We start from the raw sequence: 57,671 nt of genomic DNA on the forward strand, positions 1-57,671 counted from the left end.
ATCGGGCGTAGTGGCCATGGTGGGATATGGAGTGCGTGGATGCAAGCGGCACGGCCCGCCTCGGTGACTTACCTGGGCGGGCCGGCCAGCCCTGCGGATGACAAGGCACGTGATCCGGTAGATCCTCGCGCCCTGCCCGTGCCGTCAGTACAGCAGCTTAGTACAGCGACTTGCCCGACGCGTCCTTGACGCTGGTCTTCCACGTCGTGCGGATCTGGTTCACGACCGATTCCGGCAGCGGCACGTAGTCCAGGTCAGCGGCCATGTTGGCGCCGCTCTTGTAGGCCCAGTCGAAGAACTTCAGCACTTCCGCGCCTTGCGCTGCCTTTTCCTGGCTCTTGTGCACCAGGATGAACGTGGCGCCAGCGATCGGCCATGCGGTCTTGCCTTGCTGGTTGGTCAGGATCTGGTAGTACGTCTTGCTCCAGTCAGCACCGGCGGCGGCGGCCTTGAAGGCGTCGTCGCCCGGCTGCACCACTTCACCCGAGGCGTTCTTCATGTTCAGGTGGGTCATCTTGTTTTGCTTGGCGTACGCGTACTCCACGTAGCCAATGGCACCGTTCAGGCGCTGCACGAAAGCGGCCACGCCTTCGTTACCCTTGCCGCCCGTGCCGCCGCCCGGCCAGTTGACCGTGGTGCCTTCGCCCACCGTGCTCTTCCAGTCAGCGCTGACCTTCGACAGGTAGTTCGTGAAGATGAACGTGGTGCCCGAGCCATCGGCGCGACGGACCGGCAGGATGTCCTGGTTCGGCAGCTGGACCTTCGGGTTCAGGGCCTTGATGGCGGGATCGTCCCACTTCTTGATCTTGCCCAGGTAGATGTTGGCGAGCAGTTCACCGGTGATGGTGAGGTCGCCCGGCTTCACGCCTTGCAGGTTGATCACCGGCACCACGCCGCCGATCACCGTCGGGAACTGCACCAGGCCTTGCTTGGCCAGTTCCTCGTCCTTYAGCGGGGCGTCCGATGCGCCGAAATCGACCGTCTTGGCGCCAATCTGCTTGATGCCGCCCGACGAACCGATGGATTGATAGTTGACCTTGTTACCCGTAGCTTTTTGGTAGGCGTCTGCCCATTTGGAATACACGGGCGCCGGGAACGAGGCGCCTGCACCGGTAATTTCCGCCGCGAACGCAGTACCCATCACTACCATCGAAACGATGCCTGCCACGGCAGTCTTGACCAGCTTCATATGTCCTCCAGAGAACATGGTTGGGAATGACAAATTTTTGACATCCGAACTTTATGCTTTCTATATGACAGATCCGTGACAACACGAGATGTTCTTAAAGCGGCCTTTTGTGATGGCTAGTTAACTCGTATATGTGGAGAAAAAGGCATAAAAAATGACGCCAGCATCACGCTGGCGTCATTTTCGGTCACTACAGGAACGGTCAGGCGCGCAGCGAGTCAGCCAAGGCCTGGGCCGCGCGTTCGGCGGTCTCGACCTGTTCGGCCTCCACCATCACACGGACCACCGGCTCGGTGCCCGAGGCGCGGATCAGCACCCGCCCACGGCCTTCGAGTTCCGGCTCGATCTTGGCGCGCGCCGCCTGCAACCCGGCATGGGTCTGCCAGTCGAAACCCTTCTCCACGCGCACGTTGATCAGGGTCTGCGGGAACAACTTCACGCCTTCCAGCAACTGCGCCAGCGTCTTGCCGCTCCGGCGCAGTGCAGCCAGCACTTGGAGTGCCGACACGATGCCGTCGCCCGTCGTGTGMCGATCCAGGCACAAAAGATGGCCGGAGCCTTCGCCGCCGAGCGTCCACTTGCGCTTGTTGAGTTCTTCCAGCACGTAGCGGTCGCCCACCTTGGCGCGAACGAATTCGACGCCAAGGCGCTTCAGCGCCAGCTCGACGGCCATGTTCGTCATCAGCGTGCCCACCGCGCCATCGACGCGGTGGCCAGCAGCCTGCCGGTCCCGCACGATCAGGTACAGCAGTTCGTCGCCGTTGTAGAGCCGGCCATCGGCGTCCACCACCTGCAGGCGGTCGGCATCGCCGTCGAAGGCCAGGCCCAGGTGCGCGCCGTGCGCCTTGACGGATTCGATCAACCGCTCAGGCGCCGTGGCGCCGTAGCCGGCGTTGATGTTGCGGCCGTCCGGCTGGTTGCCGATGGAGATCACCTCGGCACCGAGTTCGTGGAACACGTGCGGGGCGATGTGGTACGCCGCCCCGTGGGCGCAGTCCACCACGAGCTTGAGCCCGTGCAGGTCCTGCTCATACGGGAATGTGCTCTTGCAGAACTCGATGTAGCGGCCAGCCGCATCGTCGATGCGGCGCGCGCGGCCGAGGTCGTCCGAACGCACGCAGGCCATCGGCTCTTCGAGCTGGGCCTCGATCTTCAGCTCCGTCTCGTCCGGCAGCTTGTCGCCCGTCGACGAGAAGAACTTGATGCCGTTGTCGTAGTACGGATTGTGGCTCGCGGAAATGACCACGCCCGCCGCCAGCCGCAGCGCGCGGGTCAGGTAGGCCACGCCCGGCGTCGGCAGCGGACCGGTCAGCAGCACGTGCACGCCGGCAGCCGTGAAACCGGCTTCCAGCGCGGCTTCGAGCATATAACCCGAGATCCGCGTGTCCTTGCCGATCAGCACGGTCGGCCGGCCCTGGCTGGTTTTCTGGCCCAGCGCCAGCACCTTGCCGGCGGCGTAGCCGAGCCGCATCACAAAATCCGGCGTGATCGGTGCTTCACCAACCCGACCCCGCACGCCATCTGTCCCGAAATACTTGCGCGTCATCTGTTTCATTCTCCCGATTGCCCTGTACCGGCAACTGATTCATGGCGAATCGCCCACCAGGTCTTGATGGCGTCCACCGTCTGTTCCACGTCGTGCACCCGCACGATAAATGCGCCCCGCTCCGCCGCGCACACGGCCGCGGCCAGGCTGGCCGCCACGCGCTGCTGCGGCGGTCTGCCGCCGAGAATGGCGCCAAGCGTCGACTTGCGCGAGAGCCCGGCCAGGATCGGCAGGCCGTCCACGGCCAGTCGCGGCATTTGGCCGAGCAGACGGAGATTATGATCCGGCGTCTTGCCAAATCCAAACCCCGGATCGAGCGAAATACGTGCGTCGTCCACGCCCGCCGCACGCAGGGTTGACACCCGTTCGCGCAGRAACCCCTCCACCTCGGCCACCACGTCGACRTACTGCGGGTCTTCCTGCATGGTCTGCGGGTCACGCTGCATGTGCATCACGCACAGGCCCGCCTGTCCCGCCGCCGCGCCGCTCACGGCTTCCACCGCGCCCGGCATGCGGAAGCCCCAGATATCGTTGATCAGATCCGCTCCGCCCGCCAGTGCCGCACGCATGACTTCGGGCTTGTAGGTGTCGATCGACAACGGTTTGCCACACGGCGCCAGGGCCTCGACGATCGGCATCACCCGGGCCAGTTCCTGATCCAGCGGCAGCGCCGCTGAGCCCGGACGGCTCGATTCCCCGCCAATGTCGATGATGTCCACGCCTTCGGCAATCATCTGCTCCGCGTGGCGCAAGGCCGCATCGCGGCCCGCATGCTGGCCACCGTCGGAAAACGAATCGGGTGTGACGTTGAGGATGCCCATCACCAGTGGGCGGCGGTTGCGGGCGAAAYGGTAGCGCCCGCACTGGAAGAACTCGGTCGACAAGATCTGCTGTCCTGGAATGGAAAAAGCCGGTGCGCAGGGCACCGGCTTCTGAACTGCCYGCCTGCGAAGGCAGGGCAAWCGCGATCAGGCCGTGGCAGGCGCGTTGGTCGGCGCCACCGGCGAACCGCCCGAAGGCGTGTTACCACCACCGTTCTGGCCCGACACGTTACGCGGCGGACGCGGCGGCTTGCCAGCCATGATGTCGTTCACCTGATCGGCGTCGATCGTTTCCCACTCCATCAGGGCGCTGGTCATCGCCTCGACCTTGTCGCGGTGATCTTCGAGCAGGTGCTTCGCCAGCGCATATTGCTCGTCGATGATGCGACGGATCTCGCCGTCAACCTTCTGCTGGGTGGCCTCGGACACAGTCTTCGACGAGAGCTTGCCGAACATGCCGTCCTGCTCCGTATCGACATAGACCATGGCGCCGAGCGAATCGCTCATGCCGAAACGGGTCACCATGTCGCGGGCGATCTTGGTGGCGCGCTCGAAGTCGTTGGACGCCCCCGTGCTCATGGCGTTGAGGAAGACCTCCTCCGCCGCACGGCCGCCGAAGAGAATCGCGATCTCGTCGAGCATGTTGTCCTTGTACTTCGAATACTTGTCATGCTCCGGCAGCTGCCAGGTCACGCCCAGTGCCCAGCCGCGCGGCATGATCGTAACCTTGTGCACCGGATCGGCCTTCGGCAGCAGCTTGGCCACCACCGCATGGCCGGACTCGTGGTAAGCCGTGGCCTTGCGCTCTTCTTCGCGCATGACCGTCGACTTGCGCTCCGGGCCCATGAAGATCTTGTCCTTGGCGTCCTCGAAGTCCTGCATGTCCACCACGCGCTTGTTGCGGCGGGCGGCGAACAGCGCGGCCTCGTTGACCAGGTTGGCCAGGTCGGCACCCGAGAAGCCCGGGGTACCACGACCGATCACCGACGCGTCCACGTCGTTGCCGATCGGCACCTTGCGCATATGCACCTTCAGGATCTGCTCGCGGCCGCGGATGTCCGGCAGGCCCACGTAGACCTGGCGGTCGAAACGACCCGGACGCAGCAGCGCCTTGTCCAGCACGTCGGCACGGTTGGTCGCGGCGATCACGATGACGCCCGAGTTGGCCTCGAAGCCGTCCATCTCGACCAGCATCTGGTTCAGCGTCTGCTCGCGCTCGTCGTTGCCGCCGCCCATGCCGGCGCCACGATGACGACCGACCGCGTCGATTTCATCGATGAACACGATGCAAGGCGCCTGCTTCTTGGCGTTCTCGAACATGTCGCGCACACGGGCCGCGCCCACGCCGACGAACATTTCGACGAAGTCCGAACCGGAAATGCTGAAGAAAGGCACCTTGGCCTCGCCGGCGATGGCGCGTGCCAGCAGCGTCTTACCGGTACCCGGAGGGCCAACCAGCAGCACGCCGCGCGGAATACGGCCGCCCAGCTTCTGGAATTTCTGCGGATCCTTGAGGAAGTCGACCAGTTCGACCACTTCCTCCTTGGCCTCGTCGCAGCCGGCCACGTCCGAGAACGTGACGGCGTTCTGGTTCTCGTCGATCAGGCGTGCACGGGACTTGCCGAACGAGAAGGCACCGCCTTTCCCGCCGCCCTGCATCTGCCGCATCATGTAGAACCAGAAGACGATGATCAGCAAGGTTGGCCCGAGGTAGTACAGGGCCTGGACCAGCACGTTCGGCTCGTCGTCGGCCTTGCCGGTGACCTGGACGCCGTACTTCATCAGGTCGCCGACCATCCAGATGTCGCCCGGCGAGATGATCGTGTACTTGGCGCCCTCTTTGGGCGAAACCACGAGATTACGGCCCTGCACGTCGACGCGGCTCACCTTGCCGTTCTTGGCGTCATCCATGAACTGCGAATAGGTGACACCGTCYTGGGCACGTGGTTTGTCGAACTGCTTGAAGACGGTGAACAATACCAGCGCGATTACGAGCCAGATTGCCGCCTTTTGAAACAGGTTGTTATTCAAGGCCGAACTCCTTTGCAATTGCCTTGCCAACGGGATAGCTGCATTGCATTGTAATGCAGCCCCCGCCCCCGCAGGGAATCTCTGAATCTATGGTCCCGATAGTGCCCGAGGCGCCCCATGGCGGCAAGCACCCGGGGTGTCCGGCGCACGTTTCAGTCCACCGACTTCAGGTAACGCCCAAGAATAAAGGTTTCTGAAGACTTGTCGCGCGACGCCTTGGGCTTGCGCTTCGCGACTACCTTGAACTGGCGCTTGAATTTCTCCACGATCTGGCTATACCCGCTGCCGTGGAAACACTTTACCAGCAACGATCCCTCGGGTTTCAAGTGCGCTTGGGCGAACTCGAGMGCCAGATCGCATAAATACTCGATCCTTGCCGAATCGGCCGAAGACACACCGGACAAATTGGGGGCCATGTCCGAGATAACAAGGTCGATCCGGGTGCCGCCAGACGCGGCCAGGACCACCCCCTCGAATTCCCGGAATACCGATTCCTCGCGGAAGTCACCCAGAATAAAAGTGACGTCGGCGACAGGTTCCATCGGCAACAGGTCGATGGCGATCACCGCTCCATCGATCTTGCCATCCTTGGCGCGCGGCGAGGCCGCCAGCCGGTTGCGGGCGTACTGGCTCCAGCTGCCCGGGGCGGCGCCGAGGTCGACGATGACGTGGCCCGGCTGGATCAGCTTGTCCTGCTCGTCGATCTCCTTGAGCTTGTAGGCCGCACGGGCGCGATAGCCCTCGCGCTGCGCCATTTTCACGTAGGGATCGTTGATGTGGTCATGCAACCACGCGTGATTAAACTTGTTCTTTGCCATTTTTTGCTGATCTTTACCGCCTGCCGGCGTCATTTTGGCGGATAATACGCGCCATTCCGCTTTGCGCCCTGACATGCCCGCACTAGAACTGATACCTGCCCAACGCTCCTCCCTCCGCGCCCGCGCCCACGGTCTGAACCCTGTGGTCATGGTCGGTGCGGAAGGCCTGACCCGCGCGGTCCTGGCCGAGATCGACCGGAGCCTGGCGGCTCACGATCTGATCAAGATCCGTGTATTCGGCGACGAGCGCGACACGCGCATCGCCATTTATGAAGCCATCTGCGACGAACTCGACGCCGCGCCCATCCAGCATATCGGCAAGCTGCTCGTGATCTGGCGTCCGGGTCCGGCCCGTCTGGAAGAGAACCGGCCCGAGGAACTGGGTCGCATGGCCCCGCGCCGCCCGACCACTGGCACCGCGCCGCGCACCGTGACGGTCCGCAAGCCCAGCGCCGCGCCGAACCGTCGGCCCACCCGCAAGGAAGTGACCGTGCTCGGCAACGAGCGCGTGACCCAGGGTGGCAACGTCAAGCGCCTGCGCGCCCGCCCCAGCAGCCAGAAGAAGAAGGCGCTGGGCTGATCCGCCCTGCCCTGCCTTCCTGGCCTGAAGAACGCCCGCTTGTGCGGGCGTTTTTTATTCCCCGGCCGAACGCGGCGCTGCTGCGCGCCACACCAGCACTAGCGCCAGTATGCTGTGCACGAGGTAGATGACGCTCGACACGCCGTGCAGCATGCCGAACTGGCCCTTGAACGGCGACTCGGAGACACCCAGGTTCAGCGCCTGCGCACGGACCTTGAGGCCTTCCATGAACGGCTGCACGCCGAAGTAGCCGGCCAGCACGCAAACCAGCATGGCCAGCACGATCCAGCGCAGCGTGCGATAGCGCTTGGCACCGCGGCGGATCATCACATTGCACAGTACCAACTGCAGCACGCCCACCGTGATGCCGAGGATCGCCTCGGTCCGGAACAGGTGGCCGGCGATCATGCCTGCCATCTCACGGTTCGGCAGCACCGAAAACAGCGTCGGTGCCACCATGTAACCTACTGTCCACAAACTGCCGGCCCAAACAACGGTCAGCAGCAGGAAAATCCGGTGGGGCAGCGGCGGCAGGTTCGAATACGAGGAAGAGAACACGTGTGGGCGCCCGTCAGACGTAGCGGACGGTGATCACTTCGTATTCGCGCTCGCCACCCGGGGCCAGCACGATCGCCACGTCGCCTTCGAACTTGCCGATCAGGGCCCGGGCGATGGGCGAGCTGACCGAAATCTTGCCGCTGTCGAGGTCGGCTTCGTCGTCGCCGACGATCTGGTAGCTCACGGGCTTGCCCGATTGCAGGTCTTCCAGGTCCACGGTGGCGCCAAAGACGATGCGGCCGTCCGTGTCGAGCTGGGTCGGATCGATGATCTGGGCAGCCGACAGCTTCGACTCCACGTCCAGGATGCGGCCTTCGATAAAGGCCTGCTTTTCCTTGGCGGCGTCGTACTCGGCGTTTTCCGACAGGTCACCCTGCGCGCGCGCTTCGGCGATGGCAGTGATCACCGCGGGACGTTCGACGGCCTTGAGGCGCTGCAGTTCTTCCTTCAGGAGTTCGGCGCCACGCTTGGTAATCGGAATGGTGCTCATATCTCGTTCAACAAAAAAATGAGCCGCAGCGGAGCTGGAGCCATGCTCCCGGCAAGGTTGCCGGAAGCACTTCCGCTCGACCGCGGCTTTCGGATAGGACCGAACGGCCCGTAGGCCGTTCAATCGACGAATTCGACGTAGTGTAGGCCAGAAAGCCCGCCGGTATCAACCCGGCGGGTCTGGCGGTGCAGCAATCAGGCCAGCTGCTTGTGCAGGCTCTGCAGGTCGTAGACCTCCAGGCTTTGCATGTGCTTCAGGCCCTCCACTGCGGCGCGGGCGCCGGCAATGGTGGTGTAGTAAGGCACCCGGCCGGCCAGCGCGGCGATACGGATCGAACGCGAATCGGCGATGGCCGTACGCGTCTCGTCCACCGTGGTGAACACCAGCGCCAGTTCGCCGTTCTTGATCATGTCCACGATGTGCGGACGGCCGTCCTTGACCTTGTTGACCACGCGCACCGGGATCCCCGCTGCCTCGATGGCCGACGCCGTGCCGCGCGTGGCGACGATCGGGTAGCCCAGGTCGTGCAGCATGCGGGCCACGCCCACGGCACGCGGCTTGTCGCTGTCCTTGACGGTGATCAGCACGGTGCCCTTCTCGGGCAGGCGCGAACCGGCGGCCAGCTGGCTCTTGAACAGGGCCTCGCCGAACACCTTGCCCACGCCCATCACCTCACCGGTGGAGCGCATCTCAGGTCCAAGCACCGGGTCCACGCCCGGGAACTTGTTGAACGGGAACACGGCTTCCTTGACGCTGAAGTACGGCGGTATCACCTCTTCGCCGATGCCCTGCGAGTCCAGCGACTGGCCGGCCATGCAGCGTGCGGCGATCTTCGCCAGCGACAGGCCGGTAGCCTTCGACACATACGGCACGGTCCGCGAGGCGCGCGGGTTCACTTCCAGCACGTACACGGTATCTTCGCCGTTGTGCTSCTGGATCGCGAACTGCACGTTCATCAGGCCGATCACGTTCAGGGCCTTCGCCATGGCGGCGGTCTGGCGCTTCAGCTCGTCCACGGTGGCTTGCGAGAGCGAGTACGGCGGCAGCGAGCAAGCCGAGTCGCCCGAGTGCACGCCAGCCTGCTCGATGTGCTCCATCACGCCGCCGATGAACACGCGCTGGCCGTCGCTCAGGGCGTCCACGTCGCATTCGATCGCGTCGTTCAGGAAACGGTCCAGCAGCACCGGGGAGTCGTGCGACACCTTCACGGCCTCGCGCATATAGCGCTCGAGGTCGCGCGGCTCGTGCACGATTTCCATCGCGCGGCCACCCAGCACGTACGACGGGCGCACCACCAGCGGGTAGCCGATTTCCTCGGCCAGGCGCAGCGCCTCGTCCTCGGCCCGCGCGGTGCGGTTCGGCGGCTGGCGCAGGCCCAGTTCCTGCAGCAGCTTCTGGAAGCGCTCGCGGTCTTCCGCGGCGTCGATCATGTCCGGGCTGGTGCCGATGATGGGCACGCCGTTGGCTTCCAGGTCCAGCGCCAGCTTCAGCGGGGTCTGGCCGCCGTACTGGACGATCACGCCGACCGGCTTTTCCTTGTCGACGATTTCCAGCACGTCTTCCAGCGTCAGCGGCTCGAAGTACAGGCGGTCCGAGGTGTCATAGTCGGTCGACACGGTTTCCGGGTTGCAGTTGACCATGATGGTCTCGTACCCGTCTTCGCGCAGCGCCAGCGCGGCGTGCACGCAGCAATAGTCGAACTCGATGCCCTGGCCGATCCGGTTCGGGCCACCGCCCAGCACCATGATCTTCTTGTTGGCGGTCGGCTCGGCCTCGCACTCGCCGTGTTCGGCTTCGTACGTGCCGTACATGTAGGCGGTGTTGGTGGCGAACTCGGCCGCGCAGGTGTCCACGCGCTTGTAGACCGGGCGCACGTTCTGGGCGATACGCGCCTCGCGCACCGACTTGGCGTCGGTCTTGAGCAGCTTCGCCAGGCGGCGGTCCGAGAAACCCTTCTGCTTGAGCAGGCGCAGTTCGGGCGTCGAGAGGCTGGCCAGCGTGCGGTTGCGCACGATGGACTCGGTCTTCACGATGTCTTCGATCTGGGCCAGGAACCACGGGTCGATGGCGGTCTCGGCATGCACTTCCTCGAGCGACATGCCCAGGCGGAACGCGTCGCCCACGTACCAGATGCGGTCCGGGCCGGCTTCGCCGATCTCTTCCACCACCTCGTCGCGGTCGGTCGACTTCTCGTCCAGGCCATCCACGCCCACTTCCAGGCCGCGCAGTGCCTTCTGGAACGATTCCTGGAAGGTGCGGCCCATCGCCATCACCTCGCCCACGGACTTCATCTGCGTAGTCAGGTGGCTGTCGGCCTGCGGGAACTTCTCGAAGGCGAAACGCGGCACCTTGGTGACCACGTAGTCGATCGACGGCTCGAACGACGCCGGGGTCTGGCCGCCGGTGATCTCGTTCTTCAGCTCGTCCAGCGTGTAGCCCACGGCCAGCTTGGCCGCCACCTTGGCGATCGGGAAGCCGGTGGCCTTCGAGGCCAGCGCCGACGAACGCGACACGCGCGGGTTCATCTCGATCACGATCATGCGGCCATCGGCCGGGTTGATCGAGAACTGCACGTTCGAGCCGCCCGTATCCACGCCGATCTCGCGCAGCACGGCCAGCGAGGCGTTACGCAGGATCTGGTATTCCTTGTCGGTCAGCGTCTGCGCCGGGGCCACGGTGATCGAGTCGCCGGTGTGGATGCCCATCGGGTCCAGGTTCTCGATCGAGCAGATGATGATGCAGTTGTCCGCCTTGTCGCGGACCACTTCCATCTCGTATTCCTTCCAGCCCAGCAGCGATTCCTCGATCAGCAGCTCGCGCGTCGGCGACAGGTCCAGGCCGCGCTTGCAGATTTCCTCGAATTCCTCGCGGTTGTAGGCGATGCCGCCGCCCGAGCCGCCCAGCGTGAACGACGGGCGGATCACGATCGGGTAGCCCGCCGTGCCGGTGTCCGCGGCGATGCGCGACTGCACGGCCACGGCCTCGTCCATCGAGTGCGCGATACCAGACTTTGCCGAACCGAGACCGATCTTGGTCATCGCGTCCTTGAACTTCTGGCGGTCCTCGGCCTTGTCGATGGCTTCCGGCGACGCGCCGATCAGCTCCACCTTGTACTTGTCCAGCACGCCATGGCGATGCAGGTCCAGCGCGCAGTTCAGCGCGGTCTGGCCGCCCATGGTCGGCAGGATCGCATCGGGACGCTCACGCTCGATGATGCGCTCGACCACTTCCCAGGTGATGGGCTCGATGTAGGTCACGTCGGCCGTGTTCGGGTCCGTCATGATGGTYGCCGGGTTCGAATTGACCAGGATGACCTTGTAGCCCTCTTCGCGCAGGGCCTTGCAGGCCTGGGCGCCGGAGTAGTCGAATTCGCACGCCTGCCCGATGATGATGGGGCCCGCGCCGATGATGAGGATGCTCTTGATGTCTGTGCGTTTTGGCATTGCACGCTCTCTTTGGTGGCCGGTGCGCGAAAGTCTCGCGCGCCGCGCCGGATATTCAGGTTATTTCGACTCGCCGGATCAGTTCAGCGTGGCCGTCGCCAGCTTCGCGCCGAAGCCGATGAACATGGCCCCCACACCGCTCGCCATGCCTGCCGACAGCCTGCGGCGCCGGCGGAACGCTTCGGCAAGCCGCGCGCCCACAAGGATGATGGTGGTCAGGTAGACGAAGCTGCAGATCTGGCAGACCAGCCCCAGCGCCACGAACGACAGCACCGGGCGCGCGAACTGCGGGTCCACGAACTGGATAAAGAACGAGATGAAGAACAGGATGGCCTTCGGGTTCAGCAGGCTGATGACCAGCGCCTTGCGGAACGGGTCCGTGGTGCGCTCGACCGGCACTTCGACCGCCGCCGGCTGTCCGGCCTCGCCCCGCTGGGACCAGCTGCGCAGCGCGCCGCGCAGCATCTGGAAGCCGATCCAGGCCAGGTAGGCCGCGCCGATGGTCTTGACCACGTAGAACAGCGCCGGGCTGGCCTTGAGCAGCGACGCCACGCCCGCGGCCGACAGCACCATCAGGATCAGGTCGCCCAGGAATACGCCGCACGCGCCCCGGTAGCCGGCGCGCACACCGCGCTGGGCGGCCACCGACAGCACGTACATCGAGTTCGGCCCCGGCAGCAGCACGATGAAGATCGTGCCAAGCACAAAGGTCCAGAAATCGGTAATGCCCAGGCTGGCGTGCATGAACGCGTTCATGGTTTCTCGCTGTGTCCTTGTTCTCGTTCGCGGCGGCTTACTGCTTCGCGTCCTTCATCAGCTTGATGAAGCGGTCGAACAGGTAGGCCACGTCGTGCGGGCCGGGCGATGCTTCCGGGTGACCCTGGAAGCAGAACGCCGGCTTGTCCGTCAGCGCGAAGCCCTGCAGCGAGCCGTCGAACAGCGATGTATGCGTGACGCGCACGTTGGCCGGCAGCGTGTCGGCATCCACGGCAAAACCGTGATTTTGCGACGTAATCACCACACGACCATCGTCCATGTCCTTGACCGGATGGTTYGCGCCATGGTGGCCGAACTTCATCTTGAGGGTCTTGGCGCCCACGGCCAGGGCCATGATCTGGTGACCCAGGCAGATGCCGAAGGTGGGAATGCCACGGGCGATGAACTCACGCGTGGCAGCMACGGCGTAGTCACACGGCTCGGGGTCGCCGGGGCCGTTGGACAGGAAGATGCCGTCCGGATTCAGCGCCAGGGCATCGGCGGCGCTGGCCTGGGCCGGCAGCACCGTGACCTTGCAGCCGCGCTCGGCCAGCATGCGCAGGATGTTGAACTTGACGCCGTAGTCATAGGCCACCACGTGGAACTGCGGCTTGTCCAGCTTGCCGTAGCCCTCGCCGAGCTTCCACTCGTTCTGGGTCCACTCGTACGGTTCCTTGACCGACACCACCTTGGCCAGGTCCATGCCGGCCAGGCCGGGGAACGAGCGGGCCAGGTCGATGGCGCGCTGGACGTTGTCCTCGCCAGCCAGGATGCAGCCGTTCTGGGCACCCTTCTCGCGCAGGATACGGGTCAGCTTGCGGGTATCGATGCCGGCAATGGCCACCACCTTTTCCTGCTTGAGGTAGTGGGCGAGCGTGTGTTCCTTGCGGAAGCTCGAGGCCAGAATCGGCAGATCCTTGATGATCAGGCCGGCGGCATGGACTTTCGTGGCTTCGACGTCCTCACGATTCACCCCGACATTGCCGATATGCGGATACGTCAGCGTGACGATCTGCCGGGAATAGCTCGGGTCGGTGAGGATTTCCTGGTAACCGGTGAGAGCGGTGTTGAACACCACTTCGCCGATGGTATGGCCGGAAGCGCCGATGGAATAGCCACGAAAGACCGTGCCGTCTGCAAGCGCGAGAATGGCGGACGGAAAAGACGGTAACACGGGTAGGCTCCTGCTGGACTCACCCCGTGACCGACCTGCTCAACGCCTCGTGCCCCGGGGCGGCGCCTCGCGCGCATGGGCGAGGGACCGGCCGGCTGCGTCTCATTCGTCACTTTTTGTAGTGCACGAACGGCGCGCGCGGATGGGGCGGCGGAAGGTGGAATACGGTAGGCGCTAGGGTGAAGGGTTCTGAAAGCGAAACTTTCGAATTATATCCCGCCGTGCCCAATTTCTCAAGTTTTCAAGGACTTGCGATGGCAAGCCCTGCCGTGATCGGTTATATACAGCGCCGCCACTAACCTGCCGACACGTCCGCCGGCACCACCGCCGTGACCTCGATCTCCACCTGGGCGCGCGGCTCCACGAGGTCCGCCACCTCCACCGCCGTCATCGCCGGGAAGTGCCGGCCGATGATTTCCCGATAGTGCTGRCCGATGTCCTTGTAMGCGCCCACGTACGCGGCCTTGTCCTTCACGTACCAGGTCATGCGCGCGATGTGCTCGGGGCGAGCCCCGCCCGCCGCCAGCACCGCAACGATATTGCGCAGGGTCTGCGCGACCTGCAGCGCGAAGTCGTCGGTCTCGAACTCGCACTGGGCATTCCAGCCGATCTGRCCGCCGACGAAGATCAGGCGGCTGCCTACCGTCATCTCGGCGAGGATGCCGTTGGCGTAGCCCCGGGGCGGTGCCCAGTCGGGCGGTTGCAGCGTTTTCAACATATGACGATCCGGTTATGCGTGGGGATGAAGGAAACGCGCCATCGCGATGCGTACCCGGTCGGGCAGCGGCGTTGGCGTCATGGTTTGAGTATCGACGCAGACGAGCCGCTGGCCCACGGTCAGGCGCGTCTCGCCGTCCGGCCCGGCGAAGCGGGTGTCGATGGCGAAGCTGGTCCGTCCGATGTGCGTCACACGCAACTCGCGGGTCAGCAGTTCGCCCAGCCGGCTCGGCGCGGTAAAGCGGCATTGCAGTTCGGCGGTCGGCACGCCGGCGTGGCCGGCGAGGTGCATGGCGTCGAACGGCCAGTCGAGCCCATCGGCGAACCAGTCTTCGATGAAGTCGTTGAGCATCTCGAAGTAGCGCGGATAGAACACGATGCCGGCCGTGTCGCAGTGCTTGAAGCGCACCCGCACCGTGTTGCGGAACACGTCACTCATGGCTTGGTGCCTTCCGCGCCGGTCTCGGCGGTCTCGGTCGCCAGCTGGCGCAGCCGGAACCGTTGCAGCTTGCCCGTCTCGGTGCGCGGCAGCGCGGCCACGAACTCGATCCGGCGCGGGTATTTATAGGGCGCGATCTCGCGCTTCACGTAGGCCTGCAGCGCGGCGCGCATGGCGTCGCCGGGCTCCACGCCGGGGCGCAGCACCACGTAGGCCATCACCACCTGCCCGCGCTCCGGGTCCGGCGCGCCCACCACGCCGCACTCGGCCACGGCCTCGTGGCGCATCAGCGTGCCTTCCACCTCGGGTCCGGCGATGTTGTAGCCGGCCGAGATGATCATGTCGTCCGAGCGCGCCTGATAGAAGTAGTAGCCATCGGCGTCGGCCAGGAAGGTGTCGCCCGGCAGGTTCCAGCCATCGCGCACGTAGTTGGTCTGGCGCGGGTCGTCCAGGTAGCGGCAGCCCGTGGGCCCGCGCACGGCCAGCTTGCCGACCGTGCCCGGCGGCACCGGCTGCATGGCTTCATCGACGATGCGGGCCTCGTAGCCCGGCACCACGCGGCCCACCGCGCCGGGGCGCACGTCGGCGCCGGCGCTGGAGATGAAGATGTGCATCATCTCGGTGCCGCCCAGCCCATCGGTCATCTCGATGCCGGTGGCCGCCTTCCACGCCTGGCGCGTGGCGTCCGGCAGTGCCTCGCCGGCGGAGACGCTTTTCTTCAGGCTGGACAGGTCGAACTGGGGCGCCAGCGTCGCCATCTGGCGATAGAAGGTCGGCGCCGTGAAGACRATGGTGGCGCGATGGTCCTGGATCAGCTTCAGCAGCGTCTCGGGCGTGAGCTTCTCGGCCAGCGCCGTGCTCGCCCCGATCCGCAGCGGAAAGCACAGCATGCCGCCCAGCCCAAAGGTGAACGCCAGCGGCGGCGTGCCGCAGAARATRTCGTCCGCCGTGGGCTTGAGCACRTGGCGCGGGAACAGGTCGCACATCGCCAGCACGTCGCGGTGGAAGTGCATCGTGCCCTTGGGCTGGCCGGTGGTGCCGCTGGTGAAGGCGATCAGGCAGGTGTCGTCGGCAGCGGTGTCGCAGGCGGTGAAGGTGTCGGGCTTGCTGGCCAGCGCCGTCTCCAGCGCGTCCGGGCCGGTGCCGTTGAAGTAGCGCACCGTCTTCAGGCTGGGGCAGAAGTGCTCTCCGCCGGCCAGCCGGTTGGCGTCGAGTTCGGCCTGGAGCCGGGCATCGCAGAGCGCCGCGCCCACCTCGGCTTTGTCGATGACCTGCTTCAGCTCCTTCGCGCGCAGCAGCGGCATGGTCGGCACGGCGATCAGCCCGGCCTTGAGCGTGGCCAGCCAGCAGGCCGCCATCATCAGGTTGTTCGGCCCGCGCAGCAGCACGCGGTTGCCGGGCACCAGCGCCATGTCTTCCACCAGCACATGGGCAATGCGGCTGACCAGCGCGGCCAGTTCRGCATAGGTCACGGTCTCGATGCGGCCGTCGCGCTCGTGCCGAATGGCCACGCGGGCGCCCTGCCCGGCTGCMACGTGGTGGTCCACCAGCGCCTCGGCGGCGTTCAGCCGCGCCGGATAGGTGGTGTCGGCGTTGAAGCGGAATTCGGGCCATTGCTCGGGCGGCGGCAGGCGGTCGCGAGCGAAGGTRTCGACCACGGTATCGCGCGTGGAAGTGGAAGTGGAAGTGGAAGCGGCGGTGGCAGGGGCGGGGGCGACCATGCTTGTCTCTCCTGTTTTCGTCGATTTACGACCGGCTGCGCTCGGCCGCGGCCAGCGTCTCGCGCGCGATGATCAGCTTCTGCACCTCGGTGGCGCCCTCGTAGATCCGCAGCGAGCGGATCTCGCGATACAGGCTTTCCACGCGCGTGCCGACCTTCACCCCGAGCCCGCCGAACATCTGCACGGCACGGTCGATGACCTGCTGGGCGTTCTCGGTGGCCACCATCTTGGCCATGGCCGCCTCGCGGGTGGTGCGCACCCCCCGCACGTCGCGCAGCCACGCGGCACGGTAGGTCAGCAGCGCGGCGGCGTCCACCGCCGTGGCCATGTCGCCGATGGCGGCCTGCGTCAGTTGCAGGTCCGCCAGCACGCCGCCGAACATCGGGCGGCTGGTGGCGCGCGCCAGCGCATCGTCCAGCGCGGCCCGGCCGAAGCCCAGCGCGGCCGCCGCCACCGAGGCGCGGAAGATGTCGAGCGTCATCATCGCCACCTTGAAGCCCTGCCCCGSCTCGCCCAGCCGCTGGCCCACGGGCACGCGGCARTCGTCGAATTGCAGCGTGGCCAGCGGATGCGGGGCGATCACGTCGATCCGCTCGGCGATGCGCAGGCCCGGCGTGTCGGCATCCACCACGAAGGCGGTGATGCCGCGCGCGCCCGGCGCCTCGCCGGTACGGGCGAACACGCAGTAGAAATCGGCGATGCCGCCGTTCGAAATCCACGTCTTGCTGCCGTTCAGCGCGTAGTGGCTGCCGTCCTCGGACAACCGCGCGCTGCATTGCATCGCCGCCACATCGGAGCCGGCTTCGGGCTCCGACAGCGCGAACGCGGCGATGGCCTCGCCGCGGGCCACGTGCGGCAGGTAGTGGGCGCGCACGGCGTCGCTGCCGGCCAGCGTGATCGCACCCGAGCCCAGCCCCTGCATCGCGAAGGCGAAGTCGGCCAGCCCATCGTGGCGGGCCAGCGTTTCGCGCAGCAGGCACAGCGCGCGCGAGTCCAGCGCCGGCAGCGCGCCGCCATGGGCGGCCGGCACGCAGTAGCGCAGCCAGCCGGCGTCGCCGAGTTGCCGCACCAGCGCGCGGCAGGCGGCGTCCGTATCGGTGTGATCGACGTGGGCCAGCGCGGTGCGGCACCACGCATCGAGGTCACGCTCCAGCGCCCGGTGCGCATCGTCGAAAAACGGCAGGTCGATGTAGGTCTTGTCGCTCATGGATGCTCCCCGGCCTCAATCAGCCTCAATCGCCCTCGAAYACCGGCTTCTGCTTCGCCACGAAGGCGTCGTAGGCGCGGCGGAAGTCCTTCGTCTGCATGCAGATGGCCTGCGCCTCGGCCTCGGCCTCGATGGCTTCGTCCAGCCCCATGTTCCATTCCTGATGCAGCAGCTTCTTGGTCACGCCATGGGCAAAGGTCGGCCCCGCCGCGATCTGGGCGGCCAGCGTCTGGGCAGCGGCCAGCACGGCGTCCGGCGCGTGCAGCGCGTTGAAGAAGCCCCATTGCTGGCCTTCCTCGGCGGTCATCGCGCGGCCCGTGTAGAGCAGCTCGCTCGCCCGGCCCTGTCCGATCACGCGCGGCAGCAGCGAGCACGCGCCCATGTCCGCGCCGGCCAGCCCCACGCGCACGAACAGGAAGGCCGTCTTCGCCTGCGGGGTGCCGAGGCGCAGATCCGAGGCCAGCGCCATCATCGCCCCGGCCCCGGCGCAGATGCCGTCGATGGCGCTRATCACCGGCTGCGGGCAGGCGCGCATCGCCTTGACCAGGTCGCCGGTCATGCGGGTGAAATCGAGCAGCTCGGGCATGCTCATCTTGGTGAGCGGGCCGATGATCTCGTGCACATCGCCGCCCGAGCAGAAATTGCCGCCCGCGCCGGTCACCACCACGGCCTTGATGTCGGTGGCGTAGCAGAGACCGCGGAACAGGTCGCGCAGCTCCGCGTACGAATCGAAGGTCAGCGGGTTCTTGCGCTCTGGCCGGTTCAGCGTGATGGTGGCCACCTTGCCGTCGCCGGACACCGTCCACAGGAAGTGCCTGGGCTGGTAGTCGGCWAACGGGCGCTTGTGGTGGTGCATGTGCAGTGCGATCTCGCTCATGGGTTGTCTCTCTCGCTCTCGAATTTGTTCTCGAATTTGTTCGATGTCAGCCGGCCATGACCTCGCCGCCCGCCACGGGCACGGCCTGCCCGGTGATGGCGGACGCCGAGGGGCGGCACAGCCACGCCACGGCATCGGCCACCTCGTCCGGCTGCACCAGCCGGCGCTGCGGATTGCGTGCGGCCAGTTCGGCCCGGGCCTCCGCCTCGGTGCGGCCGGTCTTGCCGACGATATTCGCCACCGCGTCGCGCACGATGTCGGTTTCGGTGTAGCCGGGGCAGACCGCGTTGACGGTGATSCCCTTGGCGGCCAGCTCCAGCGCCAGCGCCCGCGTGAGGCCGATCACGCCGTGCTTGGCCGCGCAGTAGGCGCTGACGTAGCCGTAGCCGATCAGCCCTGCCGTGCTCGCCACGTTGACGATGCGCCCCCAGCCCGCGTCCAGCATCGCCGGCAGCGCGGCCTGCGTGCACAGGAAGGTGCCGGTCAGGTTGACGTCGAGCATGCGCTGCCACAGCGCGAGATCAGTCTTGCCGAACGGCGCGCTGTGCGCCTGCCCGGCGTTGTTGACCAGCACGGTGATGGCGCCGCGCGCCTCGGTGGCGGCGGCAAAGGCGGCTTCCACGCTGGCGGGCTCGGCGATGTCGGCGCACACGGCGCCCACCGAGGCGTCGCCGAGCCGGTGCGCCTGCAGCGCGGTGACGGTGGCGTCGAGCGTGGCAGCGTCGCGGCCCAGCAGCGTCACGCTGGCCCCTTCGCCCAGTAACTGRCGCGCGATGGCGGCCCCGATGCCGCGTCCGCCGCCGGTGACGAGCGCGTGCTTGCCARTCAATGATGGCGATGGGGATAGGCTCATGGTCACTTCCCCGGCGGCACGCCGGCCGTGGCCGCCGCGCGCTCCATATTGGTTTCGAGCTGGCGCTTGCCGGCCACGTACTGCTTCGGCCAGGTTACGTCGCGGAAGCCGAGCCGCGCGGCCTCGTGCAGCGTCCAGGCCGGGTCGGCCAGATGCGGGCGGGCAATCGCGCACAGGTCGGCCCGGCCCGCTGCGACGATGCTGTCCACATGGTCGGCCTCGAAGATGGCGCCGACGGCAATCGTCGCAATGCCAGCCTCGTTGCGGATGCGGTCCGCGAACGGCGTCTGGTACATCCGGCCATAGACGGGCGCCTGATCGGGGCTGACCTGCCCGGAAGAGCAGTCGATCATGTCCGCGCCGGCCGCCTTGAACGCGCGCGCGATGGCCACCGCGTCGTCGGCGGTGATGCCGCCCTCCACCCAGTCGTGCGCGGAAATCCGCACCGACATCGGCCGCTCCGCCGGCCAGACCGCGCGCACGGCGGTAAAGACTTCGAGCGGAAAGCGCAGCCGGTTCGCCAGCGTGCCGCCATAGGCATCGGTGCGCAGGTTGGTCAGCGGCGAGATGAAGCTGGAGAGCAGGTAGCCGTGGGCGCAGTGCAACTCCAGCCAGTCGAAGCCCGCCTCCGCCGCGCGGCGCGCGTTGGCCACGAAGTCATCGCGCACCTGCGCCATGTCGGCGGGCGTCATCTCGCGCGGCATCTGCGAGATCCCGGGCAGATAGGGCAGCGGCGACGCGGAGATCAGCGGCCAGTTGCCCTCGGCCAGCGGATAGTCCATCTTCTCCCAGCCCAGTTGGGTCGAGCCCTTGCGGCCCGCATGGCCCAGCTGGATGGCGATYTTCGCGTCGCTGTTGGCGTGGACGAAATCGACGATCCGGCGCCACGCATCGCGCTGRGTGTCGTTCCACAGCCCGGGGCAGCCCGGCGTGATCCGCGCGTCCGGGGACACGCAGGTCATCTCGGCCACGACCATGCCCGCCCCGCCCAGCGCCCGCGCGCCCAGGTGCACGAGGTGGAAATCGCCCGGCACGCCATCGACCGACGAATACATCGCCATCGGGCTGACCACCACGCGGTTCTTGAGGGTGACGCCGCGCACGCGGTACGGCGTGAACATCGGCGGCAGGCCGTGTTGGGGATCGGCGGCGCGCAGGTGCAGCGTCTCGGGCGGCACGCCGGCCTGGGCGGCCAGCCATTGTTCGAAGTCCGCCACGTAGCCGGCATCGCGCACGCGCAGGTTCTCGTGGGAGATGCGCTGCGAGCGGGTGAGCAAGGAGTAGGCGAACTGCTCCGGCGCGAGGCTGTCCGCGTAGCGCTCCACGTTCTCGAACCATTCCGTGGAGTTGCGCGCGGCGTTCTGGATCTTGAGCACCTCCACGCTGCGAGTGGCCTCATAGTGCGTCAACGCCTCGGGCAGGCCGTCGATGCCGCCGTGCGCGCGTCCGATGGCGTTGGCGAGGTCGATTGCATCCTCCAGCGCCAGCTTGGTCCCCGAGCCGATCGAGAAATGCGCCGTATGCGCCGCGTCGCCCATCAGCACGACCGGCACCCGGCGCCCATCGTCCAGCGTGTTCCAGTGCACCCAGCGATGGCAGATCACACGCGGGAAGCGAATCCAGTTGGCCGAGCCGCGCAGGTGGGTGGCGTTGCTGATGAGCGGATGGCCGTCCAGATGGCGCGCGAACAGGCGCTCGCAGAAGGCCACGCCCTCTTCCTGGCTCATCTGCTCGATGCCAGCGTCGCGCCAGACGCGCTCCGGGGCTTCGACGATAAACGTGGACGTGGTGTCGTCGAAGCGGTASGCGTGAGCCTGGAACCAGCCGTGCTCGGTCTTCTCGAACGCGAACGTGAAGGCGTCGAACAGCTTGTGCGTGCCGAGCCAGACGAAGCGGCACTGGCGGGTGTCGATGTCCGGYGCGAAGGTCTCGGCGTAACGCGTGCGGATGCGGCTGTTGATCCCATCGCAGGCAATCACCAGATCGGCGCCGTACTGGCGCGCCAGCGCCTGGTCATCGGCCACATCGGTCTCGAACACGAGCCGCACGCCCAGCRCCTCGCAGCGCGCCTGGAGGATGTTCAGCAGCCGCTTGCGGCCGATGCCGATAAAGCCGTGGCCGCCCGAGCGGATGGTGCGGCCGCCGATGTGGATGTCGATGTCGTCCCAGTGGTTGAACGCGGCGTCGATCTCGCGCGCACTCACGGGGTCGGCCTGGCGCAGGTTCTCGAGCGTGGCATCGGAGAACACCACGCCCCAGCCGAACGTGTCGTACGGCCGGTTGCGCTCCACCACCACTACGTCGTTGGCGGGGTCCTGCAGCTTCATCAGCAGCCCGAAATACAGGCCCGATGGCCCACCACCAATGCAAAGCACGCGCATAGGGTCGCCTCACTACATCATGGTTAAATATTTGATGCTTAAAATATTAGGCCGCATGGGAAGTCGTGGCAAGCGAAATCTGCGCGGTCGAAGGATGCCTCCCCGAGCCGTGCAGACTTCGCCCCTATATATATAGACAGTCAGCCCGCCATGGCGGTCTTGACCTGCTCAAGTGCTGTGGGATCCTCAATTGTGGTCAGGTCGCCGGGGTCGCGGCCCTCGGCCACGGCCTGGATCGCGCGGCGCAGCAACTTGCCGGAACGCGTCTTGGGCAGTGCGTTGACGAAATAGACCCGCGCCGGCCGCGCCACCGCGCCCAGTTGCTGGTCCACYGTCTTCATCAGCTCGCCCTCCAGCGCCTGGCAGTCCGCCGGCGTAGCGGTGCGCGCCGCGTCACGGGCGATGCAGAACGCCATCGCCACCTGCCCCTTGAGCGCGTCCTGCACGCCCACCACGGCCACCTCGGCCACGCCGGCGTGCGAGGACAGGCTTTCCTCGATCTCGCGCGTGCCCAGCCGGTGCCCCGCCACGTTGATCACATCGTCGGTGCGGCCCAGGATAAAGACGTAGCCGTCTTCGTCGCGCACGCCCCAGTCGAAGGTCGAGTAGCACTGGCGATTCGGCACGGCGGACCAGTAGGTCTTCACGAAGCGCGCGTCGTCGCCCCAGATCGTGCTCATGCAGCCCGGCGGCAGCGGATAGTCGATGGCCACCACGCCCTTCTGGTTCGGCGCGCATTCCTCGCCGGTCACCTCATCCACGATGCGCAGGTCGTAGCCATAGGCCGGTACGCCGGGGGAGCCGAGCTTGGGCGGCAGCGGCTCCACGCCGCGCTGGATGGCGATGATCGGCCAGCCGGACTCGGTCTGCCAGTAGTTGTCCACCACGGGCTTGCCGATGCCGTCCTGGATCCAGCGCGCGGTAGGTTCGTCCAGCGGCTCGCCGGCCAGGAACAGCAGCCGCAGGCTGGACAGGTCGTGGCGCCGCAGCAGCGCCGGGTCCTGCTTCTTGAGCACGCGGATCGCCGTGGGCGCGCTGAACATGATGTTCACGCCGTGCTCCGCCACGATCTGCCAGAGGATGCCGCCATCGGGCCGGATCGGCGTGCCTTCGTACATGACCGTGGCCATGCCCGCCAGCAGCGGCGCGTAGACGATGTAGCTGTGCCCCACCACCCAGCCGATATCCGATGCCGTGAACATCGTGTCGCCGGGCTTGCCGCAGAAGATGTATTCCATCGACGTGGCCAGCGCCACCGCATAGCCGCCGGTGTCGCGCTGCACGCCCTTCGGCTTGCCGGTGGTGCCGGAGGTGTAGAGCACGTACGAAGGCTCGCTCGACTCCAGCCAGGCGCAGGGCACCACCTGCCCGGCCACGCGCTCGCGCCAGGCGGCGTAGTCCTCGTCGCGGCCAGCGGTGACCGGCATGTCCGCGAGGCCACGATTGACCAGCAGGACCTTGTCGGGATGATGGCCGGCCAGCCGGATCGCCTCGTCCAGCAACGGCTTGTAGGGCACCACCTTGCCGGCGCGGGAGCCCGCGTCGGCGCTGACGATCACGCTCGGCTTGGCATCGTCGATGCGCGCGGCGAGGCTCACCGAGGCAAACCCGCCGAAGACCACCGAATGCACGGCGCCGATGCGGGCGCAGGCCAGCATCGCGAACATCGCCTCGGGAATCATCGGCATGTACACCAGCACGCGGTCGCCCTTGCCCACGCCGAGCCCCTGCAGGATGGCGGCCATGCGCTGCACTTCGTCATGGAGCTGGGCGTAGGTGTAGACGCGCTGCTGGTCCGTCTCGGTCGACACGTAGATCAGCGCGCGCTGGCCGGCGCGGTCCGCCAGATGGCGGTCGATGGCGTTGTGGCAGAGGTTGGTGCGCCCGCCGACGAACCAGCGGGCGAAGGGCGGCCGGCTGTCGTCGAGTACCGTTTCGAAGGGCGTTTCCCAGTCGATCCGCTTCGCCTGTTCCGCCCAGAACCCCGCCGGGTCGGACAGCGATCGCGCATGCAGGGCACGGCTTGCCGTCATGGTGTGTCTCCTCCGCCTTATCCGGCGTGTCTTTGGTCGACGGCCAGTGTGCCAGCGCGTGCGGCGCCGGTCTATCGGGGGAAATGGGGTGAAGCTCGGGGTGAAGCTCGGGGTGAAGCTGGGGGGAAGACTGCGGGGAAAGAGACGCCGCGCCGCCATGGAAGGGGCGCGGCGTCTCCCGGTCTCAGTGGACCTTGCTCTTGCTGCTGGCGCTGGCCTTGGGCGCCGGCGACGGCTTGGCCTCGCGCACGACCTTGGCCGGCGCGGCCTTGGATGCGGGCTTGGCCGCGCCCTTGCGCGGGGTGGCTTCCACCACCACGCGCTTGCGCGGCTCGGCCTTCTCGGTCTTTTCCGCCTTGGCGGACTTGTTGACGGTGTGGCCCTTGGGCTCCGGCTTGCCACGGGTGGCGGCACGCACCGGGGTGTCGTCATCGTCGTCACGCGCGGCGCGGGCGGCGGCCGGCGAGTTGGGCCGCACCATCAGCACGAGGCTCTGGCCCGCCACGAGCTTGCTGCCCGACAGCTTGTTCCACGACTGCACCTGGCGCGGCGAAACACCGTAGCGGCGCGCCACCGACACCACCGTGTCGCGSCGGCTGGCCCGCACGACGATGCGCTTGGCATCSGGCACATCCGGCTCCACGGACAGCATCGCCGTGTCCACCAGCGAGGCGCTGATGTCCTGGTCATGCCGCTCCGAGCGCGGAATCATCACCGTCGAGCCAGCCTTCAGGCGCATGCCCTTGGGAATGCGGTTGATCTCACGCAGCGTGTCCGCATCGACATTGAGCCGCGCGGCCAGCGACTCCACGCGCTCGCGGCTGTCCACGGTCACCGCCGTCCAGCTCGACAGCCCGCCCCGGTACGTATTGAGGTTGAACTGGAAGCGCTCGGCGTTATCGAACGGCAGCAGGATCTGCGGATTGGCCGCGCCGAGGATCACCGGGCGGTTGAACGAGGGGTTCAGCGCCTTGAACTCGTCCAGCGGCATGTTGGCGAGCTTGGCGGCCAGCGCCACGTCGATGTCCCGCGAGGTGGTCACCGTGACGAAATACGGGTGATCGGGGATCTCGGGCAGCTTCACGCCGTACGCGGCCGGGTTGGCGATGATGTTCTTCACCGCCTGCAGCTTGGGCACGTAGTAGCGCGTCTCGTTCGGCATGGTCAGGCTGGCGTAGTCCGTGGGCAGCCCGCGCGCCTGGTTGCGCGCGATGGCCCGCGACACGGCGCCCTCGCCCCAGTTATACGCGGCCAGGGCCAGGTGCCAGTCGCCGAACATGTCGTACAGGCGCGAGAGATAGTCGAGCGCGGCATCCGTGGAAGCCAGCACATCGCGCCGCTCGTCGCGGAACATGTTCTGCTTGAGGTTRTAGGACTTGCCCGTGCTCGGGATGAACTGCCACATGCCGGCCGCCTTGGCCGTGGATTCCGCCTGCGGATTGAACGCGCTCTCCACGAACGGCAGCAGGGCCAGTTCCGTGGGCATCTTGCGCCGCTCCAACTCTTCCACGATGTGGTACAGGTAGCGGCTCGACCGCCCCACCATCCGCTCCATATAGTCAGGGCGTGCCGCGTACCACTGGGTGCGGTCGTCGACCAGCGTGCCCTCGAGGTCCTGCATGGCAAAGCCACGGCGAATGCGGTCCCAGATATCGTTCGACGGGCCGCGCAGCCAGTCGAGGCTGACCTGGTCCACGTTGACCACGGTGGTGCTGGCCAGCGAGCCGGCCTTGCCGGTGCTGTTGAGCGTATTGAGCGGGTCCTTGGGCGGACCGGATTCGAGGGCGGTCGTCGTGCCGGCCATCTCGCCRGCGGGCGGGGTGGGTGTGCTGGCGCAGGCTGCAACCAGCGCCGCACACGCAACTACCGCCAGAAATCGACCAAATTGCATGAATTTCTCTGAAGTGACGCCAAAAAAAGGTGGCCCGATCCTATGGAAAAGCCCCGTTGGCGTCAATGAGATTTTCCCGCGATCGGCCGATCTGCCGGCCTGTTTCGGACAAATTCGATGTCCTTTTCGATCCCTCCCCGCGCGCCGGCCCGGGGTCAGCGGAAGCCCTGCGCCCGCTCAGCGGAAGTTGTCCTTCCAGCCGCGCAGCGCGCCGAAAGCCGCCGCGTCGGTACTCATATCCGCSCCCTGGGCCTGGACGGCCCGGCGCACTGCCGGCTCGCGCGAGCGCAGGAACGGATTGACCGCGCGCTCGTGCGCCACGGTAGTCGGCACGGTGGGCGTGCCAGCTTCGCGCAGCGCATCCACGCGGGCCGCCCAGGCGGCGAGGTCCGCATTGGCCGGCTCCACCGCCTGCGCAAAGCGCACATTGCTGCGCGTGTACTCGTGGGCACAGTAGACGCGGGTGTCGCCCGGCAGCGCGGCGAGCTTGTCCAGCGAGGCCAGCATCTGCGCCGGCGYGCCCTCGAACAGCCGCCCGCAGCCGCTGGCGAACAGGGTGTCGCCGCAGAAGACCACCGGGCCGGCGCCGGGCAGGTCGCCCGCATAGGCCACATGGCCGGCGGTGTGCCCCGGTACGTCGATCACCCGGAAGGTGGCAGCCGGATGGCGCAGCGTCACCGTGTCGCCCTCGCGCACCGCCTGGGTGCGGTGGCCGATACGTTCGCTGGCCGGCCCGACCACCGGCACCGGGGCGCCATCGGGCCCCTTGGGATGGTCCGCCAGCAGGTCCGCCACCCCACCCTGGTGATCGCCATGGTGATGGGTGATTACAATAGCGCCCAGTGCCAGCCCGCGCTCGGCCAGGAATCGCGCCACGGGCGCAGCCTCGCCGGGGTCGACGATGGCGGCGCTATGCCCGTCATGGATCGCCCAGATATAGTTGTCCTGGAATGCGGGGATTGGCTCCACTTTCAACATGAGTGCTCCTATGTCCAACCGACCGATTATAGATTGGGAAGAATGGCTCGCCTCGCCGCCCGGCCAGTACGTGCTGGAATGGGAGTCGCGCCAGTACGACCAGGTCGTGGCGGACATCTTCGGCTATCACGCCGTGCAGATGGGCCTGCCCGCCATCGACACGCTGCGCGAGAACCGTATGCCGTTCTCGGCACTGGCGCTGGACGGCCGCGCCGGCCCCCACGGCCCGCGCGACGCCCATCCGGACGCCCGCCAACTGTTGTGCCGCTTCGACGAGYTGCCGTTCGACACCCAGAGCATCGACCTCGTCACCCTGCCCCACATCCTGGAATTCTCGGAAGAYCCGCACGAAGTGCTGCGCGAGGTCTCCCGCGTGCTGATGCCCGAAGGCCGCATCGTGGTGACCTGCTTCAACCCGATGAGCCTGTGGGGCGCCCGCCAGGGCCTGAACCGGCTCGGCGCCCTGCCCTTCCTGCCCAGCGACGCCCAGACCATGGGTTTCGTTCGCATCAAGGACTGGCTCAAGCTGCTCGGGTTCGATATCATTCGCGGCCGCTTTGGCTGCTACTGCCCGCCCTACCGCACCGAGCGCTGGCTGCAACGCAGCGCGTTCATGGAGAAGGCCGGCGACCGCTGGTGGCCCATCTTCGGCGCCGTCTACATGATCTCGGCGGTCAAGCGGGTGAAGAACATCCGACTCGTCGGCCCGGCCTGGAAAAGTCCGAAATCCGCGCTGGCGCCAGTCTCCGCCCCGGTGGCCACGCCCACCGGCACGCACGGCAAGACGCCGCGCGACCATCGCTGAACCCATCTACCACGCCATGCAAGAAGTTACGATTTACTCCGACGGTGCCTGCAAGGGCAACCCCGGCCCCGGCGGCTGGGGCGCCGTGCTCATCGCGGGCACCCATGAGAAAGAACTGTTCGGCGGCGAGAACCCGACCACCAACAACCGCATGGAGCTGATGGCCGTGATCGAGGCGCTGCGCTCCCTGAAGCGYCCGTGCGTGGTCCAGGTCTATACGGACTCGCAATACGTCCAGAAAGGCATCAGCGAGTGGATCACCGGCTGGAAGGCGCGCGGCTGGAAGACGGCCGACAAGAAGCCGGTGAAGAACGCCGACCTGTGGCAGCAACTCGACGAAGCGCGCCAGCCGCACACCATTTCCTGGCACTGGGTGCGCGGCCACAAYGGCCACCCGGGCAACGAGCGGGCCGACGCGCTGGCGAATCGCGGCGTGGCGTCCATCGCCGTGTAACCACCCCGTCTCCGTTAGAATGCCCGCCATGCGACAGATCGTTCTCGACACCGAAACCACCGGCCTGAACCACGCCACCGGCGATCGCCTGATCGAAATTGGCTGCGTGGAACTGGTGAACCGGCGCCTGACCGGCCGCCACCTGCACTACTACGTCAACCCCGAGCGCGACATCCACGAGGACGCCATCGCCGTCCACGGCATCACGCTCGATTTCCTGGCCGACAAGCCGAAATTCGCCGAAGTCGTCCACGACATCCGCGAATTCGTGCAGGACGCCGAGTTGATCATCCACAACGCGGCGTTCGACCTGGGCTTCCTCGACATGGAATTCCAGCGGCTGGGCCACCAGCCCTTCCGCTCGCACGCCGCCAACGTGATCGATACGCTGCGCGAGGCRCGCCAGATGTTCCCGGGCAAGCGGAATTCGCTCGATGCYCTGTGCGACCGCCTCGGCATCAGCAACGCCCACCGCACCCTGCACGGCGCCTTGCTGGACGCGGAACTGCTCGCCGAGGTCTACCTGGCCATGACGCGCGGCCAGAACTCGCTGGTCATCGACATGCTCGACGCCGGCCCCCACGGCGCCGGCGCCCAGGCCGCGGCGGACCTCTCCGCCCTGACCCTGCCCGTGCTGCTGGCCACCGACGACGAAGTCACCGCCCACATGGGCGTGCTGAAGGAGCTCGACAAGGCCAGCGGCGGCAAGACCGTCTGGCAGGACGCCGCCGAAGCGACGCCGACGCTGCAGTAACCCGCGAAGTTTTTCGCGGAATGCCGAAAAAAGGGCTTTACAAGATACTGCGGCATCTGCATAATCTCGTTTCTCCACTGCACGACGTCACGCAACAACGACGCCGACGCAGCAAGGGGTGGTTAGCTCAGCGGTAGAGCACTGCCTTCACACGGCAGGGGTCACAGGTTCAATCCCTGTACCACCCACCAGTATTTATGCTGGTTTCCAGGCGATAACGGCAGTTGACACTGTCAGCCGGGTACAACTATGGGCACAGCAGCCTCCAACGAAGTTTCTGGAGGTTTTGCTCATGGGTACAATCATTCGCCGGGAAGACAGCAAGGGGAACGTTTCCTACCAAGCCAAGGTGCGCAAGGTCGGATTCCCCATCATCTCGAAGACATTCCCCTCTAAAGACGAAGCAGCGGCTTGGACCGCCGAGACCGAATCGAGTCTCGGCAACGGCGCAACCAAGCGGGCACTGCCGAGTTCCAAGACTTCAATGGCGGACCTTATGGACCGCTACCTCACTGAAGTCACTCCCCGTAAGAAAAGCGCCGAAACCGAGAAGCACCACGTCCGGGCCATCCAGCGAAGTCAAATCCCGAGGTACACCGTGGGTACGCTCACGAGTGACGCTGTGCGGGAGTTCCGCGACGAGCGCCTGAAGAAGGTGGCGGCATCCACCGTCAACCGGGAACTCAACATCCTGCACCACATGATTGAGTACTCTCGGAAAGAATGGGGCGTGTCCGGTGGCGTCAATCCGGTATCGGATGTACAACGACCGAAGAATCCCCCTCCCCGTGACCGAAGGCTCTCCCCCGACGAGGAGACTGCCCTACTGGCGGCTTGCGACGAGAGCAGGGGCGGCTACCTGCGGGACGTGGTGGAACTCGCCATTGAGACAGGCATGCGCCAGTCCGAACTACTCGGGCTGGATTGGGGCCAAGTCAGCATCCCGCGCCGCACTATCCGCCTGCTCGAAGGTATGACGAAGAACGGCGAGGGCCGAGGCGTGCCGCTTAGCACGAATGCCATGGAAGTCCTACGCCGTCGCGCCACCGCCCCGGAGGACATGACTGGCCGAGTCTTCAAGGAGGTCACTGCCGATGCTCTTAAGCGCGCCTTCATCCGCGCAGTGGACCGCGCCAAGTTGGAGAACTTCCACTTCCACGACCTTCGCCACGAGGCTGTCAGTCGCATGTTCGAGAAGGGCCTGAATCAGATGGAAGTGTCCAGCGTGTCCGGTCACAAGGACCTGCGGATGCTCAAGCGGTACACCCACCTGGATGCGGCGAAGCTGGCCGAGAAGCTCGGCTGACTCTAAGGTTAAACAGCGCGGGGCAGCCTGACCCTGCAAGGGGGATAGTTTATGCAACCCCAAAACGGTCCGGCCTTGCCTTCGCGCTCAACCATCTTCACGCCACAGGCGGCACATGTCGGCGTCCGGTAATCCCCCTTAAATGCCTGCGCCAGCAGCGTTGACTGCTTGTATTGGTCCAGCGCGCGAATCCGTTCAATGATGGCCGGACCGTCAAGCAGTTGGATACCGGCTCGCTCTGCCGACTCTTGCACCGGTCGCCCTACATAGCCAGACAGAGACCAGAACACGCCCCTGCGCACCTTGTGCTCATGCATTACGCCAGCCAACGCGCGAACCTCCACCACCTTGACTGGTTTGCTCCAAGCCTTGCATTGCACGACGGCAACCGGGGTATCCAGCCCTGCCTTGTAAAGAGTGGCGTCAATCCCGCCGTCTGGGCCATGTGGCACCGTCTTGACGGTGAATCCCATAGCCTCGTAGTACCCGACGCACAGCAACTCGAATCGCTTCCACTCCAGAATCTTGAGCGCGTCCAGCGTCCAGCTATTTATTTCCGGTTTCTCTGCTGACGATACTGATCGCTGGAAGCCGGTTGATTTATCGGGCGCGCTGGCTTGCTGCCTCGCTCCCGAGGACGTTGGCCTGGGCTGTCGTGGTTGTCTCACAGATGGGCGCCGCGCTCTAGGCTGCGGCCCCTCCCCTGCGTTACGGTTCTTCTGCCGCCGTTCGCGGATGAACGACAGCAGTCCCAGGAACGCGAACAACGTTGCTGGAACCCACGCCAGCGATCGGCTCATCATCACGATGCCCGCAAGGAAAGGATTCGATGCGAGCGCAGCGGGCAAGACGCCGCGAAAGACAATGTAAGCGGCCACGGCCAGTGCTGCGGATACCCACCAAGGCGAATCCAACAATACGTCGCTAAGCGACGGCTCCTTTCTCCTACGTCCCATCGACCCGACCTCATTTATCGTTCTGTGTTCGTGCGAGGCGGCGCTCGGGCCGAAGCCCGCGCCACCCCATCCAGGAATCTAACCGAGAACGCCTTCCGCCTCGTTGCTCTCTCCCAACACCCCACCACTGACGGGTGCCGAGGGAAGATCAACGAGCAGAGGCAGCACAAGGCGCGCCTGTTCGCCCCCCCAAAAAGCAGGCTACGTTAGTCAACGAGAAGGCCAGCCTTGCGCATAGCTTGCTTTCGCTTCTCCTCGAACCCTTGCGGATCGAGGGTCGGTGATTGTGCAGACTCATACGACTTGCGTGTGCCACGCTCTTTGGTGAGGCGCGTAATCTCGTCGGCCACGGGTTGCGGTGTGATGCTTACCTGCGCCGGGCCAAGCGTTGCAGCCTTGGTTGCGTCCTTCGGAAACAAAAACAGTAGGAGCATTCCATTGCCTACTTGCTGCCCACTTCGGATCACGTAATCGTTAGCATTGAAGTTCGACATGTCGCCACCCGCCGCCTTCACGCCAGCCGTAAGCTGCGTGTTGATGACGTTCTGCACCGCCGTCTGGTACACCTCAGTGGATTGCACACCTACGCCGGGAAGGATGCGATTGACCGCCGCGTTGAGCGACCGGTCGCCCTGCACATTGCCCTGTGCCGGAATGATCGTGCCGGGTAGCAAGTCCGCGTTCTTCAGCGTGTCCGCCAGCTTGAGCTTCGTGGCCGTCTCCAGTGGCAAGTTGTTCGCCGTCGCATAGCGCACGGCATCCGGGGCGACAGTCTTCTCCAGGTTCGATACCGTCTCGTCCGTTAGCTTGTACTTCGACAGCATGCCTTGACCACCGAGGAACGGGACCAACTGCTTCAGCCAACCGGGGTTCTCTGACTGGATGATCGAACGAACCTTCCTTCGTTCGTCACCTGTCGGAGAGATGTCGGGGCGACCCTTCTGCATCGCAGTGCGGTACTCGATCACCCCCTTCGGGTCATTGATGTCCGTGCCACTGTTCAGGAAGCCGGCCACTTTGGCAGCCTTGTCAGCCCCGAGATAGTTCACCAGCGCCTCCGGGCCATTGTCACCGGACTGGTACAGCGCGCCGGCCCATGCCAACGCTTGAATCTGCTCCTTCGTCGGCGCAGCACTACCGCCCGTCAGGAAACCGTTGACGCCAATCTGGAGCATCTGTTCCAATTTCGGACTGCGCATGCTTTCGGCCACGGAAACCTGCGCTGCTCGGCGGAAGTAGTTCGTGATCCGCGCAGGGTCGTTGCTCCCCACTTCTCGGTCGAACGTCTCGTTCATGGTGTCGGCCACCGCCTTACGGTCTAGCTCCAGCCCCTTGAGCGTAAAGTGGTTGCCCGTGGTGAACGCTGTACTAGCGAAATTCGCCGAATCGATGTACTTGCCGTCAGCCCCCGCAGCCGAGGCGGCAGCCTTTTGCATCGCGGCTTGTCCCGCCAGCCATTGCTTGTGCAGGGCCGCGCGCTTCGAGTTGTCGATCAGCGGCGCGCCCGCGCCGGTGCGCTGCGCGAACTTGTCGTTGTAGTCGTCAATGTGCGCGTCCAACTCCCGCGTCGTCGTGATGCCGGACGCCCCGTGGGCCAGGGTGAACTCGAAGCCGGCGAGGTTGTTCGTGATGCCGGTGATCGCAGGGTTCTGGTGCGCGTCCTTCATCACGAACTGAGGCATGGCCTCCTCGATCTGCTCGCGCACCTTCACGTTGATCTGGTTCCACAAGGGGCTGGCCTTGATCGCCTCGTAGTGGTCGAAGTTGCCGTTCTGTAGGGAGGCCACGAGGGACTGCGCCATACCCTTGTTCCACGAGTCCTGCGACTGGCCTGGAGCCGGCGCAGCGGCGGCCACAGCGTTCGCGTAAGCGGACTCCTTCTCAGCCGGGTCCCAGCCTGTCGAGTTCGCCGTGCGCTGCGCCCGCATGCCGTTGCCGATCGAGAGGTTCAGGTTGGTCTGCTTGTCCAGCATGTCCTGCTGCTGCCACGCGAGGTGCTCTCGCATGTGGGTCTTCAGCATCGGCCCCCACGACTCAGCCAGCTTCGACTGCACCGTGGCGTCCACCAGCGGGTCGCCGGTGTTCCCCAGGTTGGTAGCCTGCTGCACGAGGAACTGCCGCACCTGATCAGGCGACTGTCGGCGCAGCGTGTCCATGTTGGACATGAAGTCCGTCTCGGCCTGCTGAAGCGCGGTCGTGGCTGTCATCGCCTGCGCGCCGCGCACCGTGGCGGACGGGCCGAACACCTGCATGTACCACGGGTCGTCCTTCTCGATCTGCTGGAGCGTCTGCCCCTGCACGACCTTGGACATCCCCTCGAAATACTGCTGCTTCTCCAGCCGCTCCACGTAGGGCTTAAGCACGCCGTCAGCCAGCTTGTTCACTGCTTCGAGCGAGCGCATGCCCGTCTGCGCGATGCCGTTCCAGTCGGTCGGTGCGAGTTCCGCGCCAACAGCACGGGGGACGGCTGTTGAAGCCGCCCCGTCGATTCGCGTTGCCGGCCCCGTTGTCTGAACCGCGTCCTGTAGAACCACTTGGCCGCTGGAAGTGAGGGCAAAGGAATCAGGAATTGTCATTGTGAATGTCCTCTTGTGAGGCGTGCTGCGTAAGCACGCCCTAGAAATAAGAACCCCGGCGCTTGGCCGGGGGTGAATGTGTGCAAGTTGCACCGGCTCGCGGCACGCTGACTGCTACGGTGCTTGCCTGCGGGCATCCGCCACAATGCCGTCCAGAAGCACCGTCACGGCGTGGCTTAAGTTCTCGACCTTCGACAGCTTCCCCTGCCACGAGGCATTTATGACGGCAGCGCGGGCCACAGCTAGGGCCGCCTTCGCGCGCTCAAGCCGTTGTCGAGACTCCGCTGTAAGGGCGGCGCTATTCAGCTTCAGCACCTCAGAATGGTCTTTGTTGGCGGCAGCAAAGGTAGCGAGGACCGCCACGTAGCGTTCCCCCGCGCCCTGCTGTGCTGCCTCCCGATTAGCGAGGCGCGTGGCCTCCATAGGAGATAGGCTGGTCATGTCAGCGGCTCGCGTAACCTTGGCGACAGAACTTGGCGTGGATGTCCACCGCGACAGAGGGGTCCGCATCGAGCGCCAGGATTTCGGCGGGAATCTTCGACGGGTCGGCCATGATGGCAGCCCATACGCCAGCGGTGCACCCGTGCAACGGCATCTTGCCCGGGCGCGTATCGTCTACTCCCATCATGCTGTTATGGAACCGCTCGGTGAAGCGCACAGTGCGCGGCGTAGCGAGGCCATAGCCTTCACCGGATGAGATGCTCTCAATGGTATAGCGCGCAATTGCGGCCTTGCGGCCCGCGTCGGCTCGTTCGGCCTCGCCTAGACGAACCCTCAACGCTTCGAGCTTGCGCTCCTGCTGCGCCAGTGCAGACACAGCGGCCTCCATCTGTGCAAGTCGTGCGGCGAGTTCTTGATTCGGCAGCATGGCCGCTTCCAGCGCCGAGATGTCTGATTTGATAGTGCTCACGGTATTACTCATTGATCCTGCTCCTTACAGTGATTTGGTCTTTCGATACGTTCCGATACGGGTCACACAAAGCGGCCCCGCACGCGAGCAAACTGCGGCGGCAGGCTGTTGTCGTTCGCGCTGATCCCGGTTGCCGCTCCCGCGTAGCCCGCGTTCATGGCAAGGTTGTTCAAGTGCGCCTGCACTAGCTGTCGGGCTTGCGTCACGCTCGGTTGTACCGGCTGGCCGGTCCTGTCGCTAACCGCAACGATGCCGTGAGCACGCAGCCATCCCGTGGGATCTGCTTCCACGCTATGCATCTGCCGGCCATCGCTGACGAAGTTGGCCGTACCAGAGCGCGGGTCATACGTGCCGCCCTGGGTGTGATCCAGACTTTGTTGCCATTGCTGGCGCTGGGCATCCCGCGAAACGGGCATAGCTTGGCCGCCCGCACTGGCCGGAGTCGAAAAGGTCATGGTGCTGGTGCCGGTGTTTTCGTTCATCGTGTTCTCCTAATTGTTTTGGATAGCGATTCGTCCGTCGCGCGCTGGTCGCGTGGGCCACTATCTCCGCTTGATTAATCTCCGCTGCCCCGTGGGCTGCCGTCTAAGTGTTACGTCGCTGCATCAAACGCACTGCGCTCACGTACTGATTGCGTCCGCCGCTGGTACGCATACGGTCCGGCGTGTGTCGGAGCGCGTGGTTGATAACCTCGCGGCGAAGACGCAGTTCCTCATCCCGCAGACGTTCAAGCTCGCGTCCGGTTAGGCCGGCCTGCTCTGCCTCGCGGCGTGCCTGCCATGCCTTGTAGTACCGTGGGGCGTGTGGGACGTTTTCCGGATGCGCGAGGTCGTTTTGGTCGATCACTGCTCCTCCCTGCTTGTTGCGTGGGTAACGTTGTAGACAACGCTCTTTGATACGCCGAAGCTATCGGCAACGGCTTGGACTGATTCGCCCGAAGCCCGCGCCGCGACAATGGCGGCGTTCCTCTCGGCTACCTGCGTCGGGTTCGCCTTCAGTACGGTAGGTGCGCCGCTTCTCACCCTTGCACGATGCAGCACACCGCGCACCGTGGCGGTGGCTACGTCGTACTTTCGGGCCACGTCCTCCGATGCCATCCCAGCGGCAATGTCAGCAACGATCCCGGCATTACGGCTTGCGAGCGCAGCCGCCCCCGCCTCCCGCTGGGCGGTGCGCTGGGCTTCGAGCTTTGCCCGCGTGTTCGCCCTGAACTTGTCGCGTCGCTCGGCTGGTAGGTCCCTCCCCTCGTGCTCTGCCGCCAGAATGTCCTTTGCCCAACGCCGTGCAGTCTTGGCGCGTTCCTCGGTGAGCTTCTTGGCCTGCTCTATGTGGCGGGCCTGCTCTCGCGGCCAGCGTTCGGCGTTACGATCTTCGGCTTCCTCATGCGCTACGCGCAGGCGCTCGACATAGCGTGAGTCATTCAGCAGAGCAATTTCGGACTCCAACACGAACGCCTCTGTGCTAATGGAGAAGCTGCTCTTGGGCTGCTGATTCTTGTACTTGGCCGCTGCGGCACCACAAGCAGCGATGAACGGTGGTCGCTGCACTCGCTTGTAGAGGTGGTCATTGATGCGCAAGACCATCGCCCAGGACAATGCGCCGTGATACCCCTTGTTGCGAGGAAGGATGCGGTTGGAGATGCGGTCGAATCGCGGCGTCCATTTTTCGGCCCGCCAACGGTAATAGAGCGGCAGTGCAAAGTTCCTAAACAGGGCGTCTTCAAGTAGTCGCTTGTTGATAGCCCACGCTTCGTCGCAGTTCTTCCATGCCCGGTCGAACTCCTCCGGCGTCATTAACTTGACAAGTGACTTCCACTCGCGCTGCTCCGATTCCCATTGCTCCGCCTCGGCCTGCTGAACCTTCAGGTTGGCGAGCGTCACGCGCATTTCGCCAAGCTTCTCCCGTGGGTCTAGGAACGGCTTTCGCTCGTAGTGCGCAATTTCCGGTGCTTCGCTCATACCGCCGTCGTGCTCATGAGTCATGCTTGCTCCTTGATGACGGCCTTCGGCTTACGCCCTGCGCGCTTACGTTCAGCCCATGATGGCAGGGCTCCGGTCGTGCGCAGCACGGCGCGGCGGTAGGCCGCTTTGGCGTTGCTGCTGGCGGCGCCCTCAAAGAAGGCGCGCTCTTGGGTGTCCGCTTCCAGCGGGTGTTTTTTGGTGTCGCTCATGGTTTCCTCGTCAATTGATGGACCAGCCAGCACGGCGCAGCACCTCCACAAGCGCGGGGTACTCGTCGGCAAGCTGAAACAGTCGGGTGTGGTGAACTGCCCGCAAGTCGGGGCATTGAAGGGCCGGTGGCTGGGTTATCTCCAGTCGCCCGTCAGGGTGCTCATGGGCGATGACTTCGCCCTCGGTGATGCAGTTGTATTCGCCGGCTCGGACGCGCCTTCGCACGTCTTGCTGGTCAAGCCACCCGGCTCTGCTACGCTTACCGCCTAAGTAGCCTCGGCCTGTGCGTATCGCATCCCACACTGCGGCGGGTCGGTGCTTTCGCTGCCAGCACTCCCAGCACGCGCGGTCGTACACACGTCTGTGGGGGCTGCCGCAGCGCGGGCAAGGTGTCTCGCTCCAGTAGCGGCCTTGTCCTGCAATCAGTGCGTCAACCCGTGCCGACTCTGTTCGCTTTCGTAGCTCCTCCGTGAAGGCACTGTCCTGGCGGGCGATGTCCCGGATACGGCGAGTTAGAACTCTGGTCCGTGGCTGGACTCCGTACAAGGCCCAGCGCGGATCATGCTTGCGTGAACCTTGTCCCTTAGGCATGGCTCAATGCAAACCGGATAGGTACTTGCGCACAGTGCTCTCGTGCATACCGACCCGGCGAGCAACCTCCCGCTTCGAGATACAGGGTTCTGCTGCAATAATCGCTCGGGCCTTTTCCTTCCAATCCAGTCCAGCGTCCTTGGCGTCAAGGCGCGCGTTGGCTCGGGCTACGTCAGCCTCGGCTGCCGCCAGACGTGCCTCTAGCGCGTCCATACGCGCTTGCATCGCCCGCTTCTCACGGGTGATCTGTGATCCCGAGAATAGCAACTCAGCTAGACCGCTGTACGTGGCGTTCTTCAGTGCAGACTGATGTGTTTGCGTAAGCATGTGCCCTTCCTTTAGGTCTTGGATAACAGGGTGGTGTTGCTGGGCCTTCAGTGACTTGGCCATCCGCTTTGGCTGACGCTTGGCCGCTACTCGCTCCGCCCATTCAGGCGCGTATCCTTGCCGTTCGCCGTACTCCCGTAGCATGGGCTTAACGGCGGGCTTATCCCCCGCGCCCACCCTGTCAAGGATGGTGCCAAAGATGTAGTCATGGTCCTTCTGCGTCGCGCGGTAGGACTGGAATCCTTGTGCGCTTCGCTCACTGAAGTACTTCCTGAGCTCCGCGTTTTGCTGGGCGTGGAATCGCTGGGGAGTCACCCGGTTCCCCGAGATGTAGCTCCGTACCTCCTCCCGCTTGCGGGCTGAAATGTCTTCAATGGAAAGCCTGCCTGCCTGGACCAACCTGCCGAGGGAGGCAATTTCTTTTACGCGCTCTGCCTCCGCTTGGGTGCTGTCTTGTAACTCTGTGCTCATTGGGTTTCCATCGTTCTGCGCTCTAGTTGGTACAAAGTACCTACTGAGAAGTTCGCGTAAGGAGCGCGTACCGAGTACGCACGCCGCCCGACTCCTGACGGCACAACCCCGTCCCGCGTGGGATGGGTGTGTGTCTTTTGCGTGGGACGAATACAAATTGCCTATTCCCCGGTTACCCGGTCAGTCGGCGTTTCTCTTGTCTGTTTCGTAGGACGAAAACGAAATAGGGATTTGCGGAGGGCGAGCACGCAATGAAAAAGGGCCAGCCCGAAGACCAGCCCTTGAACTCAACGCGGCAGGGTTGGGAGCGTCGCGCTACCGCGCCCTCTGCTTACACAGGGACGAAGTGCGAGGCGTGGTGCCGTGCCGCCTCGTCCCCGGTGTCGTCCGTAATGACCAGCACATCCGCAATAACGGCCCGCACGCGGTACGTCCTGCCCATCGTCAGCCACTCATCGGCGTCTTCTACGTCAACGCACAGCACAGTGTCTCCGGCAGCGACGGCACGACGCGATTCTGCGGCCATCTCGTCCAGCCCATAGCGGTCCTCGGCCTCGTCATCGAACCCGGCCAGCATCGACGGTATCAACCCATGACCCTCCGGGCTCATGCTGGCGATGAAGTCCCGTGCGCACTTGTCCCGCCAATCCCGCAGCGTGCTGCCCGATGGCATAGCCTTGCGTGCGGCAGGCCAGTACTTCGCGCCGAACTGGCCGAGGCCGTAGGCGGCGTCGTGTTCGCCCTGGCTGTAGATGGGGAAATTGGAATGCTGACTTGTGTGGGTTACTGCGTGGCGCATAGTGCGACCTCCTTGGGATGGTTGGAGGCCCGCCGTGCACCGGCCAAGATGCGGGCGGCGAGCCGAAGGCGGGGTTGGCCGACCGGCCCCAAAGGATACCGGCACACCCGAAGGTGTCCCCGCCCCCGGCTCGCCATTGAAAGGGGGCGTGCGGAGACAGCGCACAGATGATAGCGCCGAGCATGGCGACTGTGCGTCTTTGGGTTACAGGCGGCCAAGCCCGATCGCGTTTGTCTACGCGAGGACCGCATCCTAGGCCGGCCCCGCCCCCCCTTTCAAGAGCGATCGATGTACCAAGCGCGGGTACATTTCCAGGCAGTAGCCACGGAGATTCCCCGCGCCGTCACACTGTAAGTATTCAGGGGGAATGAAGGAAACGGCTCTACTACGCGGGTTTCCGGGTAGGCGAAGTGAGGGAAATCCTCCGACCTTCGGCACGTGACAGCATCGCTTGTGTCAACTACCGAACATTTTTGTAACAGCGGCAGCGCGTTGCGCACAGCGGGGTGGGTGCCTTAACAATCTGTACGGGGTGGCCGCGCCCGGTCGCACCCGTGCTTGAGCTTTCATGCCGCCACAGCCCCAGGGCGAGCTATCCACGCTCTATTAGGTACGTAGTACCTATTGAGAAGTCCGAGAAAAGAGTGCGTACCGAGTACGCACCCTGCCCTCAGACTATCACCTCACCCCCTCAAGGCTCGCTTTACGGTGCTCTCGGACGTGCCGAAGTGCCGAGCAGTCTCTGCGATGCTGGCCTTGTTCTCGGAGCGCCATGCTGCGATGGAAGCGGCGTCATGCTCCACGGGTCGCCCAAGACTGACCTTACCCCGGTGCGTACGGCCCGTGGCCGCCAAGCTGGCCCGCGCCACGGCTCGGCCTGCCTCTGTGCGTTCCCGAATGCGCTCTCGCTCCAGCTCCGCCATCTGCGCCATGAGGGCCAGAAGTAGGCCACCCGCGCCCGTCGCGCTAATCTGGCCCAGCCCCCGGACTTCCACCGTCACACCCTTATCCAGGAGGACGCGCACGGTCTGCTGTACGTCGATGCTGTCCCGGCCAAGCCGATCGATGGCGTACACGTGCAGGCTGTCACCCTTGCGGATGAACTCAAGCAGCTTTGCAAAGCCGGGACGCTTCGCCGCTTGAGTTGCCCCGGACACGCCCTCGTCCATGAACTCGTGGTCAAAGCCCCCGCCTAGCGCAGCGCGCTGTGCCTCGATGGATTGGTCTGCGGTGGACACGCGGTAGTAGGCGATTCGGGTCATGGCTGCTCCGTTGGGCCAGAAGATACGCCGCATTCTGACCCACAGACCATAAGGTGTCAATCGTATCTTTTGACCCAAGAAAGAGAGGCCCGCCGCGCCCGGTTCATAACCGTGAACTTTTGGCCCAGCGGTTTGCGGCATTGGAGGCCACCCTGCCAAGCCTCGTCACTACGGCTAGGCGCGCGACACGTTTCATGCGGACGCGGGGGCTACGTGTTTCATGCGCGTGCCTGCGTCGATGCGCGGGCGCGTTGGGTGGGTGCATACGGGGGAAATCGGTCTCGTGCGCGCGGTGTGCAGCCGCGCAGAAATGCCAATCAAAATTCCGGCCATCAGCTTAATAACAGCTATACTAAGCAGCACTTCGATGCAAAACGAAGAAAAGATAGGGTCAAATCCGAGTCTCATGTAGATGGAGCGTCACTTGAACCTGCAAGTTGTCCAGCGTCCGATGAAGGACCAGCTTATCCAGTACATCGCGTCGCGGACGCCTGCCGTCTTTTTCCAGCGCGTGGTGGAAGAAATTGAAGCCGCACACTTTGCGGCGCACCAGCACGCCGGCACCTTCGAGGAACCGGAGCGATACCGCGTTCAGCCCCAATTGCAGCACTACCGTTCCAACGAGGCTCTGCGGAAGGCTGCAGTGGAAGCTGGGATGGAGGTTGCCGCCCCGCATACCGAACCCAAGGGTGAGCGGTTTAGCCTCGTTGCATGCGGCGAGATTCGCTACGGGCAGATTTGTGTGCCCTTCAATAACCGCACCCCTCGACAAGCGAAGCACCGTGAGGCAATTGCTGCTGTAAACGAGCCGCTTGAACCTGCCAACACCGATCTTTTCAGCGGTCCGACCGAGCCGATCCCTGACGGCCTGGGGTGCCTGATCGTCGCTGTCCGGCAGCACAGAAGAGAGTCGCAGTCGGTCCCCTTCGGTGTGATGGTAGGGGTGCCGTATACCAACCTGCGGGACTGGCACCTATTCGTCCCCGTCTCGGAAGTCATGGCTGCGTACCACCCAGCAGAACAAATTGAAGTGCCCGACTTGGCCTTCGCAACACTCAAGCGCCGCCTGCGCGGCTCTGAAAGCTAACAATGCGCACTGGAGTTACAGGCTTCCAGCCTGAGCGCCTGACACAGGCTCGCCTTTGCAAAGGACTAACGCAAACTGCGTTAGCGGCTAAGGTTGGGCGGTCGTCGGGCACAGTTTCGAAGTGGGAAAAAGGAGATCAGGTTCCCGAGGCAGACGCCCTGGAACGGATAGCCGAGGAACTTGGCATGCCCAGCTCATGGTTCCTTGCCAAGGTGCCAGAGTACGGTGACAAAGTTTGCTTCTACAGGAGCACTGCCGCCGTTACGAAAGAAGCTCAAACGATCGCGGACATCCGACTGAAGTGGTTGAACGAAATCAGCTTGGTGCTGCAAGAATGGGTAGATTGGCCGGCTATAAATGTCCCGCGTCTCGGCGCGAACGACCATCTCAAGATCACCGACGCGGACATTGAACAGGCGGCGGCAGAGTGCCGCCGCACGTGGAATTTGGGACTTGGTCCCATTTCGGATGTCGTTCTCGCAATGGAGAACGCTGGCGTTATCTGCGTACGTGAGGAGCTAGGCTTCACGCGCATGGATGGTGCCTCTCAATGGTTCGACACAGATGGCCGGCCATACGTATTCCTGGCTGCCGACAAGGCCAATGGTGTGAGAAGCCGATTCGATGCCGCTCACGAACTTGGACATCTTGTCTTGCATCGAGACATCGACAACATCGAGTTTCAGACGCGCTACCCGGAAATTGAACGCCAAGCGCACCTGTTTGCTGCGGCGTTCCTACTTCCCGCTGAGACGTTCGCGGCTGAATTGATTCGCCCCAGCCTAGATACTTTCGTCGCGCTAAAGGCTCGTTGGAAGGTGTCAATTGGCGCCATGATTATGCGGTGCAAACAACTCGACATTATTGACGAGGAGTACGCTGTACGCCTGTGGAAGAACTACAGTGCTCGCGGCTGGCGCAAAGGTGAGCCTCTGGATGAGCGCGTGGGCTTCGAGCAGATTCGCTTGCTCCCCCGAACCGTCAACCTGCTCCTCTCAGATGGCGGCTTGACCAAGGGCGGACTTCTGGACGCCATTGGTTTCGGCGCAGATGCGACTGAGCCTTTGTGCAGCTTACCCCCAGGCTTCTTCAGCCTTGAGTCAACGGTGGCTTCCCTAGATGCTGTGCGTCTTAAGAGAGATGCACCGCCGCTGGAACAGGGTCGTACCAACGCGCGAGTACTGGCTTTTCCATCTGCAAAGTAGTGGCGTCGCGGTGAACACGTCGAACTCGTTTGAAGGCAACACGCATCCACAGTAAGAAAGAGAGAAAAATGGCTTTTCCATGGCAATGCCCATACTGCGGTCATCATGCAACGATTCGCGGAGACAACTTCGCTCGATTCGCCAACCCGATCGATAAGAACGCCGTTGATGGTGAACTCGTGTTGCAGGTGGACGTCACTGTCTGCCCTAACGAACAGTGCAAGCAGTACGAAATCACCGCGACACTTCGGGAGCACGAAAGTTGGAGCAACGGTCATCCGACGCTTGGCGGCGATGAATTGCAGTTGTGGGAATTGCGTCCACAGTCCTCGGCCCGCCCCCTACCAGACTACATCCCAAAGGCAATCGCCGATGACTACCGCGAAGCCTGCCTCGTCCGAAATCTGAGTCCGAAGGCTTCGTGCACGCTTGCCCGAAGGTGCCTACAGGGCATGATTCGCGACTTCCACGAAGTTAAGCCGGGCAGATTGGTAGACGAAATCGCAGCGATAAAGGACAAAGTAGACCCCGTGACGTGGGACTCTATTGAGGCAGTCCGCAAGATAGGCAACATCGGCGCGCACATGGAGAAGGACATCGATCTGATTGTGGAGGTAGAGCCGGAAGAGGCTGGCCTGCTGATCGGCCTTATCGAGTCCTTGATCGATGATTGGTATGTCGCTCGCTACGAGAGGGCACAGCGGCACGCTGCCCTCCAGGCAGCAGCGGCACAGAAGGAGGCAGCACGGAAGGCCAGCCCGCAACCAGAAAAGACCTGATGCGAGGACATTTGCGGCCGCCTGTGTCCGGGTGCCTTCGGAAATTCTGGTGACACAGTCCGGGTACAGAGTGAGTGAAATCAGGGACTTACGATAGACGGTTCTCGCCGCTCTGCTGTTGACAGAAGCGCAGTAAGAGTGACATCCTACGGGTACAGGCTGCGGTGTCCCAAAGCAGTGAAAGTGCGGCATTCTGCTCAGCGGTAGAGCACTGGAAAGCGAGTAAGTCCTTGATTTTAAAGGACTTACGAAGCTGAATGGCGCTTCACACGGCAGGGGTCACAGGTTCAATCCCTGTACCACCCACCAGAATACGGTGACCAAAAAGGATCTGAGGCGAAAGCCCAGGTCCTTTTTGCTTTGGGGCGCCGCCGAAGTTGGATGCACGGTGCCCTCTGGCACAATCGCGCCATCCCGTCCGCTTYCCCTCCCTAAATGCTCCGCCTCACCCTTCTCTTCGCCATCACCGCTGTTGCCGAGATCGTCGGTTGCTACCTACCGTGGCTGGTGCTCAAGCAGGGGAAGAGCGCGCTGCTGCTAATCCCYGCCGCAATTTCCCTCGCCCTGTTCGCCTGGCTGCTAACCCTCCACCCCACCGCTGCCGGGCGGACGTATGCCGCCTATGGCGGCATGTATATCGTCGTGGCGCTGGTGTGGTTGCGGGTGGTGGATGGGGTGCGGCTGACGAGTTGGGATGTGGCCGGCGCGGTGGTGTGCCTTGCCGGCATGGCGTTGATTGCGTTGCAGCCGCGGGCTTAGCCCGTCGTCAAACCACCTCGAAGAAGTGCGTGCCGTCGCGGTCGAGTTGGGCGATGAGGCCGAATTCCCAGTCGAGGTAGGCCTGCATGGCGGCCGATGCGTTGTCGGTGCCTTCGTACGGGCGGCGGTAGCGGTCGGTTCTCGGCACGGCCAGGCGGGTTTCGCCGGATTCCAGCGGCAGGCCAGCGTCGATCCAGGCCGTGGTGCCACCTTCCAGCACCACCACCTGCGCCGATGTGAGCCGCTTCAGGTCCGCCGCCGCAAAGCGGGCGAGCTGGCTGGTGCCGCAGGTCAGCACATAGCGTTTTGCCGRAGGGATCGTCGCCAGCGCCTGCGCCAGTTGGGCGCGGATGGCAAACCAGGCGCCTGGGATATGGCGCTTGACGTAATTGGCGCTGGCCGTCACGTCGAGCACGGCGATGTCGCCCTCGCTCGCATCCTCTAGCCATTTCGCGAGTTCGGCTGGCGAGACGGAATCGACGGCATCCGCTTCCGGCACCRGCGCCGCCGACGTGCCGCGCTCGCTGCGAGCATGTTCGCCCGCCGGCTCCACCACGAATACTTCCCAGCCCATCTGCGCCAGCCACGAAGCCGTCATGTCGGCGCGCACGCCGTGGTCGTCGTCGGCCAGCACGATCCGTGCGCCGCGCACCGGGGCGCTGTGGTCGGTTTCCTGCACCAGCTGGCCGCCCGGCGCGCTGGCGAAGCCCGGCAGGTGGCCATCGGCRTATTCCTCGGGCGTGCGGACGTCGAAGCGGTACAGCGTCCGCCCCGGCTGGGCCAGCGTCGCCACGGCGTCGTGGGCAATCCGTTGCACGCCGGCCTTGTCGGCAATCGCCCGGGCGCCGCTACGGGCCCGCTCGCAGTGGGCGGCGTCCACCGCCACCGGCGCGCGCCGGCTGGCGCCGTGGTCGAGGGTCTGCCCCGCCAGCGTCCAGCCGATGGTGCCGTTGCGCAGCGCCGCCACCGGGTTCGGCAGGCCGGCATTGATCAAGGATTGCGTGCCGATGATGCTGCGCGTCCGGCCCGCGCAGTTCACGATGACCCGCGTCTGCGGGTCCGGCGCCAGTTCCCGCACGCGCAACACCAGTTCCGCGCCGGGCAGGCTGGTGGCCGTGGGGATGCTCATGGTCTGGTATTCGTCGAAGCGGCGCGCGTCCACGATGACCACATCGGCACGTTCGTCGATGAGCGCCTGCACTTCCTGCGCGGCCAGTGACGGCGTATGGCGCTTCGCCTCCACCAGCTCGCCGAACGACTTGCTCGGCACATTCACGTCGCGGAACACCTCGCCGCCGGCGGCGATCCAGGCCGCCAGCCCGCCGTCCAGCCGCGACACATCCGTATAGCCCAACCCGTGCAGCACCGCCGCCGCGCGCGGCGCCAGATCCTCACCGGCATGCTCGCCATAGACGACGATCCGCGTGTCGCGGCGCGGAATCCGTCGCCACGCTTCCAGTTCGAGCTTCGAGAGCGGGAAGTTCGCCGCCCAGAGCGGATGCTCCTGGGCGTAGGGGTCTTCCTCGCGCACGTCGATCAGCGCGATCTCGGCGCGGCCGAGCAGCGCCTGCCGCACGGACAGGCTGGAGACGGCGGGAAACACGGCGGGAATGACGGAGGGCAAAGCGGTCATGACGAAACGGGTTCCTTCGATCGATCCCAGGGATTGGGCAGGGTGGAATTGGAATAGCCGGAGATAAACGGCTTGCGCTCGCCCGCCTCCGGGTAGACGTGCCGCCGCACCGCGCCGATATTGGCGCCGTACACGTGGATGCTGATGGAGACGCGGTCCTCGTAGGCGTTGTGCACACGGTGGATGTCCCCCACCGTGGGCGACACCGCCTCYACGTGGCCCGGCTCCAGCCGCGTGGCCGCGCCGTCCAACTGCGGGCGGCCTTCGGCATCGATCCGGTACGGCTGCGAATACTCGGCCCCGCGCAGCATGCCAATCAGCCCCCAGACCGTGTGGTCGTGGATGGGCGTGCGCTGCCCCGGCCCCCAGACAAAGCTGACGATCGAGAACCGCTCGGCGGAATCGCAATGGAGCAGGACCTGCTGGTAGTACTCAGGGTGCGGCTGGGCGAAGGCGTCGGGCAGCCAGTCGTCGCGCGCCACCAGCGTGGCGAGCAGCGCGCCGCCTTCGGCCAGGATGCGGGGCTCATCGGGCTGCTGGTCGAGCAGCGCCGAGAGGCCGGTGATGAACTCGCGCAGCGGCGTGAGCGTACGCGCTGGGTGCGTGGGGTGTGTCAGGGCGTCGTGCATCCCGTGTCTCCTCGGTGGTCCGCGCGGTGATCCCGTTCGGTGGGCCGTCTGTGGATGGCGACGATCGCTGCGGCCCTGTCTCGAACAGCGGCCTTAAACATAGCACGAAGCCATCGTTCCGATATGGGTCAACCGGCCAGCGCGGCGCGGCCGGCGGCGGTCAGGATGGCGTCGTTCTGCGGCGTGTGGATGCGGCTGCAAAGCACATCGCGATAGTGCCGTTCGAGCGGATTGTTGCGGCTCAGGCCGTGATTGCCCGACAGCTGCAGCGCCAGCTCCACCGCCCGGATCGCATTGCCGGTGACGGTGTACTTCAGCAGCCCGCTGTCCGTCGCCGAGGCCRGCGTGCCGGCATCGGCCCGCGCGGCRGCATCGTCGAGCARCACCTGGTTGGTGCGCAGCAGCGCGGCGATCTCGCCGATGGTCTCCTGCACGCGCGGCAGGGTGGCGAGCGGCGCACCCAGGCTGCCCGGCGCGCGGTCCTGCACGAAGCTGCGGATCCAGTCGAAGCCGGCCCGCGCCACGGCGTCGTAGAGCGTGCCGAGCAGGCCCACCATCCACGCCTGCTGGTCGGCATTGGCRTCCACGTCGGCCTGGCTGGCCCCGGCTGGCGCCCAGGCCTCGGGCCGGCGGATGTCCACCGCATGGTCGAGCGGAATCCACACGTCCTCGAACACGGTTTCATGGCTGCCGGACGCGCGCAGGCCGAGGTGATTCCAGCTCTCCACCACGCGGATGCCCGGCGTGTCGGCCGATGGCTTCGGCACCAGGAAGATGCCCACGCGCGGCTCCGGCTCGTGCGTGCGGCCCCACACGGCCAGCCAGCGCAGCGCCGGAATGCCGGTGGTGTAGAGCTTGTGGCCGCGAATGCGCCAGCGGTCGCCAACGCGCGTGGCGACGGTGCCCGGCAGGCCGCCGCGCGCCGGCGAGCCGAGTTCCGGCTCCACGCGCAGCGAGTTGATCAGCGCGCCCTCTTCCACCGCGCTGGCGAAGACCTCGCGGCGCACCRCCTCGGGCCAGCGCGAATCGGCCCGGCCGATGGCGCGATGCTGGAGATAGGTCATGGTCAGGACMAGCGCCGTGGCCGGGTCGCCGGCCGCCACGGCCGCGATGATCCGGCGTGCCTCCGCCAGCCCCGCCCCACCACCGCCGTAGTCGCGCGGCACCRCCTGGGCGATCAGGCCATGTTCGTGCAGCAGCTCGAAGTTCGCGTGCGGGAAGCTGCCGTCTGCGTCATGGCGCGCGGCGGTGGTAGCCAGCCGGGCGGTCAGCGTCGCCAGCAACTCGGCCAGCCGGGGCTCGCTCGCAGGCAGGCGGCGCAGGGTGGTACGCGGGGAAGTCGAAGCCATGATGGGGGATCTCGGGAAAGCATCGTGCGATGAGTGCCGCATAGCGTACCGCGCGCCCGCCGCGCCGATAACGACGCATATCGCATATCGAGCGACGGTTTCTGCCGCATATCGAGCCGCGTTTTTATTCGTTTGGGGCCACCGCCCGCSGGGCGTACTTTGCTCGTCATTCCTGACACCGCCCGCAAGGAGGCCCGCGCCATGAGCGTCGATTTCATCGGCATGATCCAGAGCCAGAAGCAGTCCGAGATCCATCCGCCCTCGGGCCCCGTGATCGACCGCGACTATGTGCGCGCGTTCGCCCAGGCCCATGAGCAGGCCGGGTTCGACCGCGTCCTGGTGCCGCACCACTCCACCGGCCCGTCGGCCACGCTGACGATTGCCTACGCGGCGGCCGTGACCGAGCGCATCCACTTCATGCTGGCGCACCGCCCCGGTTTCACGGCGCCGACGCTGGCGGCGCGCCAGATCGCCACGCTCGACCAGTTCAGCGGCGGCCGGTTGGGGGTGCACTTCATCTCGGGCGGCTCCGACAGCGAGCAGGCGCGCGACGGCGATTTCCTCGATCACGACCAGCGCTACGCGCGCACGGACGAGTACCTGGGCATCCTGCGGCGCATCTGGACCGAGGACAAGCCGTTCGACCACGACGGCGAGTTCTACCGCTTCACGCAGGGCTTCTCGGAGGTCAAGCCGGCCCAGAAACCGCATGTGCCGATCTACTTCGGCGGCGCGTCCGAGGCGGCGCTGACCGTGGCGGGCAAGCATGCCGATGTCTACGCGCTGTGGGGCGAATCGCTCGACCAGGTGCGCGAACTGACTACCCGCGTGCGGGCGGAAGCCGCCAAGCACGGGCGCGAGGTGCGCTTCTCGGTGTCGTTCCGCCCGGTGCTGGCGGAGACCGAAGAGAAAGCGTGGGCGCGTGCCGACAGCATCCTCGAACGGACCCGCGCGCTGCGCGTGCAGGCCGGCTACAGCCGGGGCGGCCCGCAGCAGAGCGAAGGCGCGCGCCGCCTGCTGGCCGCCGCCGAACAGGGCGATCGCGTGGACCAGCGCCTCTGGACCGCCATCGCCCGCGAGACCGGCGGCCGCTCCAACTCCACCGGGCTGGTCGGCACGCCCGAACAGGTGGCGGAGGCCCTGCTGGCTTACTACGACGTCGGCGTGACCACCTTCCTGATCCGCGGCTTCGACCCGCTGGAGGACGCCATCGACTACGGCCGCGAGCTGATTCCACGCGTACGGGAGCTGGTGGCACGCCGCGATGCGGAAGCCAGCCGCAAGGCCGCCTGAGGCCGCCTGAGGCCACCTGCGCCTGCGCCCAACAACAACGAAAACGGGGAGTTYCMACACCATGAGCCAATCCAACGAATCGAATCCGCCCAACCTGCCGCAGCCCAACACCCGCCGACGCGGCGTGCTGCGGCTGGCCGGCAGCGCCGCCCTCGCCGCCCCGGCGCTGATCCTGGGCCGGCAGGCGTGGTCGGCGCCGCGCAAGCTCACCTTCGCGTGGAACCAGAATTCGTTCTGCCTGACGCCCATCGTGGTGGCGCAGGAGCGCGGCTTCTTCGAGAAGAACGGCCTGCAGGTGGATCTGATCAACTACAGCGGCTCCACGGACCAGCTGCTGGAGTCGATTGCCACCGGCAAGGCGGATGCGGCGGTGGGCATGATCCACCGCTGGCTCAAGCCGCTGGAAGCCGGCTTCGACGTCAAGATCATCGGCAGCTCCCACGGCGGCTGCGTGCGGCTGGTGGGGGCCAAGGCGGCGGGGGTGACCAACCTCCAGGCGCTCAAGGGCAAGACCGTGGGCGTGAGCGACCTGGCCGCACCAGGCAAGCACTTCTTCACGATCCTGCTGGCCAAGAATGGCATCGACCCCGACCGCGACATCACCTGGCGCCAGTACCCGGCCGACCTGCTCGGCGTGGCCGTCGACAAGGGCGAGATCCAGGCGATTGCCGATGGCGACCCCAATCTCTACCTGCTGGAGAAACGCACCAACGGCGCCTACGTGGAGCTGGCCACCAACCTGACCGGCGAGTACGCGCGCAAGGTCTGCTGCGTGGTCGGCGCCCGGGGCGATCTGGTCCGCAACGACAAGCCGGCCGCCGCCGCACTCGCGCGGTCCATCGTGCAGGCCACGGATTTCGTCAACGAGAACCCGAACGAGGCCGCGAAGATCTTCGCCAAGTACTCGCCCAAGATCAGCCCGGACGATCTGCGCAAGCTCTACGCCACGCTGACCTACACCCACCACCCCACCGGCGTGGACCTGCAGGAGGAAATCGCCTTCTATGCCGACGACTTCCGCAAGATCGGCGTGCTGAAGAAGTCCACCGACGCGAAGCGGCTGGCGCAGCACGTCTACGCCAACGTACTGGGATGATGCGATGACCACAACGAGTCCCTCCACGCTCGACACCCGGCATGCCTCGCTCGCCGCYAACGCGCCACGCCAGGCCGCCGTGGCCCGGCCGGGCCGCCTCTGGCCCACCGGCCTCCTGGCCGCGCTGGCCTGGGCCGCGTTCGGCGCCATCACCTGGCGCTGGCCGAACAAGGTGGCCGGCTTCACCGACTGGGCCTACACCGAGGAACTCGGCATCGCCGCGCTGGTGGTCGCTGCCGCGCTGGCCGGGCTGGCGCTGGCGGGATCGCGCCTCCCCCCGCTGCACCGCAYGCTGGCCACCCTGCGCCCCACCGGGCCGTGGCTGGTGGCGTTGCCGCTCGGCTTCCTCGGCTGGGAAATTCTCACCGCCAAGGCCGCGCTGCTGCCCACGCCGTTCTTCGCGCCGCCGCAGGCCCTGATCGAGGTCTATGTGGATGACTGGCGCCGCCTGGGCGACAGTGTCCTCAACACCATCCGCCTGCTGGGRCTGGGCGTGGCCTATGGCGGCGTGGCGGGCTTCCTGATCGGCGTGTCGATTGGCTGGTCGCGGCGCATCGGCTACTGGGTGCACCCGGTGCTGCGCGTGCTGGGTCCGCTGCCCTCCACCGCCCTGCTGCCGCTGACCTTCTACTTCTTCCCGTCGAGCTACTCGGCCGCCGTGTTCCTGATTGCGCTGGCCACCGCGTTCCCCGTGGCGGTGCTCACGTGGTCCGGCGTGGCGAGCGTCAACAAGAGCTATTACGACGTGGCGCGCACGCTGGGCGCCTCCGGCTGGTTCCTGGTGCTGCGCGTGGCGATTCCGGCCGCGCTGCCGCAGGTCTTCGTCGGCCTGTTCATGGGGCTGGGCGCGTCRTTCTCKGTGCTGGTRACGGCCGAGATGATGGGCGTGAAGTCCGGGCTGGGCTGGTACCTCACCTGGGCGCAGGGCTGGGCTTCGTACGTGAACATGTACGCCGCGCTGATCGTGATGGCGCTGCTGTTCTCGAGCGTCATCACGCTGTTGTTCGCCGTGCGCGACCGCGCGCTCTCGTGGCAGAAAGGAACTGTGAAATGGTAGCCGTGCTGGAACGTGAACCCGTGGCGGAAGCACCGGCRGCCCAGGCCAGCGCCGGRGCSCGCATCGACATCCGCAACGTCAGCCATGACTTTGGCGATGCCGGCCAGCGCCTGCCCGTATTGGACAACGTGAACCTGAGCGTGGCGCCCGGCGAGTTCGTGGCGCTGCTGGGGCCGAGCGGCTGCGGCAAGTCCACGCTGCTGCGGCTGGTGGCGGGGCTGGATGCGCCCACGTCCGGCCAGATCCTGCAGGACGGCACGCCGATCACCGAGCCCGATCCGTCGCGCATCGTGGTCTTCCAGGACCCCACGCTCTTCCCGTGGCGCCGCGTGCGCGCCAACGTGGCGCTCGGCCTGCAGGCACGCGGCATCGCCCGGCAGGAGGGGCATCGCGTGGACGAGGCGCTGCGGCGCGTGGGGCTGGAAGCCTTCGACCGCGCGTTTCCGCACCAGCTCTCCGGTGGCATGGCGCAGCGCGTGGCGCTGGCCCGCGCGCTGGTCAACGACCCGCGCCTGCTCGTGCTCGACGAACCGCTCGGCAAGCTGGACTCCCTGACGCGCCTGACCATGCAGAGCGATCTCGTCGAACTGTGGCAGCGCGCGCGGTTCTCGGCCCTGCTGGTCACGCACGATGTGGAGGAGGCGCTGTTCCTGGCCCAGCGCGTGATCGTCTTCAGCCAGCGGCCGGCGCGCATCACGGCGGAGATCGTGGTGGACCTGCCCTACCCGCGCCATCGCGGCGATCCGCGCCTGACTGCGCTGCGSCATGAAGCGCTGCGCCATCTGGGGCTCGATGCCAGCTGGTGATGGGTGCTTCGGTCTGGCTCAACAACCTGCTGGCGGGGCTGCAGGCGGCRCAGCTTGCGCTGCTGCGGCTCTGCCACGCGCTGGGCCTGACGGGCGATAGCCACGGCCAGCCGGCGTGGCCGTGGGCACGGCGCATTGCCGGCGAGACACTGCTGATCGATCCCGGGCTGGCCCGGCAACTGGCGTGGAGCCTCGTGGCGATGGCATTCGCGCTGCTCGCGCTGATGTTGGCGCTGGCATGGCGACGGGGCCGGCTGGCCTCGTTCGGCGCCGGCGCGCTCGCCCTGATCCTCGCTCCATGGCCGGCGCCCGACCTCGTCCTCGGCCCCGCCGCCCCCACCAGCTTCCACGTCAGTCCTACCCGCTTCGCCGTGGCCTCCATCGCGCGGGGTGAACGGGTCTATACCCGGCACTGCGCGGCCTGCCATGGCGACGATGGCCGGGGCGAGGGGCCGCTGGCGGCGTCGCTGTCGCGCTGGCCGCCGACGCTCGCCGGCCCGCTGCTGGGCCGCCGCGCCGATGGCGARCTGTTCTGGCATATCGTGGCCGGCATGCGSGGCCGCGAYGGCCARCCGACCATGCCCGCGTTCGGCGCCACGCTGGGCGACGCCGATGTCTGGGCCGTCATCGACTATATGAARGCGCTGTCCGCCGGCACCGGCGCGCGCCTGCAGGGGACGTGGCCCACGGCGCTGGCCCTGCCGGACATGCCCGTGCAATGCGAAGGCGCGGCGCCCCGCTCGCTGGCCGACTGGCGCGGGACGCAGCGGGTGCGGCTGGTGGCCGTGGATAGCCGCGCGGCGCTGCCGATGGAGGACCCGCGCTTCCTGACCCTGCTGGTGACGCCGGATGGCCACGCGCCCGCCGAGGTGCCGCAGTTCCGGGCCGGCTGCGTCGCCGCCGCGTCCGAGGCGTGGGCGGTGATGGCGCGCATTGCCGGCGTGTCCCCGGCGGCCTTGCCGGGCACCGCCCTGCTGAGCGACCGCCAGGRCTGGCTGCGGGCCCGAGGGGCGCCGGGGCAGGCCGCGTGGCGCGAATCGGACCTGCTGTGCACGTCCGGGGGACCGCGCCAGTCTCCGGATCCATCGGTCGATGCCCCCGTCGATGGCCTGACCGCCCTGCTGCTGCGCATGGACGCCGAGCCGGTCCGCTTCATCAAGGGCGGCTTCGTCCATTAGCCCGGGGGCTTTTGCACTTTCAGAATCGTCTCAAAGACAGCAGCGGGCGCCGTGCTTACCGTGGGGGTTCCGTCCCACCACAAAGCACCGCGCATGTCCCTYGATGTCCTTCCCGATGAAATCACCCTGCAGGCCGTCTCCGGCCGGACGCTGACGTGGACCGGCCACTACGCCGTGTCCGCCGGCCTGTTCGAGATCCGGCCGCCCCGTATTCCGCGCGACGCGCGCCCCGTGTTCGACGAGGATCTTGACTGCATCATCGGCTACCAGCGCAGCTTTGGCGGCTGCTATCAGTTGTACGACCTGAACGGCGACATGACGGCGATCTGGGAGGGGCTGCGGGACACGGTGCCGGTGGAGAAGCGCGACCCCATGCTGGTGGTGGGCGGCCTGTGGGCGGCCAATGTGCGCGGCCTGACCGCGCTGGCGCTGCCCGGCATCGGCTCGGCCATGGCCCCGACCACGCTGGCCCTGCTGCGCAAGCGCTTTTCCGGGCTGGCGGCCGCACCGCTGCTGTTCACGGCCGCCGCGCACACCACGATGAACGATGCGCACCGCTTCGTGCCGGTGCATATCCTGCGGCTGGCCATGCGCCACGGGGACCGCATCCAGCCGCCGCCCGGTGTGCCCGGCGCGGCGCGCTACCTGGCCCGGATGGCGATCCGGCGGCGGCCCTGCATGCTGGATGTGGTGACGACCCATGGCAACGCCACGATCGTCCAGTTCGAGTACTGGTCCTACGCGGACACGTTGCCGGCGGCCTGATGCGACGGACCCGACTGACCCGMCTGACCCGCCTGACCCGCCTGACCCGGCAGCTTGGGCGCCACGGAGTCGATGGCGGCCAGCACGGCCTCCACCGAGGGCGGCTTGCCCTGGTCGCCGATCGACACCGACTGGCCCGGCTTCTGCACGCCGAAGTGCTCGCACGAAGTGGCCGTGAAGATCATCACCGTGGGCTTGCCGAGCGCGTCGGCCAGATGGACAAAGCCGGTGTCCATGCCGACGACCAGCGCGGCGGCGTCCAGACGCTGCGCCACCTCGGTGATCGACATGCGCGGCAGCACCTCGGCGTCCGGAATCGCGGCGGCCAGCGCGCGGGACTCCTCGTGCTCCTTCTCCGAGCCCCACGGCAGCTGCACGCGGAACCCGCGCGCCGCCAGCGACTGGCCCACCGCAATCCAATGGGCCTGCGGCCATTTCTTGATTTCGGCGGAGGTGGCATGGAACAGCATCGCGCGCGGCACGCCGTCCGTGTTCAGCGGGGTGGCCGGGGCCGGTATGCGCAGCGCGTTGGTCTCGGCTTCGGGATAGGTGTAGCCCAACGCGTTGGCCGTCACCAGCCGCATCTTTTCGCGGCAGGTGGCGTTGCCATGCGGKCCGAAAATGTCGGTGTAGGCGAATTCGGCCTTCGCCTCSCCCAGGAATTCGGCGGCGTAGCCGAAGCGGCGCGGCGAGCGGGCCAGCCGGGCGACGATCGCGCTCTTGTAGACGCCATGCACGTCCACCACGACGTCGTACTTCTCGCGGCGCAACTCACGCACGGCGCGCAGGATGCCGCGCAGGTCCTTCCACTTCTTGCCGTTCTTCTTGAACTGCCGCAGCGGCGGCGCAATCACCCGGTCTACGCCGATGGCCCAGCGCGGAATGTCCGCGCACGAGGCGTCGGCCACCCAGTCGATGGCGGCGTCGGGATAGGCGCGGCGCAGGTCGGACACCAGCGGCAGCGTATGCACCATGTCACCGAGCGAGGTGATCTTGATCAGCAGGATTCGCTTCATGAAATCGGGGGCAGCGGATGGGCGCGCGGGCGATGGGGCCCGGGGCGCGAAGGCGCTAGTATGCCTGAGCCGCCCGGGCGGGCCGCGGTCGGACCTGCCATCCACACCCCCTACGCGCCCGGGGCGTCACAGGGCCAGTTCGCCCAGCCCGGCTCCCCCCTATTGCCAGACCGAGGCGTCCGGCACCACCGTGGCGAACCGGTCATTCAGCGCCGCCAGCGTGACCCGGTGCAGTTCGGCAGCTGCCAGCGGCTCCCCGCCGAGCGGATCGGGCAAATCCCGCGTGGCGCAGGCGCTGGCCACCAGCGTGACGCGGTAGCCGTGGTCGAGCGCCGACCGCACGGTGGCGCTGACGCACATATGGGTCTGGAAGCCGGCCACGATCAGTTCCTTTTTACCCAGCGCGGCCAGCCGGGCGTCCAGCTCGGTGCCGGCGAAGCTGTTCGGCAGCTGCTTGACCACGGTTTCCTCGCCAGGCGCGGGCTGGAGCCCCTCGATGATCGCGGCATACGGGCCGGCCGGGTCGAACGCGCCGCCGGCCTTGCCGTGATGCACCACATGGATCACCGGCGTGCCGTGGGCACGGGCGCGCGCCAGCAGGTCGGCACAGGCCGCCACGGCCTCGGGCATGCCGGTCAGCGGCAGCTTGCCATCGATGTATTCGCGCTGATGGTCGATCAGGACCAGCACGGCGGCTTCCCAGGCGGCAGGGGTGCGGCTGGCACCGGCGGCGTCGAGCAGCGTGAAGGGCGCGGACATGGGGCGGTTCTCCTGGTTGGGTATGCACGCAGCGTAGGGCAGGCTATGCTGTGCGCCAATTCGCCACGAACTCACACTCACTGTGCAAAAAAGCACAATCTCCTGGGACGACCTGCTCACGCTTTCCACGCTGATCCGGGCCGGCAGCTATTCGGCCTGCGCGCGGGAACTGGACATTACCCACGCCACGGCGATCCGACGCATCCGCCGGCTGGAGGCGGCGCTCGGCAAACCCGTGGCCACGCGCACCGACGGCACCTTCGTGCTGACCAGCGTGGGCCGCAATGCGCTGACGGCGGCGCGGCAAATGGAGCAATCGGCCGACCGCCTGCTGCGCGAGATGGAAGGCGCGAGCGCGGGGGTGTCTGGCGTGGTCCGTGTGGCGACCACGGCGGCGCTCGGCAGCGACTTCCTGACGCCCCGGCTGCCGTCGCTCTACGCGCAGAACCCCGATATGGAAGTCCGGCTCGAGGTGGACAACCGCGTCACCAGCCTCGCCCGGCGCCGCGCCCATATCGCCGTGCGGCTGAACCGCCCGCACGAGGGCGAACTGGTGGCCCAGCGCGCCGGCACGCTGCGCTTCGGGCTCTATGCCTCCGCACGCGGGCCGGTGGCCGACGACGCGCCGCTATGCGGCCTGCTCGACGAAGGCTTCACGCTCCCCGAAGTGGCGTGGCCGCAGTCCCTCGGCCGGCCGTTCTCGTTCCAGTCCAACAGCCTGCTTGGGGTGCGCGCCGCCGTGCGCGCCGGGCTCGGCATCGCCCTGCTGCCCCACTTCCTGGCCCACGACGATCCGGCGTTGCAACTGGTGCGCGAGGTGCCCGAGGTGATACGCGAGGTCTGGCTCGCCTACCCTGCCGAATTCCGGGGCGCCTCCCGCTTCCGGCCCGTGATCGACTGGCTGGCGGACACCCTCGCCGACTGCCCTTAACGCAACAACGCGCACCCCGGTCCACCATCGCCTGTTGCATCGGCACGACCCACGCGGCGCATGCGCCACCTCGTGTGGCATGCCGCACCAGATTGCCGAAAAGGCCGTCCGGCGCGGCCCTGCGGTCTGCTACGCTACGAATCGGTTGCCAGCCAAGGGGCGGGGGTTGTGGATCAAAGCCCGGCAGCCGATAAAACGGGTTCAGTGCAAATACCAAGAAGAGATTCATGCGGCACTCCTTGAAGTACCGGATGGCGATCGCCGCAGCCGGCGTGGTCACGGTCATTCTCGTGACGCGCGCTTGCTACGCCCAGTTCTATGCCTATGAAAGCCTGAAGACGCTGCTTCAGGCGCAGCAGGACACACTGGTCAAACTGGTCGCCGGCCAACTCGACGAAAAACTCGAATCCCGTGAGGTGGTACTGCGCCGCCTCGCGCGCACACTTGCGCCCCATCTGGACGAGACCCCGCGCCAGCAGTCGGCCCTGGCTACCGACGCTGTCGATATGCCCGAGAGCTTCAACGCCGTGTTCCTGGCCCGCCCGGACGGCACGCTCTCGTTCAGCACCGCCGTGCCGGAAGGCGTAAAGATGACCGTGGGCGAGCGCGACTATTTCCGCGCCATCGAACGTGGCGCCTCGTTCGCCGTGTCGGACCTGCTGCAGGGCAAGCACTCTGCCGCGCCGGGCGTCATCCTCGCCGTGCCGATGCGCGATACGGACGGCAAGCTGCGCGCCGTGGTGGGCGGCGTGCTGAACCTGTCGGCCAACAACTTCCTGCGCGAACTGGCGCACAGCCGCGTGGGCGTGACCGGCTACTACTGCCTGGTCTCCGCCGGCGCCAATCCGCGCTACGCGCTGCACCCCGAGGCGGACCGCGTGCTGGCGCCGGCCCATGCCCTCGGCGAAATGTGCGGCGCCGAGCAGGCCGAGTCCGACTGGGAAGTCTTCTGGCCCACTCAGCCCATCGTGTCGCGCTACCTGCTGTCGTCGAATGGCTGGGAGGTGGTAGCGGTGCTTCCGGCGGAGGAAGCCTATGCCCCGCTGATCGACGTCCGCCAGCGCACGGTCGTGATCGGCTTCTTTTCCCTGCTGATTACCGCCGCGCTGATGTGGCTGGTGATTCGCCGCCTGCTTGCCCCGCTCGAGCACCTGCACCGCACGGTGCGCCAACTGGCGATGCAGCCCGCCGCCGTCTCGGACCTGCCGGTGCGGCGCGACGACGAGATCGGCGAACTGGCCGGCTCATTCGCCGAGGTGCTGCACCAGCTTTCCGAGCGAGAGGCCGCGCTGAAGGCCGCCAAGGACCGTGCCGCCGCCAGCGAGAAGCGGATCGAGGCGATTGCCAACCATGTGCCGGACTTCGTCGCCTTCATCGACGTCAACGAACGCTTCGCCTTCGTGAACCAGGCCTACGCGCGCCACTTCGGCCTCCCTGCCGATCA

General features: G+C 66.0%; 53 protein-coding genes and 1 tRNA gene (2 of these 54 cut by a window edge). 18 read left to right on the plus strand and 36 right to left on the minus strand.

Translation table 11 applies throughout. The annotated features are described in order from the left end of the window. From pstC to AB4Z27_RS04230, 6 genes are all read right to left on the minus strand, one after another. A protein-coding gene (pstC, locus tag AB4Z27_RS04205) for a phosphate ABC transporter permease PstC (protein ID WP_092289793.1) crosses the window boundary here: on the minus strand, nt 1-18 show its 5' portion. The gene continues 948 nt to the left of window position 1, outside the view; the window shows 18 of its 966 coding nt (coding positions 1-18); the start codon lies at nt 16-18; the stop codon falls past the left edge of the window. A gap of 139 nt (nt 19-157) precedes the next feature. Then, complete coding sequence (pstS, locus tag AB4Z27_RS04210) at nt 158-1,189, minus strand: phosphate ABC transporter substrate-binding protein PstS (protein ID WP_441590502.1); 1,032 nt, start codon at nt 1,187-1,189, stop codon at nt 158-160. 202 nt (nt 1,190-1,391) lie between these two features. Beyond that, nucleotides 1,392-2,735 (minus strand): phosphoglucosamine mutase, encoded by a 1,344-nt coding sequence (glmM, locus tag AB4Z27_RS04215; RefSeq protein ID WP_092289797.1) that lies wholly within the window; start codon nt 2,733-2,735, stop codon nt 1,392-1,394. A 5-nt stretch (nt 2,736-2,740) separates the two neighbouring features. Then, nucleotides 2,741-3,619: a dihydropteroate synthase gene (gene folP / locus AB4Z27_RS04220; protein ID WP_441643951.1), complete on the minus strand. Its 879-nt coding sequence runs from the start codon at nt 3,617-3,619 to the stop codon at nt 2,741-2,743. An 84-nt stretch (nt 3,620-3,703) separates the two neighbouring features. Beyond that, nucleotides 3,704-5,587: an ATP-dependent zinc metalloprotease FtsH gene (gene ftsH / locus AB4Z27_RS04225; protein WP_092289801.1), complete on the minus strand. Its 1,884-nt coding sequence runs from the start codon at nt 5,585-5,587 to the stop codon at nt 3,704-3,706. Between the two features lie 152 nt (nt 5,588-5,739). After that, nucleotides 5,740-6,405, minus strand: coding sequence for an RlmE family RNA methyltransferase (locus tag AB4Z27_RS04230; protein WP_441643952.1), 666 nt, complete (start codon nt 6,403-6,405; stop codon nt 5,740-5,742). A gap of 73 nt (nt 6,406-6,478) precedes the next feature. Between AB4Z27_RS04230 and AB4Z27_RS04235 the strand changes: the two genes are divergently transcribed. Next, nucleotides 6,479-6,985 carry a YhbY family RNA-binding protein gene (locus AB4Z27_RS04235; RefSeq protein ID WP_092289805.1) on the plus strand — a complete coding sequence of 169 codons (507 nt, stop codon included), beginning with the start codon at nt 6,479-6,481 and terminating at the stop codon, nt 6,983-6,985. 54 nt (nt 6,986-7,039) lie between these two features. On the opposite strand, the gene AB4Z27_RS04240 is transcribed toward AB4Z27_RS04235, so the two are convergent. The 15 genes from AB4Z27_RS04240 to gloB form a co-directional block, all read right to left on the minus strand. After that, nucleotides 7,040-7,543 (minus strand): DUF4149 domain-containing protein, encoded by a 504-nt coding sequence (locus AB4Z27_RS04240; protein ID WP_092289807.1) that lies wholly within the window; start codon nt 7,541-7,543, stop codon nt 7,040-7,042. A gap of 13 nt (nt 7,544-7,556) precedes the next feature. Continuing rightward, complete coding sequence (gene greA / locus AB4Z27_RS04245) at nt 7,557-8,033, minus strand: transcription elongation factor GreA (protein WP_092289809.1); 477 nt, start codon at nt 8,031-8,033, stop codon at nt 7,557-7,559. A gap of 194 nt (nt 8,034-8,227) precedes the next feature. Continuing rightward, complete coding sequence (gene carB, locus AB4Z27_RS04250) at nt 8,228-11,476, minus strand: carbamoyl-phosphate synthase large subunit (RefSeq protein WP_441643953.1); 3,249 nt, start codon at nt 11,474-11,476, stop codon at nt 8,228-8,230. A 78-nt stretch (nt 11,477-11,554) separates the two neighbouring features. Next, a complete protein-coding gene (leuE, locus tag AB4Z27_RS04255; protein ID WP_092289813.1) occupies nt 11,555-12,232 on the minus strand; it encodes a leucine efflux protein LeuE in 678 nt (225 codons plus the stop codon). Between the two features lie 37 nt (nt 12,233-12,269). After that, nucleotides 12,270-13,406 carry a glutamine-hydrolyzing carbamoyl-phosphate synthase small subunit gene (carA, locus tag AB4Z27_RS04260; RefSeq protein ID WP_092289815.1) on the minus strand — a complete coding sequence of 379 codons (1,137 nt, stop codon included), beginning with the start codon at nt 13,404-13,406 and terminating at the stop codon, nt 12,270-12,272. A gap of 295 nt (nt 13,407-13,701) precedes the next feature. After that, nucleotides 13,702-14,124, minus strand: a complete 423-nt coding sequence (locus AB4Z27_RS04265; RefSeq protein ID WP_441590503.1) for a RidA family protein — start codon at nt 14,122-14,124, stop codon at nt 13,702-13,704. 12 nt (nt 14,125-14,136) lie between these two features. After that, nucleotides 14,137-14,562, minus strand: a complete 426-nt coding sequence (locus AB4Z27_RS04270; protein ID WP_441590504.1) for an acyl-CoA thioesterase — start codon at nt 14,560-14,562, stop codon at nt 14,137-14,139. After that, nucleotides 14,559-16,283, minus strand: coding sequence for an AMP-binding protein (locus AB4Z27_RS04275; protein ID WP_441643954.1), 1,725 nt, complete (start codon nt 16,281-16,283; stop codon nt 14,559-14,561). The genes AB4Z27_RS04270 and AB4Z27_RS04275 overlap by 4 nt, the downstream gene beginning before the upstream one ends. 25 nt (nt 16,284-16,308) lie before the next feature. Next, nucleotides 16,309-17,490, minus strand: a complete 1,182-nt coding sequence (locus tag AB4Z27_RS04280; protein ID WP_441643955.1) for an acyl-CoA dehydrogenase family protein — start codon at nt 17,488-17,490, stop codon at nt 16,309-16,311. 25 nt (nt 17,491-17,515) lie between these two features. Continuing rightward, a complete protein-coding gene (locus AB4Z27_RS04285; RefSeq protein ID WP_441643956.1) occupies nt 17,516-18,367 on the minus strand; it encodes an enoyl-CoA hydratase family protein in 852 nt (283 codons plus the stop codon). A 46-nt stretch (nt 18,368-18,413) separates the two neighbouring features. Further along, nucleotides 18,414-19,220: an SDR family NAD(P)-dependent oxidoreductase gene (locus AB4Z27_RS04290; protein ID WP_441643957.1), complete on the minus strand. Its 807-nt coding sequence runs from the start codon at nt 19,218-19,220 to the stop codon at nt 18,414-18,416. 2 nt (nt 19,221-19,222) lie between these two features. Further along, complete coding sequence (locus AB4Z27_RS04295; protein WP_441643958.1) at nt 19,223-21,601, minus strand: bifunctional salicylyl-CoA 5-hydroxylase/oxidoreductase; 2,379 nt, start codon at nt 21,599-21,601, stop codon at nt 19,223-19,225. Between the two features lie 140 nt (nt 21,602-21,741). Continuing rightward, nucleotides 21,742-23,634 (minus strand): propionate--CoA ligase, encoded by a 1,893-nt coding sequence (locus AB4Z27_RS04300; RefSeq protein WP_441590509.1) that lies wholly within the window; start codon nt 23,632-23,634, stop codon nt 21,742-21,744. 184 nt (nt 23,635-23,818) lie between these two features. After that, nucleotides 23,819-25,525: a transglycosylase SLT domain-containing protein gene (locus tag AB4Z27_RS04305; protein WP_441643959.1), complete on the minus strand. Its 1,707-nt coding sequence runs from the start codon at nt 25,523-25,525 to the stop codon at nt 23,819-23,821. A gap of 177 nt (nt 25,526-25,702) precedes the next feature. Further along, entirely contained in the window at nt 25,703-26,503 is an 801-nt protein-coding gene (gloB, locus tag AB4Z27_RS04310) for a hydroxyacylglutathione hydrolase (protein WP_441643960.1), read from the minus strand. A gap of 10 nt (nt 26,504-26,513) precedes the next feature. Between gloB and AB4Z27_RS04315 the strand changes: the two genes are divergently transcribed. The 5 genes from AB4Z27_RS04315 to AB4Z27_RS04335 all read left to right on the plus strand — a co-directional run bounded on the left by AB4Z27_RS04315 (nt 26,514) and on the right by AB4Z27_RS04335 (nt 29,822). After that, nucleotides 26,514-27,308, plus strand: a complete 795-nt coding sequence (locus AB4Z27_RS04315) for a class I SAM-dependent methyltransferase (RefSeq protein ID WP_092289837.1) — start codon at nt 26,514-26,516, stop codon at nt 27,306-27,308. A 16-nt stretch (nt 27,309-27,324) separates the two neighbouring features. Continuing rightward, nucleotides 27,325-27,762 (plus strand): ribonuclease HI, encoded by a 438-nt coding sequence (rnhA, locus tag AB4Z27_RS04320; RefSeq protein WP_092289838.1) that lies wholly within the window; start codon nt 27,325-27,327, stop codon nt 27,760-27,762. A 28-nt stretch (nt 27,763-27,790) separates the two neighbouring features. Next, nucleotides 27,791-28,516, plus strand: coding sequence for a DNA polymerase III subunit epsilon (dnaQ, locus tag AB4Z27_RS04325; RefSeq protein ID WP_092290837.1), 726 nt, complete (start codon nt 27,791-27,793; stop codon nt 28,514-28,516). A 116-nt stretch (nt 28,517-28,632) separates the two neighbouring features. Beyond that, nucleotides 28,633-28,707: transfer RNA gene (locus AB4Z27_RS04330), tRNA-Val, on the plus strand. A 101-nt stretch (nt 28,708-28,808) separates the two neighbouring features. After that, nucleotides 28,809-29,822: a tyrosine-type recombinase/integrase gene (locus AB4Z27_RS04335; protein ID WP_441643961.1), complete on the plus strand. Its 1,014-nt coding sequence runs from the start codon at nt 28,809-28,811 to the stop codon at nt 29,820-29,822. Nucleotides 29,823-29,830: 8 nt separating this feature from the next. Here AB4Z27_RS04335 and AB4Z27_RS04340 read toward each other — a convergent pair whose 3' ends face one another. The 10 genes from AB4Z27_RS04340 to AB4Z27_RS04385 form a co-directional block, all read right to left on the minus strand. Next, a complete protein-coding gene (locus AB4Z27_RS04340) occupies nt 29,831-30,700 on the minus strand; it encodes a restriction endonuclease (protein ID WP_441643962.1) in 870 nt (289 codons plus the stop codon). A gap of 284 nt (nt 30,701-30,984) precedes the next feature. Then, a complete protein-coding gene (locus tag AB4Z27_RS04345) occupies nt 30,985-33,354 on the minus strand; it encodes a hypothetical protein (RefSeq protein WP_441643963.1) in 2,370 nt (789 codons plus the stop codon). Between the two features lie 114 nt (nt 33,355-33,468). Then, nucleotides 33,469-33,795: a hypothetical protein gene (locus AB4Z27_RS04350; protein WP_441643964.1), complete on the minus strand. Its 327-nt coding sequence runs from the start codon at nt 33,793-33,795 to the stop codon at nt 33,469-33,471. Nucleotide 33,796: 1 nt separating this feature from the next. After that, complete coding sequence (locus tag AB4Z27_RS04355) at nt 33,797-34,276, minus strand: hypothetical protein (RefSeq protein WP_441643965.1); 480 nt, start codon at nt 34,274-34,276, stop codon at nt 33,797-33,799. A gap of 50 nt (nt 34,277-34,326) precedes the next feature. Beyond that, nucleotides 34,327-34,746, minus strand: coding sequence for a hypothetical protein (locus tag AB4Z27_RS04360; RefSeq protein WP_441643966.1), 420 nt, complete (start codon nt 34,744-34,746; stop codon nt 34,327-34,329). A 360-nt stretch (nt 34,747-35,106) separates the two neighbouring features. Continuing rightward, a complete protein-coding gene (locus tag AB4Z27_RS04365; protein WP_441643967.1) occupies nt 35,107-36,246 on the minus strand; it encodes a hypothetical protein in 1,140 nt (379 codons plus the stop codon). Beyond that, on the minus strand, nt 36,243-36,434 hold the full coding sequence (locus AB4Z27_RS04370) for a hypothetical protein (protein WP_441643968.1): 192 nt from the start codon (nt 36,432-36,434) through the stop codon (nt 36,243-36,245). Before AB4Z27_RS04370 ends, AB4Z27_RS04365 begins: the two co-directional genes overlap by 4 nt. 595 nt (nt 36,435-37,029) lie before the next feature. After that, a complete protein-coding gene (locus tag AB4Z27_RS04375) occupies nt 37,030-37,824 on the minus strand; it encodes a hypothetical protein (protein WP_441643969.1) in 795 nt (264 codons plus the stop codon). Nucleotides 37,825-38,155: 331 nt separating this feature from the next. Then, complete coding sequence (locus AB4Z27_RS04380) at nt 38,156-38,623, minus strand: hypothetical protein (RefSeq protein WP_441643970.1); 468 nt, start codon at nt 38,621-38,623, stop codon at nt 38,156-38,158. 683 nt (nt 38,624-39,306) lie between these two features. Continuing rightward, the gene (locus AB4Z27_RS04385; RefSeq protein ID WP_441643971.1) at nt 39,307-39,885 is read right to left on the minus strand and encodes a recombinase family protein; all 579 of its coding nucleotides are present in this window, start codon (nt 39,883-39,885) and stop codon (nt 39,307-39,309) included. Between the two features lie 424 nt (nt 39,886-40,309). Between AB4Z27_RS04385 and AB4Z27_RS04390 the strand changes: the two genes are divergently transcribed. The 4 genes from AB4Z27_RS04390 (at nt 40,310) to AB4Z27_RS04405 (ending at nt 43,715) form a co-directional block, all read left to right on the plus strand. Next, complete coding sequence (locus AB4Z27_RS04390; RefSeq protein ID WP_441643972.1) at nt 40,310-40,972, plus strand: hypothetical protein; 663 nt, start codon at nt 40,310-40,312, stop codon at nt 40,970-40,972. Nucleotides 40,973-40,974: 2 nt separating this feature from the next. Further along, nucleotides 40,975-42,177 (plus strand): helix-turn-helix domain-containing protein, encoded by a 1,203-nt coding sequence (locus AB4Z27_RS04395; protein ID WP_441643973.1) that lies wholly within the window; start codon nt 40,975-40,977, stop codon nt 42,175-42,177. Between the two features lie 68 nt (nt 42,178-42,245). Beyond that, nucleotides 42,246-42,956: a DUF4145 domain-containing protein gene (locus AB4Z27_RS04400; RefSeq protein ID WP_441643974.1), complete on the plus strand. Its 711-nt coding sequence runs from the start codon at nt 42,246-42,248 to the stop codon at nt 42,954-42,956. 435 nt (nt 42,957-43,391) lie between these two features. Continuing rightward, nucleotides 43,392-43,715: a YnfA family protein gene (locus tag AB4Z27_RS04405; protein WP_092289840.1), complete on the plus strand. Its 324-nt coding sequence runs from the start codon at nt 43,392-43,394 to the stop codon at nt 43,713-43,715. A gap of 7 nt (nt 43,716-43,722) precedes the next feature. Here the strand turns inward: AB4Z27_RS04405 and AB4Z27_RS04410 are convergent, their stop codons facing one another. From AB4Z27_RS04410 to AB4Z27_RS04420, 3 genes are all read right to left on the minus strand, one after another. Next, entirely contained in the window at nt 43,723-45,348 is a 1,626-nt protein-coding gene (locus tag AB4Z27_RS04410; RefSeq protein ID WP_441643975.1) for a rhodanese-related sulfurtransferase, read from the minus strand. Further along, complete coding sequence (locus AB4Z27_RS04415) at nt 45,345-45,977, minus strand: cysteine dioxygenase (protein ID WP_092289844.1); 633 nt, start codon at nt 45,975-45,977, stop codon at nt 45,345-45,347. The genes AB4Z27_RS04410 and AB4Z27_RS04415 overlap by 4 nt, the downstream gene beginning before the upstream one ends. Before the next feature lie 128 nt (nt 45,978-46,105). Then, nucleotides 46,106-47,326: an acyl-CoA dehydrogenase family protein gene (locus AB4Z27_RS04420; protein WP_441643976.1), complete on the minus strand. Its 1,221-nt coding sequence runs from the start codon at nt 47,324-47,326 to the stop codon at nt 46,106-46,108. A gap of 201 nt (nt 47,327-47,527) precedes the next feature. Between AB4Z27_RS04420 and AB4Z27_RS04425 the strand changes: the two genes are divergently transcribed. The 6 genes from AB4Z27_RS04425 (at nt 47,528) to AB4Z27_RS04450 (ending at nt 53,521) form a co-directional block, all read left to right on the plus strand. Continuing rightward, nucleotides 47,528-48,619 (plus strand): LLM class flavin-dependent oxidoreductase, encoded by a 1,092-nt coding sequence (locus tag AB4Z27_RS04425; protein ID WP_092289847.1) that lies wholly within the window; start codon nt 47,528-47,530, stop codon nt 48,617-48,619. Nucleotides 48,620-48,680: 61 nt separating this feature from the next. After that, nucleotides 48,681-49,715, plus strand: a complete 1,035-nt coding sequence (locus AB4Z27_RS04430) for an ABC transporter substrate-binding protein (RefSeq protein ID WP_092289849.1) — start codon at nt 48,681-48,683, stop codon at nt 49,713-49,715. Between the two features lie 4 nt (nt 49,716-49,719). Continuing rightward, on the plus strand, nt 49,720-50,772 hold the full coding sequence (locus AB4Z27_RS04435; RefSeq protein ID WP_441643977.1) for an ABC transporter permease: 1,053 nt from the start codon (nt 49,720-49,722) through the stop codon (nt 50,770-50,772). Next, nucleotides 50,766-51,578 (plus strand): ABC transporter ATP-binding protein, encoded by an 813-nt coding sequence (locus tag AB4Z27_RS04440; protein ID WP_092289852.1) that lies wholly within the window; start codon nt 50,766-50,768, stop codon nt 51,576-51,578. The genes AB4Z27_RS04435 and AB4Z27_RS04440 overlap by 7 nt, the downstream gene beginning before the upstream one ends. Continuing rightward, nucleotides 51,578-52,756 carry a c-type cytochrome gene (locus tag AB4Z27_RS04445; protein WP_441643978.1) on the plus strand — a complete coding sequence of 393 codons (1,179 nt, stop codon included), beginning with the start codon at nt 51,578-51,580 and terminating at the stop codon, nt 52,754-52,756. The genes AB4Z27_RS04440 and AB4Z27_RS04445 overlap by 1 nt, the downstream gene beginning before the upstream one ends. Before the next feature lie 93 nt (nt 52,757-52,849). After that, on the plus strand, nt 52,850-53,521 hold the full coding sequence (locus AB4Z27_RS04450) for a hypothetical protein (protein WP_255370657.1): 672 nt from the start codon (nt 52,850-52,852) through the stop codon (nt 53,519-53,521). On the opposite strand, the gene waaC is transcribed toward AB4Z27_RS04450, so the two are convergent. Both waaC and AB4Z27_RS04460 read right to left on the minus strand, forming a co-directional pair. Then, a complete protein-coding gene (waaC, locus tag AB4Z27_RS04455; RefSeq protein WP_441643979.1) occupies nt 53,494-54,537 on the minus strand; it encodes a lipopolysaccharide heptosyltransferase I in 1,044 nt (347 codons plus the stop codon). The genes AB4Z27_RS04450 and waaC overlap by 28 nt on opposite strands. 159 nt (nt 54,538-54,696) lie before the next feature. Beyond that, nucleotides 54,697-55,296, minus strand: a complete 600-nt coding sequence (locus AB4Z27_RS04460; protein ID WP_092289858.1) for a cysteine hydrolase family protein — start codon at nt 55,294-55,296, stop codon at nt 54,697-54,699. A gap of 82 nt (nt 55,297-55,378) precedes the next feature. Between AB4Z27_RS04460 and AB4Z27_RS04465 the strand changes: the two genes are divergently transcribed. Both AB4Z27_RS04465 and AB4Z27_RS04470 read left to right on the plus strand, forming a co-directional pair. Then, nucleotides 55,379-56,227, plus strand: coding sequence for a LysR family transcriptional regulator (locus AB4Z27_RS04465; RefSeq protein WP_092289860.1), 849 nt, complete (start codon nt 55,379-55,381; stop codon nt 56,225-56,227). A gap of 227 nt (nt 56,228-56,454) precedes the next feature. Further along, nucleotides 56,455-57,671: the 5' portion of a diguanylate cyclase domain-containing protein gene (locus tag AB4Z27_RS04470; protein ID WP_255370658.1), read on the plus strand. Its footprint extends 790 nt past the window's final position; only the first 1,217 of its 2,007 coding nucleotides appear in the window; its start codon is at nt 56,455-56,457; its stop codon lies off the right edge, out of view.

Source organism: Cupriavidus sp. KB_39, assembly GCF_052114485.1.
Taxonomy (GTDB): domain Bacteria; phylum Pseudomonadota; class Gammaproteobacteria; order Burkholderiales; family Burkholderiaceae; genus Cupriavidus.

Bases quoted from the DNA above. Each gene is read 5' to 3' on its own strand.
- greA (WP_092289809.1), bottom strand. From the start codon at position 8,033: ATGAGCACCATTCCGATTACCAAGCGTGGCGCCGAACTCCTGAAGGAA.
- AB4Z27_RS04395 (WP_441643973.1), top strand. From the start codon at position 40,975: ATGCGCACTGGAGTTACAGGCTTCCAGCCTGAGCGCCTGACACAGGCT.
- AB4Z27_RS04270 (WP_441590504.1), bottom strand. From the start codon at position 14,562: ATGAGTGACGTGTTCCGCAACACGGTGCGGGTGCGCTTCAAGCACTGC.
- AB4Z27_RS04355 (WP_441643965.1), bottom strand. From the start codon at position 34,276: ATGAGTAATACCGTGAGCACTATCAAATCAGACATCTCGGCGCTGGAA.
- AB4Z27_RS04335 (WP_441643961.1), top strand. From the start codon at position 28,809: ATGGGTACAATCATTCGCCGGGAAGACAGCAAGGGGAACGTTTCCTAC.
- AB4Z27_RS04360 (WP_441643966.1), bottom strand. From the start codon at position 34,746: ATGAACGAAAACACCGGCACCAGCACCATGACCTTTTCGACTCCGGCC.
- AB4Z27_RS04425 (WP_092289847.1), top strand. From the start codon at position 47,528: ATGAGCGTCGATTTCATCGGCATGATCCAGAGCCAGAAGCAGTCCGAG.
- AB4Z27_RS04350 (WP_441643964.1), bottom strand. From the start codon at position 33,795: ATGACCAGCCTATCTCCTATGGAGGCCACGCGCCTCGCTAATCGGGAG.
- AB4Z27_RS04365 (WP_441643967.1), bottom strand. From the start codon at position 36,246: ATGACTCATGAGCACGACGGCGGTATGAGCGAAGCACCGGAAATTGCG.
- AB4Z27_RS04400 (WP_441643974.1), top strand. From the start codon at position 42,246: ATGGCTTTTCCATGGCAATGCCCATACTGCGGTCATCATGCAACGATT.
- leuE (WP_092289813.1), bottom strand. From the start codon at position 12,232: ATGAACGCGTTCATGCACGCCAGCCTGGGCATTACCGATTTCTGGACC.
- AB4Z27_RS04380 (WP_441643970.1), bottom strand. From the start codon at position 38,623: ATGCGCCACGCAGTAACCCACACAAGTCAGCATTCCAATTTCCCCATC.
- AB4Z27_RS04385 (WP_441643971.1), bottom strand. From the start codon at position 39,885: ATGACCCGAATCGCCTACTACCGCGTGTCCACCGCAGACCAATCCATC.
- AB4Z27_RS04430 (WP_092289849.1), top strand. From the start codon at position 48,681: ATGAGCCAATCCAACGAATCGAATCCGCCCAACCTGCCGCAGCCCAAC.
- AB4Z27_RS04460 (WP_092289858.1), bottom strand. From the start codon at position 55,296: ATGTCCGCGCCCTTCACGCTGCTCGACGCCGCCGGTGCCAGCCGCACC.
- AB4Z27_RS04345 (WP_441643963.1), bottom strand. From the start codon at position 33,354: ATGACAATTCCTGATTCCTTTGCCCTCACTTCCAGCGGCCAAGTGGTT.
- AB4Z27_RS04235 (WP_092289805.1), top strand. From the start codon at position 6,479: ATGCCCGCACTAGAACTGATACCTGCCCAACGCTCCTCCCTCCGCGCC.
- AB4Z27_RS04375 (WP_441643969.1), bottom strand. From the start codon at position 37,824: ATGAGCACAGAGTTACAAGACAGCACCCAAGCGGAGGCAGAGCGCGTA.
- AB4Z27_RS04370 (WP_441643968.1), bottom strand. From the start codon at position 36,434: ATGAGCGACACCAAAAAACACCCGCTGGAAGCGGACACCCAAGAGCGC.